The 57671-nt window shown below is 40.7% G+C and carries 46 protein-coding genes, 2 tRNA genes and 3 rRNA genes (1 of these 51 only partly in view); 33 read left to right on the top strand and 18 right to left on the bottom strand.

From position 1 onward, the window contains the following. Positions 1-36 precede the first annotated feature (36 nt). Entirely contained in the window at positions 37-609 is a 573-nt protein-coding gene (locus SD427_RS04615; RefSeq protein ID WP_320560118.1) for a Crp/Fnr family transcriptional regulator, read from the top strand. 83 nt (positions 610-692) lie between these two features. Continuing rightward, on the top strand, positions 693-1136 hold the full coding sequence (locus SD427_RS04620) for a carboxymuconolactone decarboxylase family protein (protein WP_320560119.1): 444 nt from the start codon (positions 693-695) through the stop codon (positions 1134-1136). Positions 1137-1184: 48 nt separating this feature from the next. Here SD427_RS04620 and SD427_RS04625 read toward each other — a convergent pair whose 3' ends face one another. The 3 genes from SD427_RS04625 to SD427_RS04635 all read right to left on the bottom strand — a co-directional run bounded on the left by SD427_RS04625 (position 1185) and on the right by SD427_RS04635 (position 3415). Continuing rightward, positions 1185-1688 carry a PPC domain-containing DNA-binding protein gene (locus tag SD427_RS04625; RefSeq protein ID WP_320560120.1) on the bottom strand — a complete coding sequence of 168 codons (504 nt, stop codon included), beginning with the start codon at positions 1686-1688 and terminating at the stop codon, positions 1185-1187. A gap of 218 nt (positions 1689-1906) precedes the next feature. Continuing rightward, a complete protein-coding gene (locus SD427_RS04630; RefSeq protein ID WP_320560121.1) occupies positions 1907-2791 on the bottom strand; it encodes an NAD-dependent epimerase/dehydratase family protein in 885 nt (294 codons plus the stop codon). A 9-nt stretch (positions 2792-2800) separates the two neighbouring features. Further along, a complete protein-coding gene (locus tag SD427_RS04635; RefSeq protein WP_320560122.1) occupies positions 2801-3415 on the bottom strand; it encodes an NAD(P)H-dependent oxidoreductase in 615 nt (204 codons plus the stop codon). A gap of 103 nt (positions 3416-3518) precedes the next feature. On the opposite strand from SD427_RS04635, the gene SD427_RS04640 reads away from it, so the two are divergent. The 3 genes from SD427_RS04640 to SD427_RS04650 all read left to right on the top strand — a co-directional run bounded on the left by SD427_RS04640 (position 3519) and on the right by SD427_RS04650 (position 6032). Further along, entirely contained in the window at positions 3519-4415 is an 897-nt protein-coding gene (locus tag SD427_RS04640; protein ID WP_320560123.1) for a LysR family transcriptional regulator, read from the top strand. A 237-nt stretch (positions 4416-4652) separates the two neighbouring features. Further along, positions 4653-5528, top strand: a complete 876-nt coding sequence (locus SD427_RS04645; protein ID WP_320560124.1) for an aldo/keto reductase — start codon at positions 4653-4655, stop codon at positions 5526-5528. A gap of 165 nt (positions 5529-5693) precedes the next feature. Then, positions 5694-6032, top strand: a complete 339-nt coding sequence (locus SD427_RS04650) for a hypothetical protein (RefSeq protein WP_320560125.1) — start codon at positions 5694-5696, stop codon at positions 6030-6032. A 58-nt stretch (positions 6033-6090) separates the two neighbouring features. Here SD427_RS04650 and SD427_RS04655 read toward each other — a convergent pair whose 3' ends face one another. The 4 genes from SD427_RS04655 to SD427_RS04670 are packed head-to-tail and all read right to left on the bottom strand — an operon-like array spanning position 6091 to position 9343. Continuing rightward, positions 6091-7428: a UDP-N-acetylmuramate--L-alanine ligase gene (locus SD427_RS04655; RefSeq protein ID WP_320560126.1), complete on the bottom strand. Its 1338-nt coding sequence runs from the start codon at positions 7426-7428 to the stop codon at positions 6091-6093. A 4-nt stretch (positions 7429-7432) separates the two neighbouring features. Next, positions 7433-7870, bottom strand: a complete 438-nt coding sequence (locus tag SD427_RS04660; protein ID WP_320560127.1) for a hypothetical protein — start codon at positions 7868-7870, stop codon at positions 7433-7435. Between the two features lie 12 nt (positions 7871-7882). Further along, on the bottom strand, positions 7883-8689 hold the full coding sequence (locus SD427_RS04665; RefSeq protein WP_320560128.1) for a lysophospholipid acyltransferase family protein: 807 nt from the start codon (positions 8687-8689) through the stop codon (positions 7883-7885). 27 nt (positions 8690-8716) lie between these two features. Continuing rightward, positions 8717-9343 carry a CoA pyrophosphatase gene (locus SD427_RS04670; protein WP_320560129.1) on the bottom strand — a complete coding sequence of 209 codons (627 nt, stop codon included), beginning with the start codon at positions 9341-9343 and terminating at the stop codon, positions 8717-8719. A gap of 1597 nt (positions 9344-10940) precedes the next feature. Between SD427_RS04670 and SD427_RS04675 the strand changes: the two genes are divergently transcribed. The 5 genes from SD427_RS04675 (at position 10941) to rrf (ending at position 16169) form a co-directional block, all read left to right on the top strand. Next, a 16S ribosomal RNA gene (locus SD427_RS04675) occupies positions 10941-12457 on the top strand. Between the two features lie 226 nt (positions 12458-12683). Then, positions 12684-12757: transfer RNA gene (locus SD427_RS04680), tRNA-Ile, on the top strand. Positions 12758-12856: 99 nt separating this feature from the next. Then, positions 12857-12930: transfer RNA gene (locus tag SD427_RS04685), tRNA-Ala, on the top strand. A gap of 207 nt (positions 12931-13137) precedes the next feature. Next, a 23S ribosomal RNA gene (locus SD427_RS04690) occupies positions 13138-15901 on the top strand. Positions 15902-16061: 160 nt separating this feature from the next. Continuing rightward, positions 16062-16169, top strand: a 5S ribosomal RNA gene (gene rrf / locus SD427_RS04695). The 16S, 23S and 5S rRNA genes sit together here with 2 tRNA genes alongside, the layout of an rRNA operon. 1534 nt (positions 16170-17703) lie before the next feature. On the opposite strand, the gene SD427_RS04700 is transcribed toward rrf, so the two are convergent. The 3 genes from SD427_RS04700 to SD427_RS04710 form a co-directional block, all read right to left on the bottom strand. Then, positions 17704-19263 (bottom strand): Rne/Rng family ribonuclease, encoded by a 1560-nt coding sequence (locus SD427_RS04700; RefSeq protein WP_320560130.1) that lies wholly within the window; start codon positions 19261-19263, stop codon positions 17704-17706. A gap of 360 nt (positions 19264-19623) precedes the next feature. Next, the gene (locus SD427_RS04705) at positions 19624-19914 is read right to left on the bottom strand and encodes an HU family DNA-binding protein (RefSeq protein WP_027388329.1); all 291 of its coding nucleotides are present in this window, start codon (positions 19912-19914) and stop codon (positions 19624-19626) included. A 138-nt stretch (positions 19915-20052) separates the two neighbouring features. After that, positions 20053-20724, bottom strand: a complete 672-nt coding sequence (locus SD427_RS04710; protein ID WP_320560131.1) for a response regulator transcription factor — start codon at positions 20722-20724, stop codon at positions 20053-20055. A 175-nt stretch (positions 20725-20899) separates the two neighbouring features. On the opposite strand from SD427_RS04710, the gene tssO reads away from it, so the two are divergent. From tssO to polA, 23 genes are all read left to right on the top strand, one after another. Continuing rightward, positions 20900-21436 (top strand): type VI secretion system TssO, encoded by a 537-nt coding sequence (gene tssO, locus SD427_RS04715; RefSeq protein ID WP_320560132.1) that lies wholly within the window; start codon positions 20900-20902, stop codon positions 21434-21436. 11 nt (positions 21437-21447) lie between these two features. Further along, the gene (locus SD427_RS04720; protein ID WP_320560133.1) at positions 21448-21975 is read left to right on the top strand and encodes a type VI secretion system transmembrane protein TssO; all 528 of its coding nucleotides are present in this window, start codon (positions 21448-21450) and stop codon (positions 21973-21975) included. 63 nt (positions 21976-22038) lie between these two features. Further along, positions 22039-22944 (top strand): PKD domain-containing protein, encoded by a 906-nt coding sequence (locus SD427_RS04725; RefSeq protein WP_320560134.1) that lies wholly within the window; start codon positions 22039-22041, stop codon positions 22942-22944. 45 nt (positions 22945-22989) lie between these two features. Next, the gene (gene tssR, locus SD427_RS04730) at positions 22990-25395 is read left to right on the top strand and encodes a type VI secretion system protein TssR domain-containing protein (RefSeq protein ID WP_320560135.1); all 2406 of its coding nucleotides are present in this window, start codon (positions 22990-22992) and stop codon (positions 25393-25395) included. 97 nt (positions 25396-25492) lie between these two features. Beyond that, entirely contained in the window at positions 25493-25996 is a 504-nt protein-coding gene (locus SD427_RS04735) for a DUF4280 domain-containing protein (protein WP_320560136.1), read from the top strand. 24 nt (positions 25997-26020) lie between these two features. Beyond that, positions 26021-28375 carry a hypothetical protein gene (locus tag SD427_RS04740; RefSeq protein WP_320560137.1) on the top strand — a complete coding sequence of 785 codons (2355 nt, stop codon included), beginning with the start codon at positions 26021-26023 and terminating at the stop codon, positions 28373-28375. Between the two features lie 2 nt (positions 28376-28377). Beyond that, the gene (locus SD427_RS04745; protein WP_320560138.1) at positions 28378-29274 is read left to right on the top strand and encodes a hypothetical protein; all 897 of its coding nucleotides are present in this window, start codon (positions 28378-28380) and stop codon (positions 29272-29274) included. 33 nt (positions 29275-29307) lie between these two features. Next, complete coding sequence (locus SD427_RS04750; protein ID WP_320560139.1) at positions 29308-29772, top strand: hypothetical protein; 465 nt, start codon at positions 29308-29310, stop codon at positions 29770-29772. A gap of 134 nt (positions 29773-29906) precedes the next feature. Continuing rightward, complete coding sequence (locus SD427_RS04755; RefSeq protein WP_320560140.1) at positions 29907-30425, top strand: hypothetical protein; 519 nt, start codon at positions 29907-29909, stop codon at positions 30423-30425. Between the two features lie 184 nt (positions 30426-30609). After that, entirely contained in the window at positions 30610-31566 is a 957-nt protein-coding gene (locus SD427_RS04760; RefSeq protein ID WP_320560141.1) for a hypothetical protein, read from the top strand. A gap of 196 nt (positions 31567-31762) precedes the next feature. Further along, positions 31763-32167, top strand: coding sequence for a type VI secretion system tube protein TssD (gene tssD / locus SD427_RS04765; protein WP_320560142.1), 405 nt, complete (start codon positions 31763-31765; stop codon positions 32165-32167). A gap of 205 nt (positions 32168-32372) precedes the next feature. Continuing rightward, positions 32373-34307 (top strand): type VI secretion system Vgr family protein, encoded by a 1935-nt coding sequence (locus SD427_RS04770; protein ID WP_320560143.1) that lies wholly within the window; start codon positions 32373-32375, stop codon positions 34305-34307. 2 nt (positions 34308-34309) lie between these two features. After that, positions 34310-35839 (top strand): hypothetical protein, encoded by a 1530-nt coding sequence (locus SD427_RS04775; protein WP_320560144.1) that lies wholly within the window; start codon positions 34310-34312, stop codon positions 35837-35839. Continuing rightward, complete coding sequence (locus SD427_RS04780) at positions 35836-36249, top strand: hypothetical protein (RefSeq protein ID WP_320560145.1); 414 nt, start codon at positions 35836-35838, stop codon at positions 36247-36249. Before SD427_RS04775 ends, SD427_RS04780 begins: the two co-directional genes overlap by 4 nt. Positions 36250-36617: 368 nt before the next feature. Beyond that, on the top strand, positions 36618-36941 hold the full coding sequence (locus SD427_RS04785; RefSeq protein ID WP_320560146.1) for a hypothetical protein: 324 nt from the start codon (positions 36618-36620) through the stop codon (positions 36939-36941). Further along, positions 36938-37273, top strand: coding sequence for a carboxypeptidase-like regulatory domain-containing protein (locus SD427_RS04790; protein WP_320560147.1), 336 nt, complete (start codon positions 36938-36940; stop codon positions 37271-37273). Before SD427_RS04785 ends, SD427_RS04790 begins: the two co-directional genes overlap by 4 nt. A gap of 544 nt (positions 37274-37817) precedes the next feature. Beyond that, on the top strand, positions 37818-40313 hold the full coding sequence (locus SD427_RS04795) for an ATP-dependent Clp protease ATP-binding subunit (protein ID WP_320560148.1): 2496 nt from the start codon (positions 37818-37820) through the stop codon (positions 40311-40313). A gap of 77 nt (positions 40314-40390) precedes the next feature. Beyond that, a complete protein-coding gene (locus tag SD427_RS04800; protein WP_320560149.1) occupies positions 40391-41266 on the top strand; it encodes a lytic transglycosylase domain-containing protein in 876 nt (291 codons plus the stop codon). Positions 41267-41304: 38 nt separating this feature from the next. Then, complete coding sequence (locus SD427_RS04805; RefSeq protein WP_320560150.1) at positions 41305-43242, top strand: type VI secretion system Vgr family protein; 1938 nt, start codon at positions 41305-41307, stop codon at positions 43240-43242. A gap of 2 nt (positions 43243-43244) precedes the next feature. Next, positions 43245-44873 carry a DUF2235 domain-containing protein gene (locus tag SD427_RS04810; protein ID WP_320560151.1) on the top strand — a complete coding sequence of 543 codons (1629 nt, stop codon included), beginning with the start codon at positions 43245-43247 and terminating at the stop codon, positions 44871-44873. Then, complete coding sequence (locus SD427_RS04815; protein WP_320560152.1) at positions 44866-45942, top strand: DUF2931 family protein; 1077 nt, start codon at positions 44866-44868, stop codon at positions 45940-45942. Before SD427_RS04810 ends, SD427_RS04815 begins: the two co-directional genes overlap by 8 nt. A gap of 284 nt (positions 45943-46226) precedes the next feature. After that, the gene (gene tssD / locus SD427_RS04820) at positions 46227-46637 is read left to right on the top strand and encodes a type VI secretion system tube protein TssD (RefSeq protein ID WP_082474480.1); all 411 of its coding nucleotides are present in this window, start codon (positions 46227-46229) and stop codon (positions 46635-46637) included. 405 nt (positions 46638-47042) lie between these two features. Then, positions 47043-49880 (top strand): DNA polymerase I, encoded by a 2838-nt coding sequence (gene polA, locus SD427_RS04825; RefSeq protein WP_320561016.1) that lies wholly within the window; start codon positions 47043-47045, stop codon positions 49878-49880. An 87-nt stretch (positions 49881-49967) separates the two neighbouring features. Here polA and SD427_RS04830 read toward each other — a convergent pair whose 3' ends face one another. The 8 genes from SD427_RS04830 to SD427_RS04865 all read right to left on the bottom strand — a co-directional run. Continuing rightward, the gene (locus tag SD427_RS04830) at positions 49968-50576 is read right to left on the bottom strand and encodes a hypothetical protein (protein WP_320560153.1); all 609 of its coding nucleotides are present in this window, start codon (positions 50574-50576) and stop codon (positions 49968-49970) included. A gap of 93 nt (positions 50577-50669) precedes the next feature. Then, positions 50670-51068 (bottom strand): immunity 22 family protein, encoded by a 399-nt coding sequence (locus tag SD427_RS04835; RefSeq protein WP_320560154.1) that lies wholly within the window; start codon positions 51066-51068, stop codon positions 50670-50672. 453 nt (positions 51069-51521) lie between these two features. Continuing rightward, positions 51522-52079 carry a YdeI/OmpD-associated family protein gene (locus SD427_RS04840; RefSeq protein WP_320560155.1) on the bottom strand — a complete coding sequence of 186 codons (558 nt, stop codon included), beginning with the start codon at positions 52077-52079 and terminating at the stop codon, positions 51522-51524. After that, a complete protein-coding gene (locus SD427_RS04845) occupies positions 52076-52585 on the bottom strand; it encodes a hypothetical protein (protein ID WP_320560156.1) in 510 nt (169 codons plus the stop codon). The genes SD427_RS04840 and SD427_RS04845 overlap by 4 nt, the downstream gene beginning before the upstream one ends. Before the next feature lie 12 nt (positions 52586-52597). After that, positions 52598-53140: an HD domain-containing protein gene (locus tag SD427_RS04850; protein ID WP_320560157.1), complete on the bottom strand. Its 543-nt coding sequence runs from the start codon at positions 53138-53140 to the stop codon at positions 52598-52600. A 495-nt stretch (positions 53141-53635) separates the two neighbouring features. Beyond that, positions 53636-55351 (bottom strand): ATP-binding protein, encoded by a 1716-nt coding sequence (locus SD427_RS04855; protein WP_320560158.1) that lies wholly within the window; start codon positions 55349-55351, stop codon positions 53636-53638. A gap of 4 nt (positions 55352-55355) precedes the next feature. Continuing rightward, positions 55356-56465, bottom strand: coding sequence for a sensor protein KdpD (locus SD427_RS04860; protein ID WP_320560159.1), 1110 nt, complete (start codon positions 56463-56465; stop codon positions 55356-55358). A gap of 262 nt (positions 56466-56727) precedes the next feature. Continuing rightward, positions 56728-57671, bottom strand: partial view of a porin gene (locus SD427_RS04865; RefSeq protein ID WP_320560160.1) — the 3' portion only. The gene runs 142 nt beyond the window's last position; only the last 944 of its 1086 coding nucleotides appear in the window; its start codon lies off the right edge, out of view; it ends in the stop codon at positions 56728-56730.

Below are 57671 nucleotides of genomic sequence, written 5' to 3' on the forward strand. Positions count from 1 at the left end.
AAAAATAAAGTTAAGTTTGGTTGCACAATTCAAAAAATGGAAAGTTTCAAGGCGCATTTAGATAAATTTATTAACATCAGCGATGAAGATTTTGCTTCTGTCTTTTCGTTTTTTAAGGTTTCGGAAGTGAAGAAAAAACATGATCTTGTTTTGAGCGGCGAAATTTGCAGATCCGTATATTTCGTTCAGAAGGGCTGCCTCAGAAAGTTTTTTATCAATGAAAAGGGAGTGGAGCAGACTACCGAATTTGCCATTGAAAACTGGTGGATAACGGATACTTTCGCTTATGAAAGGCAGGCACCGTCCGGTTTTACCATCCAGTCGGTTGAACCGTCTGTCGTTTTAATCCTTGATCTTCAGTCTCAGGAAGCATTGTTAAAAAAACACCCGGTGATGGAGCGGTATTTCAGGATGGTCTATCAGAGGGCGTATGCTGCTGCAGAAAGGAGAATCCGGTATCTGTATGAAATGAGCAGGGAAGAACTGTATATCCATTTCAGTACGCAATATTCCTGGTTTGTTCAGCGGATTCCGCAGTATTTAATTGCCTCTTTTCTGGGTTTTACGCCGGAATATTTAAGCGAGATCCGTGCAAAATTACGTTCTTAAACCAGTTTAAGATTTTTAAAACTCATATATCGGAACTTTGTCATGTGTTAAAAACAACAGGTTAAACCACTAACAAAAACAGTATGAGTACACGGACCAAAATTTCAAATGCCAATTCAGAATCTTACAAAGCCATGATGAACCTGGAAGTGACTTTACAGAACCCTTTATTAAGCAATATCCAGAAAGAGTTGATAAAAATACGCGCTTCACAGATCAACCAATGCGCGTTCTGCCTGGATATGCATACGAAAGACGCCTTGAAGTACGGCGAAACACCACAACGGATTTTTCTCTTAAACGCCTGGAGGGAAACGGACCTGTTTACCGAAGAGGAAAAAGTAATTCTGGCGATGACTGAAGAAATCACTTTGATCAGCCGAAAAGGGCTTACGGACGAAACGTACGAAAAAGCAGCTCAGCTTTTTGATGAAGAGCAGATAAAAAACATCATCATGGCAGCGGTTACGATCAACATGTGGAACAGGATTGCCGTCAGCACGCATTTAGAAGTTCCTAAACATTAGGCTTTTATTCAAAAAAAAATAGCTTTTCGTGATGAAAAGCTATTTTAATCATTGCCGGCAGTTCAGCTGAAGAACATTGGCATTCAAAGGCTGTTCGACCTTTCGCTCTAGTTTCTGATCATTGAGTGTAATATAAATTTCCATGGAACCGGTTCCGACACGGAGCGATAAAATATGACCGCCATACGCATTGAATTTTTCATCCGTTGCCACGCCGTGAATATGGATCGAAGGGCCTTTTCCGTTCCATGCGACAGAACCTGTCAGGCTTCCCATTTCTACCTTATTAAAAGTTTTCGGATTAAATTTTTTGGTATTAAAATCATAGAATCCGAAAGTCACATCGTTTGCAAACCCGATCCCGGTAAAACTTGCAGAAGGGATATTTTCAGTTTTTGCCAGGTTTTCAATATTTGCCAGTACATCATCGCCCTGCCGAAGCACCATCAGATACCCTGTCGGCGTTTTTATGTAACGGCATTTTTCTTTTTCCTGTGCGGGAAAGATGTTTAAAAGAAAAAAGGTGAATAATAAAGCCGAAAGTAATTTCATGAGTTCATCATTTAAAGTAAGGAATGAAAAATCTGCACCAATATATGAAATTAGTTTTTCAGTTTCGCTTATTTTATGATTCGGGGTTTAAATCAGGTTAGCGATGCAGATCTGTGGTTTTTCCTGTAATCTTTCATCATTCAGATTTCTGAAGACAAATACTCCGGTCCTGTGTTCTTCTTTGGTTTTACAATGGCGGTAAGGTAAATTTTCACCAGTTAAATATGATCTTCAATAGAATGGTGTTTTGGTTCCCAGTCCAGTTCCGTTCTGGCTTTATGGGAACTGCACAGGCTGTTGGAGGCAAACCCGAAATATCCTCCGGCAGGCCCGAATGTATTGACGGCCTCCTGGATGGTTACTGACTGTGCAGGCTGCAGCTGATATCGTTCGCTTATCCTTTCCGCCAGATTCTTGATGTTCGAAGAACCGTTTTCCGCATAATACAGCGAGCCTGGTTTTGCTTTTTCCAGGGCAAGGACGTATAAATCGGCAAGATCTTCAATATGAACGTTTGACCAGATATTTTCCCCTTTCCCGAAATAGGTACCAAAGCCTTTTTCTTTAGAGAAAGCGGTTAAAGCGGGAAGCTGGATGCTGTCTTTCTTAATTCCCAATCCTTCTCCGTAGACCATGGCAGGAACAATAACAATGCTTCGTATGTCCTGTGCGGCAGACTGAAGGATGTACTGATTGATCAGTACCCTGGAAGCAATTTCGAGCCTGGGCTGCAGCGCAATATCCTCCGTAAATACAAAATCATTTTTCTCCCCGTTCTCCTTTCCTCCGAAAATCGCCGATCCGGAAGTAAAAATAAGGGTCTTTCCGCTTCCTTTCATTAGACTGACGATACTGTCTGCAGCATACGCATCATCTGCGGAATCTGCATTATGGATAACAGCATCCGCTCCCGAGATTGCTGATTGTAAAACAGCCTCATTATGGATGCTCCCTACGATAGTTTCAATACCGTCCGCTTCAAGTTCTTTTGCATGCGTTTCATTACGGATCAGCCCGGTTACCGTATAATTTTTATCCCGTAATTTCTTTGCGACGGTTCCACCTATGTATCCGGTGATCCCGGTAATTAATATCTTTTTCATCAGGTTAAATTAAGTAAGTTGCGGTTTTAGTTCTTTTTCGAAGACGGTGGTAAGGTGATTCCTGTAAGCGTTCATATCACGCACTATATCTGCATTTTTCTCCACATCATGGAAATGAAAACTTTCCATTTTTTCTAGAGAAACAAAGGCGTTCATCTTGTGGAACCCAAATAAAGGCCCGTTGTCTACACTGGTTTGATTGAAAAATTCTCCGGGAAGCGTGAAAGCGGTTTCCGGGGCATTCCAGCTTGTGGTGACCATGTATTTTCTTCCGCCCAGCATTCCGCCGGTTCCGTAATTGACTTCCGGATGGTCTAAAGTCCTGCCGTCACTCATATAAATCCCTTTGGCATGGCCCGCTGTGAAAACTTCATCAATATATTTCTTGAAACCGTTCGGCAGTTGGAACCACCAGATCGGGGTGTGGTAAATAATATAGTCTGCCCAGACGAATTTCTTCACTTCTTCATTCTCATCATAACCTTCACTTATATGCGTGATTTCAACTTCTGTATTTGCGAAATCTTTTAATATGTCCAGCGTATTTTCTGCAATGGTCTGATTATATTTTCCTCCGGAATGCCCGAAGTCCTGTCCACCGTTAATGATCAATACTTTTTTCATTACTGTTGATTGTTTAAATTCTACTGTGCAAAGGTATAGGGTATCATGATATAATAAAAATAATATAATTTATATATTTGTATCATAATTATAATACTTAGCTATGGTTAATCTGGAATGGTACCGTACTTTCAAAGCAATTTACAAAACAGGCACTTTAACGGGCGCTGCTGAAACCCTGTTTATTTCGCAGCCCGGCGTAAGCCTTCACCTGGGTTCCCTGGAATCTTACGTGGGGTATAAGCTGTTTGACAGAACGGGGCGGAAAATGATTCCTACCGAGAGGGGAAAGGTCCTGTTCAATGCAGTTTCCGAACCGTTGAGCAGATTGGAGGATGTGGAAAAGAATTTTCAGAAGTCTACTGAAAAACATACCCCTACGATAAGCGTCGGGATGTGTTTTGAAACCTTCCAGACCACCCTGGAGCAATATGTCTCAACACTGCCGTTTAATTTGATCATCAGCTTTGGCGAGTATCCTGAAATGCTCGACCAGCTGGACAAAGGGATCTTAGACCTGATTATTACGCCCAAAAAAGGGACATCGCCTAATATTTTGCACGAAGCCTTTTCTTCTGAACAGATTATCCTGGTGGGCGGAAATGAAATTGACGCGGAGGGTTTCAGGAAAGTAATCAGAACAAAAGGCCCTGAGCATGCTGAAGAATGGCTGAAAAAAGAGAAATGGTACGGAACCACAGGTGACATGGAACATCTTTTCCAGTTCTGGATCCTGAACTTCGGGCACAAGCCGAACTTCCGGCCTAATTACATCGTCCCGAATTTAAATTCCATTGTCCGCTGCCTGAAAGGAGGAACCGGGCTGGCTGTGGTCCCGGATTTTTTATGCAGGAATGAAATCAGAAGCGGAGGAGTAAAACTCATCTGGGAAGGCGGAAAAAAATTAGAGAATACGCTGTATTTCGGATGCAGGAAAAATACGGTATATCAGGATGAAATTGCCCATATCAAAAGCTTGTTCAGAAAAGTAATGGGCTGATCAGCTCATATAAATGACAGACAATGCTTTCCTGAGCCTTCTTTTCGGAGCTTGGTATATTAATTTAAATTTCGTTTTTCAGATTTTCATTCGGCTTAAAACCTGCGGGACCTTAAAAATCAGTAAGAAATTATTTTTAAAATGATGTTAAGCGCCTCTAAGCAATATTGACGACCTGAAATTTCAAAAATTTGTTGTAAATTAGTTAGTATTCATACCAAATAAAAATAAAATACGATGCAGAAAAAAACATATGCAGGTCAGCCTGTCATTACATTAAATAATGGGGTTGATATCCCTGCTTTAGGTTTCGGGGTCTGGCAGATGGAAGATTTACAGGAATGTGAAAATTCTGTAATTAAAGCTATTGAAACAGGGTACAGGATGATTGATACGGCTGCCATCTATCAGAATGAAACGGCTGTGGGCAATGCCATAAAAAACAGCGGGACAGACAGAGAAGACCTGTTTATCACTTCAAAGCTGTGGGTCCAGGACACTTCATATGAAAAGGCGAAAGGTGCTTTTCAGAGAACTTTGGACAGGTTGCAGCTGGAGTATCTCGATATGTATCTTATTCACTGGCCTTATGCTGATTTTAAAGGTGCCTGGAAAGCAATGGGGGAACTTTATCACGAAGGCAAAATAAAGGCAATCGGCGTCTGTAATTTTACCGTTGAGAAACTAGAAGAATTAAAGGCAGACTCAGGCGTACTTCCTGTAATTAACCAGATTGAGCTTCATCCTCTGTTCCAGCAGAAAGAACTCCAGGCATACAACAGGGAAAACAATATTGTTACGCAGCCCTGGAGCCCGCTTGGAAACGGTAATGCGGGACTTTTAGATCATGAAGATTTAAAAAATATCGCAGAAAAACACAGCAAAACAGTTGCTCAGGTGATCTTAAGATGGCATCTGCAGGAAGGGTTCTGTGTGATTCCAAAATCGGTGACGCCGTCAAGGATTCAAGAAAATTTCAATGTTTTTGATTTTGAATTGACGGAAGATGAAATGAATGCCGTCCGTTCTTTAGATACCGGAAAAAGATTATTCTTTGATCCGAAAGATCCGTCGTGGGAACAGAAAATGCTGAATGCGGTGGCGGATATTTAAAATATAGGATAAATGTGGATTCATTCCAGAAAATTTAACGAAGAAAAAAATATAATCACTTCAGACTGTAACTATATTTTTTCTTTTTTAAGATGAGATGGATTTAATGAAAGACTTTTAAATGCTGAACTGCTGATTGATCATAATTTTGATTATACTTTCCAGATGACAGCTTTTCAGCATGAAAAAATCACTAAAAATAAATCTGATTTTTTTATGGAACAAGGAAAACTTACAGGCAAAATTTTTAATTATTTGGAAAGGCTGTTAGATTCTGAATACAAAACTTTGCATCAGGATTACAGTCCTGTACATCTTGCTGTTACTGATTCTGGAAATCAAATGTTTATATTAAATTTTGATAAGGAGTTCTTAAATATAAATATTATGGATGGGTATCCCAGAGCATATTTTGAAACAGACGCAGAATTGCTGTTGTTTGAATTTAATGAATATTTAAAGAATTGGGTAGAGAAGAAGTATCAGGACTGGCTACAAGTCTAGGCATAATAAGAGCTGTACTCTCATCAGGGTACAGCTCTTATTATGCTTTTATATGAAATTATTTTGTCAGGTCCAGCCCTCCGAAGTTGCCGGAACTCATCATCATGTAGACACCCTGCGTTTTGTCCAGTGTATTCCAGTAGGCATGAAGTTCTCCGGCATTGGTAAAGACTTTTAGATTTTCGTTTTTGAACTTTTCTTTGATCAATTCGGGAGAAATCGGCTCCATTCTTTTAATTTTTAAAGCATCTTCAGAATAGAAAACGATCGCTTCATCCAGGCCGTCCATGGCATGGTCATACTGTTCAAGGAAAACAGGGTTTAGGCTTGAATAAGTATGAAGCTCAAGAAAACCGTATTTTTTTTCGTTTTTAAACTGTTCACAGAAAGCTTTAACAGCCGCTTTCACTTTGCTCGGAGCGTGTGCAAAATCTTTGTAAAGTGTTCCCTTATCTCCTCTCTCTACTTTTTCAAGGCGTTTCGAAGCCCCTTTAAAACTCATGATGGCTTCATAGAAGTCTTCATCCATAACTCCTAAATGATGGCAGATGTTTCTTGCTCCTTCCAGATTCAGTAAATTATGGGCTCCGAAAACAGAAAGCGGAACATCGCCCATTTCTGTTGTTAAATGAACCTGGCCGTTGATAGTTTCGTATTCGGGTGTTTTGTAGGGGATTTTTCTGAAATAATTTTCTGCCGCTTCCACTACTTTTACCACTTCCGGATCTTCTTCGTTGTAGACTAAAATTCCGCCCGGCGTAATGCTGGCCACGAATTTCCTGAACTGCTCAATATAATCATCAAACGTTTTAAAAACATTGATATGATCCCAGGCAATCCCGCTCAATAATGCGATATTGGGCTGATACAGCAGGAATTTAGAACGGAGATCGATAGGAGAGGACAGGTATTCATCACCTTCCAACACCATAAAATCATTGTCTTCCGTCAGTTTGACCATACAGTCGAAACCTTCCAGCTGGGCACCCACCATAAAATCCACATCTTTCCGGTGGAAATTCAGGACATGGAGAATCATTGAAGTAATGGTCGTTTTTCCGTGAGAACCTGCAATGACTACCCGGGTTTTATTTTTAGACTGCTCGTACAGGAATTCCGGATAAGAATATATTTTTAAGCCCAGCTCCTTTGCCTTTGCCAATTCAGGGTTATCCTGGTGGGCATGCATCCCAAGAATTACGGCATCAAGGTCAGAAGTGATTTTTTCCGGGAACCAACCTGTTTCTGCGGGTAGAATTCCTTTCTTCTCCAATCTTGATTTTGAAGGTTCAAAGATCGCATCATCCGAACCGGTAACCTGGTATCCTTTATCTTTTAATGCAATGGCAAGATTGTGCATGGCGCTTCCGCCGACAGCAATGAAATGGGTCTTCAATGGATTATTGTTTTTTTACGTTATTATTGATAAGCTCCTGGAAAACATCTGTAATGTTATTCCAGTTTGTTCTGTAATTCGGCATAATGGAGCTTGCATCTGTTTTACTGCCTTCATTAGGACCCTTTTTTACATTTACGGAAGTTGAAATATGATCATAAATCTTTTTATGGTCTTCCTGAATCCTTCTGAAATTGTTTCGGGAAAGGGTATGTTCTATTTTATTTAAATCTTCCTGGGGAATTTTGAAATCCTGCTTATATTTTTTACCCTGGCCTTCAAAAGAGTAATGGGCATCATGTCCTTTGATCAGAAGATTCTCATATACGGGTGCAAGGCCGCCGCTTCTGGAATAGCTGATGTCGAAATCCGAATAGATCCTTTGGCTGTTGCATGATGCTAATACAGTAAGAGCAAATAAGATTCCTGTTATCCTTTTCATAATAATTCTGCTTTAATTACCTGATTCTTTCTGTTCTGATTTTTTGGCTTTCAGTTCTTCGTCATATTGGTGCAACAGATTGAAGTCCTCAGTCTGTTCAATGGCGGTCATGATCTTATACAGGATTTGCTGGGCATTCTCTTTGTCGTAATCGATTTCAAGAGGTGCCTTGAATTCCATGGTAGGCTTTACGCCTGTGACCTTTACCCGGAGCCCTTTTTTATCAAAAGCCCTGCGGAATCCGTTGATTTTTATCGGGATTACAATCGGGCGCTGATTTTTAACCAGTTTTGCCGTTCCCCTTCTTCCCTGTGCAAAAGCGGAGGTGGTTCCCTGGGGGAAAGTGGCTACCCATCCGTTATCAAGAGCCTTCATGATGTTTTCAACCTCACTCATATCCACGATCCTGTTGACGTTTTTGCCTTCTGCTCGCCAGGTCCTTTTAACAGTAACGGCACCTGCAATTTTAAAGATCTTGGGAAGGATTCCTTTGTTCATCGTTTCTTCGGCTGCAACATAATAGAAATCAATCTTCGGGTTTAATAAGTATATCGGGTTTTTAATGGTGTTAAGGTACCCGTTGTTTACTGAGCAGAATGCGTGATACATGGCCGCAACATCGGCAAAATAAGTTTGGTGATTGGACACAAACAGTACATTGGAATCCGGGAGATCCACAAGATGCTCAGTTCCTGTAATTTTCAGTTTGTTAAAGCCGTTGAACCTTCTGTAGGATATAATTCCCAGAATGAAAATAATTATCCTTTTTAAAAAATAAGGAGTACCGAATGCATCGGTAAAAATATTTTTTTTCGCCATCTCTCAATTAAACACGGTTTTGCAAAGTTACATTTTTTTCAGCAACTGGCTGAACTCGCTCAATATCATTGCGGTAGCTCCCCAAATAATATATCCGTTAAAATTAATCACCGGGACCTCTTTTCCTCCTGTACTTGGCAACACCATCATTTCAGGCATATCAGGAAGGTTCAGAAAACTGGTGACCGGAAATTCAATAACTTCCACTGCTTCGCTCTGCTGCAAAACAAATGCCGGATTTCTGCTGGTGTAGGATATATAAGGATAAACATAAAAATTACTGGGCGGAATATAAATCGGGGACATTTCCCGGATGATTCTTATATAATGTTTATCAATCCCGATCTCTTCCGAAGTTTCACGGATGGCGGTTTCTGCAAAATTCCGGTCAGCTTCCTCACGCTTGCCGCCGGGCAGGGAAATCTGTCCGCTGTGCCGGTCATGTTCATTGATGGTCCTCTGGATCAAAGGAAAGTGCCATTCATTATTTTTAAGATAAAGCGCGATATTGACAGCCGCAAATTTTGGATTATTCTTTAAAACGTCTTCATAGCTGAAAACGGGGCGGGAGGGCGGTGAAAAAACGCCGTGCGCATGTTCTCCCGCCAGTGCTGCACTCTTGATTTTCCTTAATAAATCTTTTCCAAAACTCATGATTCAAATTTAATAATATATTTTGAAGAAATAAGAATGAACCAGTAATTATATAAAAGATGTATATTGAGTTATACCTTATATATAATGATACGAAACAAAAATCTTTACATAGCTCTGATTTTTTTTAGGAACTATTCCTGCTATCCACTATTACTCCTCACGCCTTGTCTTGCCGCAGCATTTCCTTCGCTTACCTGTTTGCTGTTACGGGGTAGCCGTTTCTATCGGGGCTAGGGGTTTGGGACGTCCCAAGAAGAGCAGTTTGTAAAATCCGCTTCTGCGCGCTATTACTTAACCGCCACTTCTTATCGCTCATTACCACACTTCTCATCTGCCATTACCATTACCATTACCATTAGCTATTACCGGATTATTATTGAATCATCCTTAGTTATCAGGAGTTATTATTCCAGTTTAATTTTCATGAGTCAGGTCAATAATCCCCGCCATAAAAATTTCCCTCCCTTGGAGGGGTGTCAAAAATCCTCTGGATTTTTGACGGGGTGGTATGACATTATGCTTTTATACATTACACTCTTATATATAATATACTCTTATATAATGTACGCTCAATATTACCTACCGTCCGGAGTATGTGCAACCCAACCTTACAGGTTTTTAAAACCTGTAAGGTTTGATCAAAGTTTCCATTACGGTTTTCATTATATAAGGTGTTTCTTTAATTTAATTTCCATTCGGCAATCATTCTCGGCAATCATCACAAGTTCTTATACATTGTTATATCATAATTCCCTGTAGGCATTATCATAAATCATGGCAGGGCCCTCTTCATTGATCAAAGTTTCCATTATGGTTCTCATCACACGAGGTGTTTCCCGATTCCCTTTATATTATATAGAATCAGAATCTTTGTCAGCAACGGGTAGGATTTATAACCTTCGCCACTGATTGAAAATCTGTTTTCAGGTCCTTTTGGTCTCCATTTACCGGCGAAACCACTTTATATGACCTTAAGTTTTTTAACCCATACCCATGGTATTTGAATCTTGTGGATAACTCTGAATTGTCTGTAAACGTTATGCAGTCAGTTGGATAAGGATTTACTTTCCCACAAATTGTGTTTTAAGATGAACATAATGTTACGTATATTTGGAAGATAAGGGATGAGTTTCTATCTTTGCCCCACTGAAAAACGAGAGTAGATCAGCAGCGCAGAAGAGGCTTTTAGGTAAGCCGGAATAAAATAACTAATCATCTACCTTACAGGATTGCTTCAGGCAGTTGTGTAGGATACGGATCGGGAAAAACTTTTTAGGATTTTAGATAAATAAAATTTGGATGGTTGGAAAAGATTTGTATCTTTGCAGTCCGGTAAAACGGGAGCGCAGGAGTAGAGGGGTTGGATGTTGAGAGGGGTTAAGGTTAGAGAAAAAAAACTTTAAAATTTTCCTTAAAAACATTTGGCGGATTAGAAATAAAGTTTTACTTTTGCACACGCAAATACGGCAAAGCCCAACGACAGAAAAGGGTGGCCGTGGGAGCGGAAGAAGAGAGATCATTGAAAAACAGATATACAACCAAGAATAAGGAAAAACTAAAGCGTAAAATAACTTTGAGTGAGTCAGACAAACATACAATGGAGAGTTTGATCCTGGCTCAGGATGAACGCTAGCGGGAGGCCTAACACATGCAAGCCGAGCGGTATTTGTCTTTCGGGACAGAGAGAGCGGCGTACGGGTGCGGAACACGTGTGCAACCTGCCTTTATCAGGGGGATAGCCTTTCGAAAGGAAGATTAATACCCCATAATATAAGAGACGGCATCGTTTTTTATTGAAAACTGAGGTGGATAGAGATGGGCACGCGCAAGATTAGATAGTTGGTGAGGTAACGGCTCACCAAGTCGATGATCTTTAGGGGGCCTGAGAGGGTGATCCCCCACACTGGTACTGAGACACGGACCAGACTCCTACGGGAGGCAGCAGTGAGGAATATTGGACAATGGGTTAGCGCCTGATCCAGCCATCCCGCGTGAAGGACGACGGCCCTATGGGTTGTAAACTTCTTTTGTACAGGGATAAACCTACTCTCGTGAGAGTAGCTGAAGGTACTGTACGAATAAGCACCGGCTAACTCCGTGCCAGCAGCCGCGGTAATACGGAGGGTGCAAGCGTTATCCGGATTTATTGGGTTTAAAGGGTCCGTAGGCGGACTCGTAAGTCAGTGGTGAAATCTCACAGCTCAACTGTGAAACTGCCATTGATACTGCGGGTCTTGAGTAAGGTAGAAGTGGCTGGAATAAGTAGTGTAGCGGTGAAATGCATAGATATTACTTAGAACACCAATTGCGAAGGCAGGTCACTATGTCTTAACTGACGCTGATGGACGAAAGCGTGGGGAGCGAACAGGATTAGATACCCTGGTAGTCCACGCCGTAAACGATGCTAACTCGTTTTTGGGCTTTTGGGTTCAGAGACTAAGCGAAAGTGATAAGTTAGCCACCTGGGGAGTACGTTCGCAAGAATGAAACTCAAAGGAATTGACGGGGGCCCGCACAAGCGGTGGATTATGTGGTTTAATTCGATGATACGCGAGGAACCTTACCAAGGCTTAAATGGGAATTGATGGGTTTAGAAATAGACCGTCCTTCGGGCAATTTTCAAGGTGCTGCATGGTTGTCGTCAGCTCGTGCCGTGAGGTGTTAGGTTAAGTCCTGCAACGAGCGCAACCCCTGTTACTAGTTGCTACCATTAAGTTGAGGACTCTAGTAAGACTGCCTACGCAAGTAGAGAGGAAGGTGGGGATGACGTCAAATCATCACGGCCCTTACGCCTTGGGCCACACACGTAATACAATGGCCGGTACAGAGGGCAGCTACTTAGCGATAAGATGCGAATCTCGAAAGCCGGTCTCAGTTCGGATTGGAGTCTGCAACTCGACTCTATGAAGCTGGAATCGCTAGTAATCGCGCATCAGCCATGGCGCGGTGAATACGTTCCCGGGCCTTGTACACACCGCCCGTCAAGCCATGGAAGTCTGGGGTACCTGAAGTCGGTGACCGTAACAGGAGCTGCCTAGGGTAAAACAGGTAACTAGGGCTAAGTCGTAACAAGGTAGCCGTACCGGAAGGTGCGGCTGGAACATCTCATTTTAGAGACTCGTTAAGCGAGTATAAACAAAATTAGGTACTTAACTGTACCAAGTACTTACTTAAAGTTAGAGCTTTAGTTTTTTTATTGGTTGCTATCTTACATAAAATACAATACAAACCCACTAGGAATTAGTATAGGGATAGAGATACAGGAGCGGAGAGCCAAGAACCAAGACCAATGTAAAAGTCTTGTATCTAGCATCTGGGATCTGTTAGTCTAAAAGACAGTCTCGTAGCTCAGCTGGTTAGAGCGCTACACTGATAATGTAGAGGTCGGCAGTTCGAGCCTGCCCGAGACTACTAATTGCAAAAGACGGGAAGAGTAGAGAGCCATGAACCAAGACTGTCAATTAGAAAGTCTTGTCTCTAGGATCTTGAGTCTTTTAAGTCTGACTAGAGGGGGAATTAGCTCAGCTGGCTAGAGCGCCTGCCTTGCACGCAGGAGGTCAAGGGTTCGACTCCCTTATTCTCCACGGATTGTACTTAATTACTTAGGTAATAGGGTATGATGTATGAGGGTAATAAAAGAAAGTGTATATTCTACATAATGACGGAGCCGTCATTAGTATGCTTCACTTGATTGCTTAAGTACAAGAACAAAGATCATTGACATTAACGGTAAAGACATCACAAAGAGAAAACCGAGCACTTATAAGTGCTTGAGTAACCTAAAAAATAGGAAAGAAATCGTTAAGGGCGTATGGCGGATGCCTAGGCTTTCAGAGGCGAAGAAGGACGTGGTAAGCTGCGAAAAGCTCGGGGGATCGGCACACACGAATTGATCCCGAGATGTCCGAATGGGGCAACCCGTCTGGTTGAAGACCAGTCACTCTAAATTTATTTAGAGAGCAAACCCGGAGAACTGAAACATCTAAGTACCCGGAGGAAAAGAAATCGAAGAGATTCCGTAAGTAGTGGCGAGCGAACGCGGATTAGCCCAAAAGCTTTTATATGTTTAATAGAATGTTCTGGAAAGAACAGCCGTAGAGGGTGATAGCCCCGTACATGAAAGGCATATTTGAGTGATAAATGAGTAGGGCGGGACACGTGAAATCCTGTCTGAATATGGGGGGACCATCCTCCAAGGCTAAATACTCCTGAAAGACCGATAGTGAACAAGTACTGTGAAGGAAAGGTGAAAAGCACTTCGAATAGAAGGGTGAAATAGAACCTGAAACCGTACGCCTACAAGCGGTCGGAGCCCACAAGTTGGGTGACGGCGTGCCTTTTGCATAATGAGCCTACGAGTTAATTTTACTAGCGAGGTTAAGGACTTCAGGTCCGGAGCCGGAGCGAAAGCGAGTCTGAATAGGGCGCATAGTTAGTAGGATTAGACGCGAAACCTTGTGATCTACCCATGGGCAGGTTGAAGCTCTGGTAACACAGAGTGGAGGACCGAACCGGTTGACGTTGAAAAGTCTTCGGATGACCTGTGGGTAGGGGTGAAAGGCCAATCAAACTGGGAGATAGCTCGTACTCTCCGAAATGCATTTAGGTGCAGCGTCGCAATAAAGTTTATTAGAGGTAGAGCTACTGATTGGATGCGGGGGTTTCATCGCCTACCAATTCCTGACAAACTCCGAATGCTAATAAATGTTCTGCGGCAGTGAGGGCATGGGTGCTAAGGTCCATGTCCGAGAGGGAAAGAACCCAGACCAACAGCTAAGGTCCCCAAATATATGCTAAGTTGAAGCAACGCGGTTGGACTGCATTGACAGCTAGGATGTTGGCTTGGAAGCAGCCATTCATTTAAAGAGTGCGTAACAGCTCACTAGTCGAGCGGTCCGGCATGGATAATAATCGGGCATAAGCATATTACCGAAGCTATGGATTTATAATTTATTATATCTGGTAGGAGAGCATTCTGTTTGCACCGAAGCAGTACCGTGAGGTATTGTGGAGCGGACAGAAAAGAAAATGTAGGCATAAGTAACGATAAAGGGGGCGAGAAACCCCCTCACCGAAAGACTAAGGCTTCCTCAGCTATGCTAATCAGCTGAGGGTTAGTCGGGACCTAACGCGAACCCGAAAGGGGTAGTGGATGGACAATGGGTTAATACTCCCATACTTGCTCACACTAAAAAGGGGACGGATTTACGTACTTACTGGAGACTGACGGAATAGTCAAGGCCTAGCCTTCGGGCGAAGCTGCTGTAAGGAAATAGATTCCAAGAAAAGCCGAAGTGAAGCAACCCGTACCAAAACCGACACAGGTGGTCGAGGAGAGAATCCTAAGGTGCTCGAGTGAGTCGTGGCTAAGGAACTAGGCAAAATAGTCTCGTAACTTCGGAAGAAGAGACGCCAGCAGCAATGCTGGCCGCAGTGAAGAGGCCCAGGCGACTGTTTATCAAAAACACAGGACTCTGCTAAATCGAAAGATGCTGTATAGGGTCTGACACCTGCCCGGTGCTGGAAGGTTAAGGAAGGGCGTTAGCAGCAATGCGAAGCGTTTGACTGAAGCCCCAGTAAACGGCGGCCGTAACTATAACGGTCCTAAGGTAGCGAAATTCCTTGTCGGGTAAGTTCCGACCTGCACGAATGGTGTAACGATCTGGGCACTGTCTCAGCCACGAGCTCGGTGAAATTGTAGTATCGGTGAAGATGCCGATTACCCGCAATGGGACGAAAAGACCCTGTGAACCTTTACTATAACTTCGTATTGACTTTGAGTAAGTAATGTGTAGGATAGGTGGGAGGCTATGAAGCGGGCACGCTAGTGTCTGTGGAGCCAACGTTGAAATACCACCCTTTACTTACTTGGAGCCTAACTTCTGTATGGAAGGACATTGCGTGGTGGGTAGTTTGACTGGGGTGGTCGCCTCCAAAAGAGTAACGGAGGCTTTCAAAGGTACCCTCAGCACGCTTGGTAACCGTGCGTAGAGTGTAATGGCATAAGGGTGCTTGACTGTGAGACCTACAAGTCGATCAGGTGCGAAAGCAGGACATAGTGATCCGGTGGTTCCGTATGGAAGGGCCATCGCTCATAGGATAAAAGGTACTCCGGGGATAACAGGCTAGTCTCCCCCAAGAGCTCACATCGACGGGGAGGTTCGGCACCTCGATGTCGGCTCGTCACATCCTGGGGCTGGAGAAGGTCCCAAGGGTTGGGCTGTTCGCCCATTAAAGTGGCACGCGAGCTGGGTTCAGAACGTCGTGAGACAGTTCGGTCTCTATCTATTGCGGGCGTTAGATGTTTGAGAGGGCTTGATTCTAGTACGAGAGGACCGAATTGAACAAACCTCTGGTGTATCAGTTGTACCGCCAGGTGCACCGCTGAGTAGCTACGTTTGGAAGAGATAAACACTGAAAGCATATAAGTGTGAAACTCGCCTCAAGATGAGACATCTTTTAAGGGTCGTGGGAGATGACCACGTTGATAGGCTACAGGTGTAAAGTTGGTAACAGCATAGCCGAGTAGTACTAATTACCCGTAGATTTATTGCCTATCAGGATACTGTAAGCTTATAGCTTCATGCGATAAGCCAAGCCTTATAAGTGCCAAAATGGTTTTGCCTTTGTGATGATATTTACCGATAAAAAGCAGTATGCTTTACGCTGTAAGCCTAAAGCTTATAGCCTACTGCCTACAGCTATATACAACCTTTAGGGTGGTTTTAGCGGTGGGGCTCACCTGTTCCCATTCCGAACACAGAAGTTAAGCCCACCAGCGCCGATGGTACTGCGAAAGCGGGAGAGTAGGTCGCCGCCAGTCTTTTTTTATTTTATAAAACTCCTTCATCATCCGATGAAGGAGTTTTTGCGTTTATACCCTGTTCCCTGTTCTCAATAACCGATACCTCAGAATAAAACATTGACCGACCGTAAACAAACAGATTACATCATGTTACATTTGCCTCATTGCACACTGGCATACACCCTTATTAAAAGCATACTGCAAATAGATATTTCTTAATAGCAATAAGAAACTGAAATCAAAACATAAATATATTACAGATATTAACATAAAAATATTTCAATACATCCCAAAAAGTCTGAATATAGGAATGCTTGAGAAATACCGACTACCAATGTGAATTATTCCCCGGATATTATTGAAAGATTGGGGATCAATTGATAAATTTTATTTTCGTCAGATGTCTGCTGAAAATAATTATCAAAATATTATTTTTCAAATATTTGATTATCCGTTTTGATACGGTCTGCTTTTAGGAAAAAATTACCGTTCCCAGGTAATTTTCTTCGTTGTGTTGATACTATCGGAGAATCAAGCAAAATAAACAGTATAGCAGAAACGCAAATATTTAAGAACGGAGATATCTAGCAGCAGCTTTTGGCAGGAAGCACGGATCTGCTATACAAAAGCCGTAAAAAATTGCAGACGTTAAAAAGGAAGCTCTCAGGAATACTTCTTACTGTCTGTCCCGACTTCGAGAAAACCTGTAAACTGGCCGCTGCAATAGCCTTCGAAAGATCTGCAATTAAAAGATCATAAAATCCGTAGCAATACCCAAATTGGTACACTGGTTAAAACTGTGGAAAAGAGTCTGGTTTTACTTCTTTCTGTACCCTTAAAAAAACCATCATGATCATTTCAGTAATATTTTGAATTACGATAGAGCCTAAAAAACCACAAATACTAAAAATACCGACAGGATAATCAGTAAAGTTACAGATTTTGTTGCCTGAAATTTACGCTTTCTAAGAGTTGTTACATTAAGCCATACTTTGCCAGGATAAATCAGTATTCTGTTCATATCAGATCCTGATGATCTTCAAGCCTAATTTGCTCCGAGTGAAAATTTAATTCTAAAATTAATTTCCTTATGTATCTTATTTTTAAGTTCTATTAAAAAGAATTTGATTATGTGTCTGTGTCAGGCAATAGATCATTAAAAGATAGATTATCGTTTATATAAGCTTATTAAACAAATTTAAATAATTTGCCAAGCTGAAAATATTTAAGGTATGCTATGCTATATTATGCTGTCATTATTGATCAAGTGCTTAAGTTCAGGCAGTAATTATTTTCACATGATGTAAAGGAACTGTCAAATTCTTCAGAGTGCTTTTCGTACGTATTTTAAGGCGTAAGTTTTTTAAAGCATATCACATTGAATATATTTTTAAAATTGCACTAAGATTGGCACTTGATTGTATTCAGCAGGGAGTTTATACATTAATGAGGGTTAATCATATAAAATTCAGGGGTAAGTACAGTTTCTTATATCCACATACTTTAAGCAATTAAAAAACCTCCAGAAAACTGAAGGTTTTGAAATTTTGTATTAATTAGAATATCCTACCAATTCTTCTTTCTTGGAATTGTAAATCCTGTATTCTAAATATTTGAATGAATCCCTTGGGATAACGGTTACCCATTTTTTATACTTCATAAACCATTTCATTTGAATGCTGTTAAAACCTTTCGTCAGGTAAGCTTCTACAAAGGGATGAACATGAAGGTAAAGCTTTCCGTTTTCTTTCTGCATAATCGTTCTTAAGGCATCACCCATTCTTTCTACAATAACGATAGGCGCCACGATTTCTCCGTCTTTATTAGGATTTTCTTCCTTCGTATCGATCTGTTTTTCCGGACGGTTTCTTTGTCTCGTAATCTGTATCAGTCCGAATTTACTCGGCGGAAGGATTTTGTGGCGTGCTTTGTCACGGGTCATTTCCTGTTTCAGATGTTCGTACAGGTCTTTTCTGTGCTCCGGGTTGATCATGTCAATGAAATCGATGACAATAATACCGCCCATGTCACGGAGACGAAGCTGTCTGGCAATCTCTGTGGCCGCCATCATGTTTACTTTAAGCGCATGCTCTTTATTAACAGCGGTACCGGTAGTTATATTGTTTCCGGAATTGACATCAACTACATGCAATGCTTCGGTATGTTCTATAACCAGATAGGCACCTTTTGAGCTGGGAATGTTCACATGCTTCCCAAAGCTTTGTTTAAGCTGTTTTTCAACATTGTAATATTCCAGAAGCGGAATGTGTGAATTATGGAAATGGACTATGTTTTTTCTCTCGGGAGCAATTACTTCCACATAGTTTTTCATTTCTTCAACCATCTGTTCGTCATCACAGGTAATGCTTACAAAATCCTGGTTGAAATTGTCTCTTAAAATGGCTGAAGCTTTGTCGTCCTCACTTAAAACCCTGGACGGGACTTTGTTTTTCTGGATATTCTTGAAAGTGCTTTCCCATTTCTGGATCAGCTGATTCATGTCATTATGAAGATCCGCTACTTTTTTCCCTTCTGCCACAGTTCTTATGATCACACCGAATCCTTCAGGCTTGATGCTCTCAATAAGGGTGCGGAGTCTTTCTTTTTCTTCAAAGCTGTTTACCTTTTTGGAAATGGAAACTTTATTGTCAAACGGGATAAGAACCAAAAACCGGCCTGTTAAGGAAATCTGGGTAGAAATTCTCGGCCCTTTTGTAGAAATCGGTTCTTTGGTGATCTGCAGCAGGACAAGATCATCCTTTGCGATTACCTTTTCTACGGTTCCGTTTTTATTAATTTCGGGCTGGATTTCAAAATTCTTCAAGCTTGAAACGCTTTGTTTTTTGGAAATCGTGTCTTTTAAAAACTTTTTATAGGTAAGATATTGCGGCCCAAGGTCCTGATAATGCAGGAAAGCGTCCTTTTCATATCCTATATTTACAAATGCGGCATTAAGATTAGGTGCCAGCTTTTTTACTTTTCCGATAAACAGATCTCCAACTATAAAATCGCTTTTGTCCTCTTGTTCATGAAGTTCACATAGTCTTCCGTCTTCCAGCAGTACAATCTTGGTAAGATTATCTTCATGCGAAACTATAAGTTCTTTCTTCATTTTTTTGTAAGATAAAGATTGTTAAAATGACAGGAAACGGTTCTGTTTTTCATTATATTAAATTTACACTTAAGATAAGGATTAGTATTGAACGGAGCATCTCTTTTTAATAAAATATGCATCTTTTTTTCCGGGCATTTTATCGTTATAAAACAAATATAGTCGGTGAGCTTATAAAATTTAAAACCACCAACTATATCATGTATATTGTAATCTCAGAAAAGGAGATTATTTTTTCTTGTGTCTGTTCGCTCTTCTCCTTTTCTTTCTTTTGTGGGTTGCAACCTTGTGTCTTTTTCTTTTCTTTCCGCTTGGCATAATTATAATTTTTTAGTAACTAGTTAATATTCAGTTAATGTTTTATTTTACGGTAACTTTCGTTTTTACTTTCTCCACAAAAGATTTTGATGGTTTGAAAGCGGGAATGTTATGAGCAGGGATTTCAATTGCAGTGTTCTTAGAGATATTTCTTCCCGTTTTGGCTGCCCTTGTTTTAATGATAAAAGATCCAAATCCTCTCAGGTAAACGTTATCTCCATTATACATAGAAGTCCTGATTTCCTGCATAAAAGCCTCTACAACTTTCTGTGTCTCATTCTTTTCGGTTCCCAACTTATTTGAGATGGTGTTTACCAATTCTGCCTTTGTCATTTCCTTATTTTAATTTTAAATTTTAGGTGTGCAAATTTAGTTAAAAAAATTGAATATTAGCAAATTAGTGGCAAAATATTTTTTTATAAGAGGTTGAAAATTAATGTTTATTCTGTGTTAATCTCATGTTAACTCACTTTACATGCTGGAATTGTAATATCCGTGCTCTACACAGAAGCGGATCAGGTGAAGCTTCGTCTTCAGGCCCAGCTTTTCAGTAAGCCTGTTGATATACGTATCAATTGTTCTCGTACTAAGATTCAGCTTTTCCCCGATTTCCTTATTGCTGAAGCCCTCGTAACAGAACTTCATGAGAAGAATTTCTGTAGGAGACAGCTCTTCCTGGCTCTTTCTCTGCCGGTCCATGTATTCCATGACGGCAAGGGGCTGCTGCTCCCATTCTTTGCTGTAACGGGCAAAATCGAAACTGTCCGAGGCTATCTTTCCTTTAAAAATATCTTTAATGATATTGCTCTTCTTCTGGCAGTAGTAGATATTCTGGAATTTTGAAAGGATTTCCGCCATATCTTCCTGATAGGTACCCGAATACGTAATGATGGGAGTTTCCGGATTGCTTTTCCGGATATACCTGATGGCTTCAATCCCGCTCAGCACCGGCATAAAAAGTTCTATGATAAATACGTCTTCCTGCCTTCTGTAATTTCTGCTGATCAGTTCACGACCGTTGTTACAGTCATTCAGAAGCAGGTGGAAGGGGTTTTCGGTAAGGGTTTTGATCAGTATTTTTTTAAAATAAAAATCACTGTCTGCTACGGAAAACCTCACAGTATTGGTTAATATTTTACTCACTTTAATATCGATTTGGCGGGTGATGATTAAAATTCAGATCACTAAATTATGAAAATAAGCCGAAAGTTGAAATTAAACTTGCTATAATTGAAAAATACTGGAAAATGACTAGAGACTTAATTTTGTACATCAATTATTTTTTTATAATTTCACACACCAAACAAATCACAAACATATGTCTTTGAGCAGGGACAAAAAATTAAACAGGTCGGACGTTAGAATAGGCATTTGGAAGTTTATTCTGTCATTTATCGTATTATCAGGTATTTCTTTCACCTGCATATTTTTCTTTTTCAAAAGTTATGACATCCAGCGGGCCGGAATCAAAAAGGAAGCCGATAATTATCGTGAGCTGCTGACGAGAAGCGACCTTCTGAGGACCCATGTAGACAGTATCCTGTACCGCATGGACCAGCTTGATATCAACAGGGTGGATAATGATATTATTTTACGGAACTATATTATGGATAATATTCAGGATGCCAAAAATATCATGGGGAAAGACAGTGCAGATAATTTCAAACATTATTCCATGCTGATAAAACAGATCGGCCCGATGCTGACCCTGAAAAACCAGATCATCGGTGTTTCCAACAAAGAGCAGGTTGCTTTAAGAGGCCTGAACGAGTGCAAAGGAAGAATAGGGGGCATTAACAAGGAACTTAAAGTAGATCCTACCAGGAATTTTTCAGGAATCAGACGCAAAAGATAAAGACACACACCATGCAGGGACAAATTACACTATCAAAAAAAGAAAGGCATTATCAGTTTTTATATCTGATCGCAATGCTTGTCGCGGCACTCCTTTTTCTGGGGATACTGTTTTTAAAAGGTTTTGAATCGCCGTTTTCAGATGAAGACATTGTTTCCGTACAGAATCTTGATGAAAAAGCAAAATTCGACCAGAAGCAGAAACTTTCCTATAAAACGATGGACAGTACATTTTCCATGATCAACAGACTGACGGACCAGCCGGTTGAGCCTTTTACGGAAAGCAATATCATCTACGGAATTAATGATGTGGCCAACTATTTTCAGAGCGGCGATAACATTGCAGATATCCGTAAAGATGCCTACCCTCAGATCGCGGAGTTTTACAAGATGTACTATGATGATAAGAAAATTATTTCAAGCAAAACCGAAAATATAAAAAATCTGGAAAGACAGGCTGAAGAATGTTCCATTGGTTTCAAAGAGAAAAAAAGCCAGCTGTTCCAGAAAGAAACCATGCTGAAATCCAGAAATCAGTAATCGGCAGTTCACCCAGGAGCAGATCATATAAAAAACACATACGTATCACACAATCATTTAACTATGAATTACTTTCAGAAAAATAAGAAGAATATTATTATCGGTGTTATTGCAACATTGCTTATAGCAGCGTTGGTGGCATTATGGCTGCAGAAGAAGGTGATCCACTCTGCAGACGATATCATTGGGGTTGTAAATCCGTCATCTCTTGCCGTAGGAGACACCCTTTTATTTGAGGATAAAACACAGTTTGCCAAAACCAAAAGATGGAACTTCGGAGACGGAAGCACATCTGATAAAAGCAGTGGAATCCATTTTTACAGAAAACCCGGGTATTACCAGATAACACTGATTATCGACAATAAATATTCAAAGTCTTTTCCGGTAATGGTTTCTGCAAGGAGCCTTCCCAAGCCGAAAGACAGTACCAGGATCAAAACCGTGATTGACGGGCCTTCCCAGGCTATGCAGTACATCAATGTACAGTTCCGTGCCATTTCAGATTCCAAACAGTTTACCTGGAAATTCGGGGAAACCGGCAATATCGATTCTAAAGACAAACTGGCATTTTACACATACCAGAAGCCCGGCGATTATGTGGTTACATTGTATACAGATGAAGAAGAACCTGTTTTGCACCAGATTAAGATTCTTCCTTCTTATGACGAACTGAAAGAAGAAGTAAGCGTGGAAGATGTATATGCCAAAATTGATAATGATTTTAAAATGCACCTTCAGCAGATTGCCTATGGCAATAATTTCAATATGCACTATAACTATTTACTGAGAACCTATCTGTGTAATAACGAAAATACAGTGGTTAAAGTAAGTGACAGCAAGGTGAATAATTTTTACATGTACTGCGCAGGCCTTCAGTTCGATAAAAACACAATCATCCAGACAGTGAAAGTGAATTTTGATGATACCCAGAAGTGCGTAACCAAAGTTGATATTAACCAAAGCAAATAATCCCGTCCTGTTTCCAGGGCTTACCAATCATAAAAGATCATTAGGATGAAAAATAAATTTCCTCTGGCAGCATATTACATCGGAGTTTCGGTATTGCTGACCACAACAGCCTGCCAGGTAAAACTGCCGTCGAAAAGAACGCCGGAACCTTCCCAGTACGGGCAGATTGAAAATTCTCCGGTTGTCAACGGATTTCCCAAAAAGGCAGTGCCCTGGATCGCTATTTCAGACCGGTCCAGAAATACCGCCTATTTAGATAAAAGTGATGAGAAATCATATAAGGAAGTTAAGTTCCTGGAGCCTTTAATGGTCCTTAAGCACAGGGACGGAATGGTAAAGGTGGCTGAATATATTCCTGATGCCCTGATGAGGAAAGTGTCGCCGAAACAGATTAAGACTTATGGCTGGATTCCGGAATCCGACTTATTGCTGTGGAATAATTCTTTAAAAAGCGAAAAAACAGGATTTCCCGTTAAAGTTGCCGTAGTTCCCAACAACAGTGAAGTCATCAGAAGCTCTGAAAGGTATTATAAAAATGATTCCATCATGGTTTTCAATTCACCGAGCCTCATTGAACAGGCTGATGTGAAAATTCCTAACGGGCAGATTGTGTACATATACAAACAGGCAGAAAACAACAAGAGATTTCTGGTAGGTAAAAAGCCTTCCGTAGCGCTAGACAGCATCAGCACAAACCTGTACGGCTGGGTGAGTTCCAATGTGATTTCAGCCTGGGGCGAGCGTTCTGCCGTTAAAATGAAAAATACCACAGGAATTACAGAAACTTCCCTGGGGATCCATGAAGGATATCCCGGCGGAAATGATGCCGAAAATAAGACCGCCATTTTCCTGACGGATGTGAATAAAAGGACACCACTTGAAAATATTTTCCCGGTGAGCCTGCCGCTGTACGAACCGCCGGCTCCTGATTCCAAAACCAAATATTTCACAAATATTCTGGATTACAGTAAAAACTCTATTTTTAATGTATTGGGGGAATCCATTTATTTTGACCGTTACCGGGAAATTACAGAAAGAAACAAGAAGCTGAATATCGTTTTTACCCTGGACATCAGTGCTGCCAACGCACCGTATGCACCGATCGTAAAGTCTCTGCTTCAGGATCTCCAGCTGAGATTTGAAAAGCCTTCTTACTTCAACCAGATAAAATACGGAGTGGTTTTATATAAAAACAATTCCTGTGGAGACAATGTTGCTGTTTCTAATCTAAGTACAGATTACAACAAAATAACCACATTCATTGATCAGAAAACCAATGAAATGAACTGCCCGAGCAACAGCGGTAACCAGCCGGTGAATGAAGGCCTGACAGCTGCAGGTAATCTTCTGTCCAATGTACCTGATGAAACCAATATTGTGGTAACGGTAGGAACTTCGGCAAACCAGAGCGGGAATATGTACGGGGTTATTAACTCCCTGACTCAGGCACAGGCAAGGCTGATTATGTTCCAGACCAGTGCACGGTCATCCGATACCTACAACGATTTTGTGTTAATGGCAGAAAATGTAGTGACCAATACAGCAAAGAATATCGCCGAATTAAAAAAACAGAAAATCATTAATCAGAATGATGTCCTGACAAAAAATAATTTCAATCTGATTGAAGGGGATGAGGGTTTTTTCTCCTTAGATTATCCTAAACAGAGTATGTCTCAGGGATTTGTTATTTTTCCTAAAAAAGGGGATATCGCGACTCCGGGTTATCTTAAAAAGTCAGTGGACAGCCTGATCTCACAGGTGACCCTGGACAATACCACTCTGGACAGATCTCTGGATGAATATTTCCATTCTTCAGTAGGAGCAGGCAAAACAGATGTTGATTTAAAATATAAATACCTGTATCCAGGCCTTACCAATCCGGTTCCGGCAGGAATTGCCGCACAGCTGATCAATTATGGAAGCCCGTTCCTGGTGAAAGGGTACATCCCGAAAGAACTGAAAGACTATAAGCCGGGTCTGGAAAAAGGGATTCTGATTTCCGAAACGGAATATGACAACCTGAAACTGTTCTATACGGAAGTATATCGCCAGACAGGTGCCGAAAGATTAGATTTTAAACAGGGAAGAGCGGTTAATGAATACATAAAACTGCTTAAAAAATATAACCCGACCCTGAAATTCCTTGATAAGAGCGAGCTTTACAAACAGCCGATGGCCTATGCAGTAGGAGTAAGTACGGGTTTTGATGTTACCGAAGAAGAACTGATGTCCAAATACATGCTGAGAGGCTGGAAAAAATCGAAAATTGTTACGAATGAAACAGCAAGGCAATACTTCCGCCATTACAAAACGCTTGCAGACAGGATGTTGTCGCACAGAAATGATCCTGCTGTGAAGATTGAGCAGAACGGACAGACATTCTATTGGCTTAATGAATACTTTATGCCGACCCTGCTGCCTGCTGAGCAACCGGAATATACTCAACATTAATACATTATCATATGAAAAAAGCGAAAATAAACTTTCGCTTTTTTTATTTTTTACGGGTAAAATTTTTATCTTTGATAGTAACCCAAATTACAGTATTATGTCACAGCAATCATCACCTCATGACGGCAAACACTTCGTGGTACAGAAAGGCAAAGCCCAATGTAACCAGGGTGACCAGTTCCCCCAGCATAAAGTGACCTCCCACCGGAAACATTTTTGGAATGACTCTGACGGCAATTCCGATTTTCTGGGTGTTACGGAAGATGACCTTCAGTTCAAGCCCTCCGGCCCGAGCTTCGGGAAATGCAAGCTGAAGCCTTCTTCAGGCGGAAATTTACCGTGTTCTTACGCACCGGCAGGCAAATGGCAGAAAACGTATGATAAAGTGAAAATTACGGATAAGAAGATCGTCACCGAGGCTTCTGAACTGTTATGTACCGTTGGCGGTAAAATTACCATTAAAGACCACGGGCAGCGAGGGCAGATGAGTAAAAAGAATGTAAAGAATGCTGATGCCAAAAAAGTACAGCGGATCAATCCGCTGGTGAATATGCAGGATTTTAAAGAAACGGTTTTGGAAAATGAACTGGACGCTTATTAATTTCATCCTAAAAAAGCACTTTTAATGTCAAAAAGAGGAGTTTCAAAAATAGCAGGGAATGCTTCGCCGAAAGTAGGAGAAAAGACTTTATATACCGTTACAGACTGGTATCCTTCAACACCCGCCAGTGACAGGAATCCCGCTTTGGTAACCTGGGAGCTTTTTAAGAAACGTTCTGACGGAACCTTTACCACCACTGATATCAGGAAAAAAGGTGACGGAAATTTTACTTTTGGTGAAGTGGCTTCAAAAAATACCTACCGTCTCGAAGCCTATATCCATGAGCCGGAAGGAAAAGGTCCCATGACCCTGGATATCACGCCGCAGCCGGCAGAAATCCCCAGAATCAATAAGGTTGAATTGTTCTATGTGGATGATTCAAGAGGAACCATATTCAGTTATACGGAAAAACTGGTTGCCAAGGCACAGTCGGTGAACCTTACCCATAAGAAGCTGGTTTTTACGCTTTGGGAAGATGATGCCAAAGGAGACGGGCATAACGCCAAAAATCTATTCATCGACAGCAAGGAAGCAGTTGTTGACAAATCCGGAACGGCTACTGCCGAATTTGTTCTGACAAAAGCTTTGATGCAGAAAGCCATGGAGGGAGAAAGTGATCCAAAGAGACTGGAGTTTTATGTCACGGTAGAATACTACAAAAATAAAAAGCATGCTACCGGAAATACCGAAATAGCAAATCCCGGCTATCAGCCGCCGGCAGTTCTGCCCAGCCGACCTTCAGCGGTGCCTAAAAGTGCCACTCCGGCTCCGGCTCAGCCTCCAAAGGCCGTTCCCAAAGCCAATGGTTCGCCGGCAGCGCAGAAGCCTCCTTCCCGGAAAGAAGAAAAGGGGATTATGGATTCCATGACAGAATCCGTAAGGAATAAATTAAATGAGCTCTGGGACTGGGTAGAATCCAATGGAACCGTAAAACCGGATCAGAAGCCTACAGCACAGAAGCCGGATGGAAAGACGGTGAGTGTGGTGAATGGTCAGGAAGTTAAAATTGTAAATTGCGGTGAAAAATACTGTATCAAGAAAGGAGATAAAAGCGAGCTTGTCAGGGAAATCAATATCCGGTTAGCCGGATTTGGTGGAAATGTTCCTACCGATGAATTTACAGACCGGACGGAGAAAATGGTTAAGCAGTTCCAACGGGATTATATGAAAGTTCCGGAAACCGGTAAAGTGTGTGGAAATGTTTTGAAGGCGATTGATGAGTTTCAAAATAAGTATATAATAAACTTCGATGATGTTAAATGTCCTTGTGGTAAATGCAAAGGTTTTGGAAATGGTAAATTTTCTGAACAAAAACAAAACTCGAAAACGGCTGAGCTTTACAGGAAATATGAATATCCAGGCATCCATAGGAGTTTAATCTGGGCATTAAGAGCTGCAATGTTCTATACGGCTGTCATAGAGAAGGATCTGAAATATAGTGTAAAATGTATTTTCTCAGGCTACAGATGTCATGAAAATAATAAACAGCATAAAAGAACTTCAACCAATCATATGGGTAAGGCTTTGGATATACATTTTAACAAAAATGGAAAAAGAACACAAGTTCCAAAAGAAGTTGAAGAAATACGGCAGAAAATATTTGTAAAATATCTGGGAAACCAGGTAAGGTGGAATGATAGTAATAAATTCTCTCTGGAGCCTGGAATACCTTCTTATAAAGGAGAATTTATTGCGAGCACATGGATTCATTATGACGTAAGACAATTTGAATTGAAATATTTAAAAGATGAGTTTTTTGTAAAAAGCATAAACGATGTTAATGGAAAAAGTATTGTTGAATTAGCCTTGACAACAAATCGTGAGACATGCAAGTGTATGGGCGGAGGCATTGCAAAACAAATAAATACGCCTGCCAATGTACCAAAAGCACAAGGAAATAATTTTACAGAAAGTGATGCCAAAGAAGCGCTCAAAATCATTTATGACAAACATGGGAAAGATATGGCGGTTATTGTTGAGAAAATGTACAGGGATGAAACGCGCCACTTCCAGTCAGGTCAGTTTAAAGCTTGTGGGACAGGAGGAATGGAAGCTTTTGGCTCTGCTCCTTACTATGGATGGGATAAGAATTTCTTTGAAGCAAATCCGGAATTTAAGCCTACCGGTATCTGGAGTGCCTTTGAAAATAAAGGAATGAGCGGACAGGGCGGTAATAAACAGGTAACAGACAGAAAAAAAGAGTTTGTTGTATTTCCATCTGTTTTGGCAGGAATGGAATTTAAAGTTTTTTACATAAATAAATACAATGGGAACTGGGCAAGATGGCATTCTACAGATACATCCGTTCAGGCAGTCTATAAAAAACATATAGAAAGTATAAGATCACGTTTTGTAAACGAATTTGAAAAAAATAAATAGAAATGAAAAAATTATTAAAACTGCTTTTTGTTTTGCTTCTTTTTTCCTGCAAAGGAGAGCCTGTTAAAAAGGAAAAAATTGCTGACAGTACCAGTGTTGATCAAAAAGTTGCTGCTGTTGTGTCTGACGATGAAAAAGCCGGTAATTGTTATGATTATTTAACCGAACTGGTAAGAAGCAGTAATTTTCCTTTCACAGAATGGAAAATAGATAAAAAGAAAGTAAATCTCTTAATAGATGAAGAAACCGATGCAATCATATCATGCCAACTTGTGTTCGATACCCAGGGGACCGGCACTGTCGGATGGATAGAGTATCATAAAGAAGACGGTAGATTATATAATACATCTGCCAATCTTGAGAGTCCTGCCGAATTAAAATACGATATAAAATGGAAACGTTTATTTGATTCCTGTCTTCAGGATAAAAAGGGTAACAATGGCAAAACATCAGAAATTACTTTTGATAATACATTAGAAAAATTGTACAATCAATGGGAAGAAATTCCGTTGCCCAATGCATATAATTACGATGCAGTAGTTGATGAAAAAGGCTTCCAGTCCCTTGATAAAAAATACTATCAGGTGTTTCCCGTTAAACATCAGGATAACTATAAAATCGCGAAACTTCCATCTGTTAATGACAATGTTAAACCTGTCATTTTGATCACGTATAATGATGCCGGTCAGTCAAGCTGGTATTTATTTACATTAGATCACCAGTATATGCCTATTTCTAATATCATATTATATACAAGCGAAGAACTTGGCAATGGTACATCCAAAGCGACGACCTATAGTATATCTAAAGATTATAAAATCACGGTTAGCCAGCAATCTGGTGACAAAATTACCGGTAAGAAAGTCTATAGTATTACAAAAGAAGGAAAAATAATTTAGTAAATACTTATTGAATTATCCATTGAATAAAATATGGAAGTATTCCTCACACTATCATTTTTGAAAAGCTGCCGGAAAAAGCAACAAGCTTATTGCAGTTCTATTAAAAATTCCGAAAGAAATGGCAGGATATTAAAAATATTTTTTATTCTATTCATGTTTTTATGCAAAGGTCAGAATAAAGAAAATTGCAGTAAAGAGAATGCCTATAATAATGTAGTTCGGATACAGGAGGTTAAAAAGGCCGTTGATCAATATAAAAAAGGCCGTCAGAAAATAATTTTCAATATTGATGAAGGTATTTATAATAACAAAAAATATTTTATTGTAAAAGAAGAGCAGGAAGGTGAACTTCATAACAGTGTATGGAATATTTTTTACGTTGATAAAAAAGATTGCTCAGTCTATTATTATGATACGGTGAATGGGAATTTACTGACTCTTGATAAATGGAGATCATTAGGAAAAAAAACGGAAAAAAGAACGATGGAAAAATAAGTTTACTGATTTGTTCAATGAAGGTACCGTAATAAAATTTACCCTAAAAGATTTGAATAAAGGCGATGAGGAAATTCAGGATAGCCGTAAAAATTGTATTCCTGAAAAAATAGATTAATATAATAAACACAAAGATGAAAATACGATCTTTAATGTACCTTCTAACGCTTAAAAAATATTCAAAGCATTCTGAAAAGAGCAGCAGTAAAAATAAAACGGGAATAATACTGCTGTTTATTTTTACCCTGCTTTCTTTCAAAGAAACACCTGCGAAAGAAGAAAATATCAAGGGTTCTGCCAATCATAAAAACTTTATCATTAGCCCTGAAGATCATACGGTTGATGATTGTTACGGCTATCTGACGGAGTTGGTGAGGAGTAGTAATTTCCCTTTTTCAGACTGGAAAATAGACAGAAACAAAGTAAATCTTTTAATAGATGAAGAAGACAGTGAAACCATAACATGCAAGCTTTTTTATGATACTGAAGGAACCGGAACCATCGGATGGATAAAATATCATAAGAAAAACGGCAAACTCTTTAATACTTCTGCGGAGCTGGATCATGCTGTTGAGCTGAAATATAATGTCAAATGGAGAGGATTATTCAATTCATGTGCTTCTGGAAAACAGGTCCGGCGTTTCTCGCTGTAAAATAGAAGAAGAAATATTCAGAAATCTTTAATTTTGGAAATGGCTTTGTCAAAGAGATGAAATTTTTTATTTCCGCTAAACTTTTCTCAGAAAAATACAGGTCTCTTTAACAATAAATACGTCCGAAACTATTTTGTAAAATAGAATTTTTAGATTAATTTGGTTAAAGCGAAAAACAAAATATATGACCGTTCATTTTATTCTTTCCGGTGAAACACTGGAGAATATAGCTGAAGAAATTAACCTTGAAAATCCGGAATACCTTAAAGAATTTCACAACGCACATTGTGCCAGGGAAGATATTGTAAATGACCGGCTTGTTCCCGGAAAAAAACTGCTGCTTCCTGATTTTAAAACCGTTAATGAATACAACAGCAGAAATGATGCACTCTGTAAAGCACCGGAACTAAATCCGGATATTCCCTTTTTCCCTGAAGAGTTCAGCAAAATATATACGGTTACCATTAATGAAACTGAGGAAAATGCCTTGGATGAAAAAAGCAGTATGCTTACCTATACAGCTTCAGTAAAATGGATGGAAAAAAAAGGCACATCGCATATTTTCAGTGTTTTTAAAAATAATTTTTTTGATGCGCAGGGAAGTATGATGTCCGATCTTGCCTCGGAATCCATCCGCGCCCTTAACCCTTTCATCGTTACCACAAACGAAAAAGGAAAGATACTGACCATACAGCTGAACGAAAATGCAGCAAATCATTTCGGAAGAATAAAAGAGCGTTTGCTTGACTTGTTTCCAGATCCTTACGCCGCAATGTACCTTGATGAATTTGAATTCGCTGTCATGAACAGAGATTTATTTGAACGGAGAATGAAAGAGGATATTTTTATGAACCTGTATTTTGCCTCTTTGAGAAACGGGTTTAAAAACGGAAATTCTTTTTTACGTCAGTTTATCGAAGGAGAAAATCTTCAGATTGACCTGATGCAGAAAGTAGAAGACCGGACTGATCCGGAAGAAATTATCCTTCGCCAGCACGGAATACCTGATTCTGATCCATCAATTGCCTTTGATGGAAAATATACCGTTCTGGCCGGGACCGGGCTGGTGAAAAATGCTGAGGTCCGTTATACCGTAACCCGGGAAGATATTAAAACCTCAACTTTTATCACCGTTGAATAAGCAATAAGTAAAAGTTTAGGCAGGATATTTTAAAGCAGATGCTGAATCCTGTATCGTAGAATTACGACATCAAATCGTAGAATTACGACAAAAAATAAAATTATTATTTAAAAAATTCCGGATTTGAAAATTCCGTTTTATCTTTGTTATACAATCATCGAAGCACAAAATATTATTAACATTTAAATTTACAATCATGGCAACAAATTCAAGAGGAATCTTAAAATTCAACGGCGGTGAAGGACAGAAATTATTAAAGCTGAACTACAGCGTATCAAGATCTACAGATGTATCCGGAAGAGTGGCATCAGACCCGTCCAATGCACTGATAAAACTTACGGTAGAAGCTACAGAAAAGTCTGACATTCTTGAAAGCTTACTGAACGGCAAATATAAGCCTACAACCGGTGAAATCACGTTCAACAAATCTCACGAAGAAGGTACCCTGATTACTTTAACGTGGAATAACGGGTATGTGATCCAGCATGAGGTTGACTTTGATGCAGTAGACGAAAACAGCATGCTGATCAGTTTTATTGTAAGTGCAGAAACCATTAACTATGGTAATTCCGCTTACGAAGGGCTTTGGCCGTCAACCTAAAAAAAATAACTTTGGTATTGAGAGCAATACAAAAGGTAAAGACTGTCTTTTAATGACAGTCTTTTTTTGTCTGCAATATATTGTCATGTTATATAACAGATATGAATACAGTAAAAAATACAATGAAAAGAGATGTTGTATCAGGACAGTGCATTTCAATAATTTTTTTTAACTTTACTCATATCACAATCACAATCACAGAATTATGTCAACTACAACAGACAATATGCAGGGGGCAAATTTCCGCCCGTCCCAGAATGCCGACGGCATTTCAGAAAACCACCATGCAGGAATCAACAGGCTGGTGAAGCTTGCTCTTGTAATCGAAGGGAATATAATCAGGTATTATAAGCATTTTAAGCTGACGCAGAGTACCCGGCGGCACCATGAATTTAGTGTCACATTAGGGTTTGACGCATTGGGCGGCCGCCAGACCCATACCCTGGAAGAAGCCAACAAGTTTCTGGGAAAACGCCTGACCGCCGTTATTTCTTATAAAGATGTTGATAACAGTCCGGAACGGACATTTGTAGGCGTGATTACAGGGGTCGGTTTCAGCCAGGAAAAGATGAGCTTGGGAGATATTGTTTTAACCGGTTACAGCCCGACCATTCTGCTCGACGGTGCTCCCCACATCCAGAGCTTCGGCGGCGAAACCTCTGTGAATATGGGAATCATTGCCAACGAGGTGATCAAGCAGGGGATTGATACCAGCCGTTTCGACATCAGGGTGGATACCAATGACTATTCCCAGATTATCTACAGCAGCCAGTATGACGAAACCCATTACAATTACCTGGCAAGGATGGCCGAAGCTTATGGCGAGCAGTTTTTTTATGACGGTGAAGTCCTTCATTTCGGAAAGCTCCCGCCTCAGAACAAACCTATCAAACTGATCTACGGAAGCAGCGCCCATAATATTAAGGTTGAGCTGAAAGCTGTTCATACCAAGCCTCAGTATTACGGATATAACAGCAGTAAAAACGAGAAGCTGACCTCCGGTGAAACTCCGGTCCAGCATGTGGGCGAGCTGGCCAGGACAGCCTATACACACAACAATTCCATCTATAAAACCCCTGCCTTGCAGGTTGCTCCGGTTAAAGCTTCCACGCATCTGGATGTTGAATATTCCCAGAAAAGCGCATCGGGAAGCCAGGCGGTCAATGTATTTTTATTATCAGGAACAACTACGGTTCCGTTCCTGCACCCGGGCTGTGTGGCGGATGTGCAGATGCGCAAGCCGGACACCAATGAATCCTCTTACTTTACAAGGATCATGGTCACTGAATCCACGCACGAAATTGATACCATCGGGCATTACACCGGAAGCTTTGAAGGCATTGCCTCCGACACGGGCTTTTTGCCCAAACCTGACTTTACCGTTCCCAAAGCCGAGCCTCAGATTGCCACGGTTATTTCCAATACGGATCCGGAAGGCCAGGGCAGGGTACAGGTTAGGTTCGACTGGCAGACCAACGATACGACTCATTTTATCAGGATGATGAGCCCTGACGCGGGAGGTACCGACCAGGTAAGCCAGAACAGGGGCTATGTAGCGATACCGGAAGTCGGGGACCAGGTGATGGTTAATTTCGTGCACAGCCATCCGGACCGCCCTTTTGTGATGGGCGGGATGTTTCATGGCGGCGTAGGACTCGGCGGCGGTATGGACAACCGGGTGAAGTCCATCCAGACAAGAAGCGGCCACAGGGTTGTCTTTACGGAGGATGAAAGCATCGTGATTACGGATAAATCAGGGAATGAAATTCATTTGGATACCACGGGAAGCAACATCACGATCACGGCTCCCGAAACCATGACCTTTAACTGTAAAAACATGAATATCAATGTCGGGATGAACATGACCACGAATGTCGGGATGAATAAATCGGATACCATCACGATGAATCACACGCAAAGTGTCGGGGCCATGAAAATGACTTCTGTTTTAGGGGATACCAGCATGTTTATTTCCGGAAAGCTTACCGAGATGATCGAAGGTGATGTACACAGCGAAACCCTTAAGGAGCGGAATGAAATTTCTCATGAGGACATGAACCTTACATCAAGTAAGTACATCAATAAAAATGCACAGGAACAAGTCCAGAATAACAGCGGTGAAAAAAGCAAAAACTACTGATCATGTCCAGAACACGAATTGTACAGGGAAATTACCTTAAAGTAACAGGAGGCGATCATAATATGTCTTCCGAAGGGAAAATTGTCTCAAATGCCAGCAATGAGATAAGGGAAAACGGAACAGGCAGCGGAGTAACCTACGGAAATTTTGAAAGAAAGGGGAGTACGGTCAATGAAGACTTTGAAATTTCATTTTCACTTAAAAAAGACAGTGGCTTCTCAACGGTCGTTCCTTTCGGGATACTGGATTTTGAAGGAAATTATGAAAATGCCAATTTTGTTTTCAATTACTCACTGATGCTGAGCAATATCGATTCCCTGGAATTTAAAGTGTTAAATGAAGACGGAAGTACTTTATATGCCATTACCAACCTGCCTGAAATAGTAGTCACTGCAAGAAGGCTGCCTTTGCTGGCAGAAGATATTATTAAACATAAACCGGCGTATGAACCTCTAGAACCTGTTAAAGTATGGGATTGGAAAAGTGTTTTTGATCCTTACAACACCGCACCGTCGGATTATACCAAGGTAGGGTCTTATGTTATATTCTGGGACGGTTTTGATAATAACGGAATGTATGACAGCTCAAAATTCAACAATAAAAAATTAAAAGCAGTCATTACAGCCAGTAAAAACGGCAAACAGAAAACCAAAGAAGTAGAGTTCACCACCCGTTACGATAAGGTAGACTGGGTAGATGTAAAAATTGATAAGAACAATAAAAGGATAGATACCACTTTGCGCGTGAACTTACAGGATGGCGGGGCAGAAGGCCTGGAGTGTTCATCCCGTCTGGAAGGCGCCAGGCATGAAACCCGCTGGGTGGAGCACTGCCCGTGGGATAAAATTCCGAAGGAAGCTTTAGCATTTTATAATAAACCGCCAATAAAAACAAGACAAAGAACATATCAGGAATTATTAGATATAACATTACAGGGAATTAATCAGTTTTGGTCAAGAAATTCCAAAAACATAGGAAAAGGAGTAAACATTGTGTCTGATTTTTATGAAGTCTATATAAATGCTAATGTAGATGAGCAGGGATTATTGGCACCAAAAATTGTTTATCAGTCAAATTGTGAAGAAGGAAGATCCAGAAATTTTGAAGCTTCAAGAATTTTATTTTTTCATGAAGGATATCTATATAAAGAGTCTTGGAAAAAAAGTAATCCAGTTTCTATTTTTTATAAAAATAGAGGATGGATTTATAGATCTGAAAACACAAATGATGAGAGAAATGTTTTACTAAACTTACCTTCACTGATAGACGATTATAAAATGGTTTCTGCTCACGAAATTGGGCATGAAATACTACTTACTTATGGAGGACACATATATTCTAAAACTCATAAAGGCACTTCACATTGGAGCATGATTATTCAGGATCCGGATGAAGATGCCACATATGTACCACAAACTGGAGAAATAGATTTGATGAAGTATTATCATAATTATTATGATATTCCCAGAACAATAATATCGGAGTTTGATCTTTTAAAAGTAGTTTGGCTGACCAAAATTAATGTATCATGAAAAATATCTTATGCCTTTTCATTCTTATTTTATTATCAGGATGCAATAAAAAATATATTATAATGCCAAATGTAAAAGGAAAAATATATTCAAAAGTAAATAATAAGCCAATCTCCAATGTAAGAATTTTTGTAAGTAAATATGCAATCAATAATATGGATACAATAAGAACAGACCATAATGGATCCTTTTTATATAATGGTTTTTTTGTAGACAATTATTCTGATGTTAGAAGTATGTCAACAATGGTGCAACATGTTTTTATTCTGAAAAGTGATCAAGCTTATAAATATATTAATGTTAAAAAATACTATAATAAAGATGACTATAATAAAAGAGATACAATTGATTTAGGAATAATTTATTTTGAAAACTTGAAATCTGTGAAAAAAGATTCTATTCCAAAATAGAGAGAAATATATTATAATATTTTAAATAGTATCTGTTTAATTTGATCATCATTTATTTATACTATTAGTATATAGCTATTAATAAAAATCATTATCAATATTGAATAAAATGAAACTTATATTATATTTTTTGCTTCTTATTAATAGTCAATTGTAGCGAAGAAAATATGTAATTTATAATATCGTATTGTAAGAGAACCGTATGAAGTATATGTGAATGCAGTGAATACAGCTGATAAATCAATGGATGACATAAGCTTGGTTTATAATACAAACGGAAGCTGGATGCGCTCCGGAAATCCTGGTACTGTGGAGGATCCCATGCAGCAATAGGAAATCTTATTTCAAGAGAAGCAATTTGTTATAATGTGGGTTATATAAAAGTAGAAAAATGGAGATATAGATTTGAAAATAATGAAGATAGAGAATTTAAAGAAACCACAGCTCATGAAATAGGACATACAATTTTAAAAGCTTATGGAGGAACAATATATTCTTATGGTCATAAAGGAAGTGTAAATCCATATACCCAAAACGAAAATGCTAATGCAACACCTTATCCAATAAGTGGGGAAATAGATATTATTCCTTATTATACAAATTGGTTAGATTACGATCAGAGAAATAGAATGGTAGCAGCAGAAAGAGATGTTCTTAGCTTACTATGGTTAACTAAAATTAAAATCCGATGAGAACAATAAATATATTTTTAATTTTATTTTCGATACAGTGTTCTCAGCAAAATTTTTATCATGGTTTTGTTTATGATCAGGATACTAAAAAACCCTTGAACAGGGTGCTTGTAAAAGAAAGTTTTAATTCAGATTCTTTATCAGATTATACGGATATAAACGGCTATTTTAAGATTGAAAATAAAAAGGAGTCTGTCGCAGATTTAATTTTTAGTTTCGATGGTTATAAAAAAGATACTGCTGTAACTGTTTGGTCGCAACACGGAGAAAAGCTGAAATATAGATTTTTAAACAAGAAACCGGATACAATCTTTTTAAAAAAAATAAGATAATCTTCGTATAAATAGCTTTAAAAATATATTCCTCAGAAGGTAATATTTCATATTATCAAGGATATATATTTACTAATGGTCATAACCCCATAAAAGGAATCAAGGTTTCAGAGAAAGATAATGTTATAGATGCTCAAAACCATCAGCCACTTAAAGATGCCAAAGCTTTTTTAATAAATTTTCGTCAAATGCTTTTAGTGCTTTAATAACTAAATATTTAAGGGAACAGCTTAATGTATCACCTGATTGTTTTATTGAAAAATCCGGATATTTAACCAAAAAGATAAACGTTCAAAGCTTAAAGAAAGCAAAAAACAATAACCTGATACCCTTGATTTGGGAAACATCTGTTTGAGCAAAAGCAATTGAAGGATTATTCATAAGATTCAGATAAATTGATAAACCATTCAAATAGATTCATAAATAATACATAACATACGGTTTTTATGAAAAATTAAAATAAATTTAAAAGATAAATCTTTAAATTTACAGTAAGATACTGACAGAACGGTATCAGTCACCAAAACACCAACACAAAATATAAATGGGAGTATTAGTAACCAACGAAACGGTGAAGCAGCTGTTTCACATTGCACAGTCGATTGCAAGAGAACATTATAATGCTGCCTATGGCGCACCTCATATTTTACGGGCTCTGATGCACAAAGACATCGGCCTCAATGAATTCTTGAAAAGCATTGATAAAGATCCGGGCTATTTTTATGAATGGGCAGATGTGCGGATTGAGGATTATCCCAAAACCAGCCATCTTCCTGATGAGGTTAAAGAGGATGAAGCCGTAGACCGTATTGTGGAAGAAGCCGATGATATCCGACTGAAATTAGGTCTGGATGAAATTACACCGGTCTGTATTTTAACCGCCATTGTAAAGCCGCAGGTTGCCTTTACGCTGCAGCAGCTGAAATCACTGCCACTCAGGGAACATGAAATTTTTAACCTCTACAGAAAAGATACACCCTATGAGAGTTCTGAAAACGGAGAATTTTCTTCCCTGTTTTCAAACGGCTCCGATTATTCCGATAATTCTTTTCCTTCCATTAAAAGCTATTGTGTAGACCGGACCGCGCAGGCGCGAAAAGGCGAGCTGGAAAATATAATCGGGAGGGATAAAGAACTGAGAATGCTGGTTGAAATCCTTTGCCGGAGAAGCAAGCCGAATGTAATTATTATCGGGGAGCCTGGAGTCGGGAAGACGGCTCTGGTGGAAGGTTTCGCTACAGAAATCATTAAAGGCAACGTTCCTGAAATGCTTAAAAATGCAACCCTTTTGGAGCTGGATACGGGAGCATTGCTGGCAGGGACTTCTTATAAAGGCGAAATTGAAGACCGCCTGAAAAAAGTAATCAATGAATGTAAAAAAATTGAAAAAGCCGTTCTTTTTATTGATGAGATCCATACCCTTTTAGACCCAAAAGGAAGCATCGGGAATGTGGCTAACCTTTTAAAACCGGAGCTCGCAAGAGGAGAAATTACCGTAATCGGGGCAACCACCCAGGAAGAATACAGAAAAATTATCGAGCCTGAACAGGCTTTTAACCGCCGTTTTGAAGTGCTGACGGTTAACGAACCGGATGAAAAAACCTGTGTTAAAATGATTGATGTCCTGCTGGAAGGCTATAAAAAACACCACGGAATTGAAGTTGAAAAAACCGCGCTTCCGGAATGTGTGCGCCTGGCAAAAAGATATGCAAAAGGCAAAAAGCTGCCTGATGCAGCAATTGACCTGTTGGACAGGACCATGGCAGCCATTAAAATGCTGGACGAACTCTCTGAAAAAGAACTGGAAAGCTGGAAGGCTACCTATGAAGCTATTCAGAACGAAGAATATTTAGACGACAAAGACAAAGCAGATGAACTCATCTGGAACTATAATTTGCTGAGGGACAAAATCAGTCCCATTTTGTGGGGTTCCTTAAGTGAGCAGCCGCAAATTGACAATTCCATGCCTGTAGAAGAAATTCAGAAAATAATTGAAGAGACTTTCGCGGAGCTTTTACAGCATGCATCAAAGAAAAGAGAAAAAGTAGACCGTCTGGAACTGGCTGCTGTAATGGCTGCAAAAACCAATATTCCGATTGGTAAAATCCAGGCTCAGGAAAAAGAAAAGCTCCTGAATATGGAAGGCCTTTTAATGAACAGGGTAGTCGGTCAGGACCACGCACTGAAAATCCTTTCCGATGCCATTGTTGAAAACCGGAGCGGATTGAATAAACCCGGGCAGCCGATCGGTTCATTCTTCCTTTTAGGCCCTACGGGAACAGGAAAAACAGAACTTGCGAAATCAATGGCGGAGCTTCTTTTCAACGACGAAAAAGCAATGGTCCGCTTCGATATGTCGGAATTTAAAGAAGAACATTCGGCAGCACTTCTTTACGGTGCGCCTCCGGGTTATGTAGGCTATGAAGAAGGAGGGATGCTGGTGAATAAAATCAGGCAGCAGCCTTATACCGTGGTGTTATTCGATGAAATTGAAAAAGCCCATCATTCCGTTTTCGATGTATTCCTGCAGATTATGGATGAAGGTAAAGTTCATGATAAACTCGGAAAAGAAGGGGATTTCAGCAATGCCCTGATTCTGTTTACCTCAAATATCGGAAGTGAAGAAATTGTAAAGCAGTTTGAAGAGGGAAAAATCCCGGAATCATCCTCATTAATGCAGATCATGTCCGGTTCGGGCAGGTTCAGGCCGGAGTTTTTAGCAAGGATTACGGAGATTATCCCTTTTGCACCGATTACAGAATCCATCGCCGAAAGAATCTTTAACATCCAGTTAAAATCGCTCCATGCATCATTGACAAGATTGGGAATCACCTTAAAAATCAGTGATGAAGCTGTTAAAAACCTGGCACTGGGCGGATTCAGCAGCAAATACGGCGCAAGGCAGATTTCCGGAGTCATCAGGTCACAGCTGGCAAGGCCGATTTCAAAAATGATCGTAAGGGAAGAAGTAAAATCCGGACAGACTATTCACGCAGACTGGAGTACAGAAGAAGATAAGCTGAGCTGGAAAGTAGAATAAACAAAAGAAATTAAGGCAGAAGGCTGATCAGATGGAGCTGTTTGATCTGATCAGCCGCTTCTGTCAAAGCAGAAATAATGACACCAACACTTAAACATATTATTCAGATCCTTATAGTCCTGGTTTCACCTTTCATGAATGCACAGTTCCTTGCAGCTTCAGATACTTCCGAGAGCAGTGTGAAACGGTATAAAAATATCATCCGTGCCAACAAAGACATTGTGGCTTTTATTGAATACTCTTTGGTGGAAAAAGGGCTTCCGAAACATCTGAGGAACCTGGCTTTAATAGAATCCAATTTCAACAGGAATATTACTTCAGGAGCAGGAGCCGTGGGGGTCTGGCAATTTATGACGGCCCACGCCAACCAGTACGGGCTTACGGAACAGAACCGGAATGATCTGTACCGGAGTACCAAAACTGCCGCGATCTCTCTCAGTCACCTCTATAAAAAGTACAACAACTGGGTAACGGTAGTGGCGGCCTACAACTGCGGAGAAGGGAACATTGCAAAAGCCATGACTTCCGCCGGATCTTCACAGTATCATATTTTCTCTAAATATCTTCCGGCAGAAACCATCAATCATGTTAAAAAATACCTCAATGCATGTTATGCAACCGGAGAATTGCAGAGTGTTTTAAGCAATTATAATTCCTCAAGGATGAATACCATTTTCTTTGTTAACGGCGGAAGCGGGAAAAACAATGTCGAAATGGCGGAGACAGATATCAATGCAGGATTCAGCCTGGACGTAATTGCGGATGAACTTGATGTTGACCTGAAAAAAATCCTCGGCTGGAATCCCGGGATTTCCCAGGAACTCCAGCAGAAAGGAGAAAGCACGCTGTACCTTCCCAAAGATGTCATGCCCGATTTCTTACTGAGGAAAAATAAAATACTTTCCAGATCGCTGAAAGAAAGCAGCCCGCAGAATGTAAAACCGCAAGAATAATAAAAGATATCCTTTAACCTATTCAAATCACAGGCAATATGAAAACAGAATCACAAAATATACCGGACAGTACTTCTTTCCGCCCGTCCCAAAATGCCGACGGCGTATCAGAAAACCACCATACAGGAATTAACCGGCTGGTGAAGCTTGCTCTTGTAATCGAAGGGAAAGTCATTAAATACTACAAACACTTTAAATTAATACAAAGTACAAAACATCATCATGAGTTCAGTGTTACGCTGGCCCACGATACCTTAGGCGGCCGCCAGACCCACACCCTGGAAGAAGCCAACAAGTTTCTGGGAAAACGCCTGACCGCCGTCATTTCTTATAAAGATATCGATAATAGCCCGGAACGGACATTTGTCGGAGTCATTACAAAAGTAGGCTTCAGCCAGGAAAAGATGAGCCTGGGCAATATTGTCCTGAAAGGATACAGCCCGACTATCCTGCTCGACGGTGCTCCCCACATCCAGAGCTTCGGCGGCGAAACCTCTGTGAATATGGGCATTATCGCCAACGAGGTGATCAAACAGGGGATTGATACCAGCCGTTTCGACATCAGGGTGGATACCAATGACTATTCCCAGATTATCTATAGCAGCCAGTATGACGAAACCCATTACAATTACCTGGCAAGGATGGCGGAAGCCTATGGCGAGCAGTTTTTTTACGACGGTGAAGTCCTTCATTTCGGAAAGCTCCCGCCTCAGAACAAACCGATCAAACTCACTTACGGAAGCAGCGCCAATGATATTTCCGTAGAATTGGTCGCGGTTCATACCAAGCCCCAGTTTTACGGGTACAACAGCAGTAAAAACGAGAAGCTGACCTCCGGTGAAACTCCGGTTCAGCATGTGGGCGAGCTGGCCAGGACAGCCTATGCGCATAACAATTCCATTTATAAGACCCCTGCCTTGCAGGTTGCCCCGGTTAAAGCTTCCACGCATCTGGATGTGGAATATTCCCAGAAAAGCGCATCGGGAAGCCAGGCTGTCAATGTATTTTTGTTGTCAGGCACAACTACGGTTCCGTTCCTGCATCCGGGCTGTGTGGCGGATGTGCAGATGCGTAAGCCGGACACCAATGAATCTTCCTATTTTACAAGGATCATGGTCACTGAATCCACGCACGAAATCGATACCATCGGGCATTACACCGGAAGCTTTGAAGGCATTGCCTCCGACACGGGCTTTTTACCTAGGCCTGAATTTGCTGTCCCCAAAGCCGAGCCTCAGATTGCCACGGTTATTTCGAATACGGATCCGGAAGGGCAGGGCAGGGTACAGGTCAGGTTCGACTGGCAGACCAACGATACAACTCATTTTATAAGGATGATGAGCCCTGATGCGGGAGGTACCGACCAGGTGAGCCAGAACAGGGGCTATGTAGCGATACCGGAAGTCGGTGACCAGGTGATGGTTAATTTCGTACACAGCCATCCGGACCGCCCTTTTGTGATGGGCGGGATGTTCCACGGCGGGGTAGGGCTCGGCGGCGGTATGGACAACCGGGTGAAGTCCATCCAGACAAGAAGCGGCCACAGAGTTGTTTTCACAGAGGATGAAAGCATCGTGATTACGGATAAATCAGGAAATGAGATCCATCTGGATACCACGGGAAGCAACATCACGATTACAGCTCCCGAAACCATGACCTTCAACTGTAAAAACATGAATATCAATGTCGGGATGAACATGACCACGAATGTCGGAATGAATAAATCGGATACCATTATGGTCAATCATACTGAAAGTATAGGTTCCATGAAATACCTTTCAACCGGTGCTGATTTTATGACGAATGTAGTCGGGAAGATGAGCCACTACGTAAAAGGCGATATGGAGGTATACGGTGAAAAAGAACATAAATTAACCTCCCTTAAAGGAGTAGAGGTAAACAGCGAAGGCAAAGTAGAGCACCACGCAGAAAAAGAGGTTCAGAATAACAGCGGGGAGAAATCTAAAAACCACTAACCATGAGCATTGAATATTTTGTAGAAGGTAAGGCCGTTACCCGTACCGGAGGTGATTACAGAACCTATGCTAAAGAAGAGATCAGCCACAACAGTGCCGTTTCAGTAGAGCAGAAAGGGAATCAGGCCGGGGTCAGTTACAATCCGGCTCAGAAGATCAATCCCAATGACAAGCCTGTAAACACCATTGATGTTACCCTAAATCTGTTTTTTGACGGTACGTTGAACAATAAAACCAATACACAGGCCGGAAGCCGCCAGGGTTCTCCCCAGGGAAGCTACGCCAATGATTTCAGCAATGTGGCTAAAGGATATGATGCTATCGACCCGAATGCTCAGAATCAGGTTTCCTATTATGTGGAAGGAATCGGTACAGTGGATTCTAAATCGGATAACGATACCTTGGGCCTGCCGGTCCGGGGCGCAGGGATGGGAGTCAATGAAAGAGGCGTAAAAGCCAAAGCCACGAAAGGCTGTGTTAAAGGAGCGGAAGCTGTCCAGCGAAAATTTCCGGGCAAGGAAATTGATGTTCTTACCGTTAATGTATACGGATTCAGCCGGGGTGCTGCCGCAGCGCGCCACTTTATGCATATTGCCGGAACGGCTGCTAATTCGCAGATCCTGTCTGATAAGCAGATTTTGGTTCATCCGCCGGCAGCTTATGAAAAATCTGATGCCGAGCCGGCACCTTCGCAATATATTGTCATTAATGAGACGGATTCGCCCTTGCTGCAGTACGGATATTTCGGGGCCTGCCTTCTCAATGAAAAAGTCAGGGCCAAGCGCGTAAGATTCAATTTTGTGGGGTTATATGATACTGTAGCTTCTTATGGGGTTAACCATAAAGGAACCTCGCTGTTCGGGCTTAGCATTGTTGATGATGATTCCAAACAGCTGGGGTTGAATGCCGTGAGAAATGCCTCTTTTGTACTTCAGCTGGCTTCATCGGATGAATACCGGGGCAATTTCAGCCTTACGAATATAGACAGTGCCGGGATCAAAGGCCTGCAGCTGACTTTACCGGGGGTGCATTCCGATATCGGAGGCGGTTATGTAAACAACGTAAAAGAGACGGTTCTGCTTTACCAGGAAGCCAACAGCAACAGCGAATGCGAAAGATTCAGGAATATTCTGATTGATGAAGGATGGTTTAAGCCGGGCGAGATCTGGATTGAATCCAATGTTATACCAAGTCGTGTGACCGTTATAATGTATAAACTCTGGGGTAAAAGAAATGTATCCAATGAATATGATAAAGTTTCATTGCAGAATATGTTTTATTACTCAAAGCAGTTTGATGTAAAATATGATGAAAATTTAGTAAGCCGTCAGCAGATAAAGGATGGTTTTATTCAGGAAATCAGCAATAAGCTGACCACCAGCTATATTTCTCAATGTAACAATCTGAGAAATCAGTATGTTAATGATTATAATGCCGGGAAACATCCTTCAGCAGGGCAGTATATTAATGAGGCAAAAAACTACTCTTACTTAGATTCAGGCATTGATATTAAAAAACTAAGGAATCTGTACTTGCACTGGTCTGCCAATCTTGATACTTTCGGAATGGGGCCGGGGGTCTCAGGACCAAGGCCTGCCGCAGAACGAAAAAGATATATATTAAATGGATAAACTAAAAGCTTTTATTGTTGTACTGGGAATGCTCCAGCTTATCAATTGTCAGGATATGAAGAAAAAAGAAATACCAATGCCGGGTTATGATGTACAGATTTCCCATCCCTGGAATAATTACCTTGTCACGCCCGTAGAAGATGAAATTATTACGCTGGAAAAAGTTCCGTCCCATTTGCCTTATGGAAGCTCATCCGGAACATGGGGAGATTCCGGAAAAGGATTTACGGAACAGGGCGGTACCCCAATCGGAGCTGATATTGTCTATTTTTCAAATTATGAAGACACCTTTTATCATCTTAAAGTAGATTTTCCGAAGGATAGAGTACTGGCTTTGGTCCACAGAGCATATTCCAACAATGAATCCGATTCTTCAGATGAGCCTCTAAAAGAGTTCATCAGCATTAAAGATGAGCCTGATTACTATGAAAAATACAATAAATTCGGGAAGTCATATTATAAGTTCGGTACCCTGACGTTCGGTTTTGCACCGAAAGGCATGGTGGTTGTGTGGTTCCGTTTCGGGTATATTTCCGTACAGTTAGGAGAGTTCCAGGCTGAAGTGGTAAAAGATGATAAAAAATATGCAGACAGGATGTTCGCTAAAATCTCCCAGACCCGCGAAGAAATCAAACAGAAAATGTTTATGCCTGATGCTTCACCGCAGGAATGGAAAAACTATCAGAAAGCATATTCATGGGCACCCTTCATCAACTCAGAGCACAAAGGGTTCCGTTTATTCAGGACTCAGCCGGAATACTATAACGGTGAAAAAGAAATCATGCTGCGTCCCTGGGGTATAAAACCACCGGTAAAAGCAAGGGCTGTTCCTAAAGAAATTGCCTTTTTCTGGGAGACAGGAAAAGATGAGGCTTTTGAAGGCCGTGTATTCTTCAACTGGGAAAAGGTAAATGAACAGTTTAAAAATGCCGGTAAAGATTTTAAGCTTGATTTTAAAATAGCCCCGGATAATAACAGTATGGAAATTATGATCAACAATCAGCCGGTCCCCGCAGACAGCATAAGAATCTATAAGAGTAATTTCAGGTTTAAGGAGTCTTACAAATAATATTGTTTCACGCATAACAGTATCAAATCGGATTTACACTTCCCGGTTAAGCGGAAATTCCGTGTTTTTTTGTCTTTGATGATTTAAATAATTGACAATCAGACGTTTTGTACTGGAGGTGTTTCTGAAATCGTAAAACTACTACACCAAGTCGTAGAATTACTACAAAAACTGAAATTGATGTACAAATAGTTTCATGGTAAAAAAAGGAGGTCTATCTTTGAATTAATAAATCATACAGAATATACCGAATCATAAAATATTAACGATTTAAATTTACAATTATGGCAGCAAATTCAAGAGGAATCTTAAAATTCAACGGAGGTGAAGGACAAAAATTATTAAAACTGAACTACAGCGTATCAAGATCTACGGACGTATCCGGGAGAGTAGCTTCAGATCCTTCCAATGCGATCATTAAAGTGACAGTAGAGGCAACTGAAAAATCAGATATCCTTGAGAGTTTACTGAACGGCAAATATAAGCCTACAACCGGTGAGATTACCTTCAACAAGTCTCACGAAGAAGGTACATTAATTACTCTGACATGGAATAACGGCTATGTGATCCAGCATGAAGTGGACTTCGATGCGGTAGACGAGAACAGCATGCTGATCAGCTTTATCGTAAGTGCTGAAACCATAGATTACGGTACTTCAAATTACCAGGGTCTTTGGCCAAGTAGCGGCAATTAATCCCGCAGACAGGCATCTCAGTAGCAATACGTTCAGAACATAACAGCCCGGCTCCTGTGGAGCGGGCTGTTATGTTTTTATTTTTTTAAGAATCGGCTGCAGGATTTATTTTTAAAAGCAGATCCGGACTAAATTTATATAACTAAGACTTCATTTCTGAAGTCTTTTTTTATGATCCTGCAGAATGAACAATATTTAAACCACCTGCAATAAGTATCGGGTTTAAGCTTCATAAAATCAGTAATAAGCTTCGTCAGACATTATATTTTTTATATAAATGCCTTCAGATTCTTCAAGAGAGATTCTTTCAGTGTTCAGTTTAAATAAACGGTTAAATTCATTTCCATAGAATGTAGTTTCAGGAAAAAGAAAACTAATTTCTTATATTTGTTCTTTATGAAAGATATGGACGCGACACAAGATAAAAGGCTGTTTCTTATTGATGCCTATGCAATGATTTTCAGAGGATATTACGCATTGATCAGAAATCCGAGGCTTACCAGCAAAGGGGTGGATACTTCTGCGATTTTCGGATTCAGCAATTCCCTGATTGAGCTCATCAGAAGAGAAAGGCCGTCCCACCTGGCTGTGGTCTTCGATGTAGGAGAAGCCAGCATCAGGACTGTGGATTTTCTTGATTATAAAGCGAACAGAAGCGAAACACCGGAAGCTATTAAAGCAGCTATTCCCTATATCCACAGGATTCTGCAGGCAATGCATATCCCTATTTTGGGCGTGCCGGGCTATGAAGCGGATGATGTCATCGGGACCATTGCCTGCAAGGCGGAAAAAGAAGGCTATACCATTTTCATGGTAACGCCGGATAAAGATTTTGCCCAGCTGGTTACGGATAAAATCAAAATATACAAGCCGGGACTGAAAGGCAGTGAGGTGGAAATTCTCGGTGTTGAAGAAGTAAAAGCCAAATACCAGATCGAAAACCCGAAGCAGGTAATTGATTTTCTTGCGATGATGGGGGATTCCGTGGATAATATCCCGGGGCTTGAAGGGGTAGGGGAAAAAACCGCCATGAAATTCCTTAAAGAATACGGAAGTATTGAAAACCTTTTAGCCAATACCCACGAACTTAAAGGAAAGCTTAAAGAAAAAGTGGAGGCCTCTGCAGAAAGGGGGATTTTATCTAAAAAATTAGCCACTATTATCTGTGATGTACCGGTGGAATTTCATCAGGAACAATATGATCTCGATACTCCGGATTTTGAAAAAGTAAAAGAAGTATTTGATGAAATTGAATTCAGAAGGCTCTATGACAACCTGTACAGGGCTTTTGCGCCTGCGTCAACAGGAACTGCTGTACCGGCAGAAATTGAAGTCAAAACAGCGGAAACGCCTCAGCAGAAAGTGGCCCAGGCCGTAGGCCAGCTGGACCTTTTTGCTACCTATGAGGAACTGGAGCAGGAAACATCTACAAAATCTACCATTGAGCACAACGACCACCTGTACCAGTTTGTGGATAATCCTAAGGCACAGAAAATGCTGGTGAACAATCTTCTCAGGCAGAAGGTGGTGTGTTTCGATACGGAAACCACTTCGCTTAATGAACTGGAAGCCGAACTGGTAGGCATGAGCTTTTCTTACAAAAAAGGATTGGCGTACTATATCCCTTTACCGGAGGACCAAAGCGAGGTTTTACAGACCCTGGAAATTTTCAGGCCGTTTTTTGAGAAAGAAGATCTTGTAAAAGTCGCACATAACTTAAAATTTGACTATAAAATACTTCAGCGGTACAACATTACGGTAAAAGGGGCTATGTTCGATACCATGATTGCCCATTACCTGCTGAACCCGGACGGAAGGCACGGAATGGATTACCTTTCGGAAATATATCTGAGCTATAAGCCCGTTTCCATTGAAACCATCATCGGGAAAAAAGGGAAAAACCAGGGCAGTTTCAGGGATGCGGATCTCAGGACACAGACGGATTATGCTGCTGAAGATGCCGATGTAACTTTCCAGCTGTATGAATTGTTTGCGCCGCAGCTGAAAAAAGAAAACCTGGAAGACCTTTTTTTCAACATAGAAATGCCTTTAATGGAAGTACTGGCCAAAATGGAGCTGGCCGGGATTTCCATGGATGAAAAATGGCTGGCCCAGGAAAGCATTGACCTTGAAAATGATTTAAGGCAGCTGGAATCCAAAATCTTTGAACTTTCCGGAGAAGAATTCAATATGAACTCGCCCAAGCAGCTGGGAGAAATCCTGTTTGAGAAAATGGGGCTGGACCCGAAAGCAAAAAAAACCAAAACAGGGCAGTATGCCACCTCAGAGGATATCCTCCAGAAGCTGTCTTCAAAACATGAAATTATCAAGCATATCCTGGAATACAGGACCTATCAGAAATTAAAATCGACATACGTTGATGCACTGCCGTCACAGATTGAAAAGACAGATAACCGGGTACATACCAATTTCTCGCAGACGACCGCTGCAACAGGCCGTCTGGCCAGTGTAAACCCGAACCTGCAGAATATCCCGATCCGGACGCTGAGAGGACAGCAGATCCGGGGAGCGTTTGTGGCCGGAGAGGGGAAGAAAATCATTTCTGCCGATTATTCCCAGATCGAACTCCGTCTGATTGCCGAAATTTCCGGGGAGGAAAATATGATCAAAGCGTTTCAGAGCGGGGAAGACATTCACGCTTCCACTGCAGCAAGGCTGTTCAACATTCCGCTGGAAGAAGTTTCCAAAACCCAGAGGGGGCAGGCAAAAACCGTGAATTTCGGGATCCTCTACGGTCAGGGCGCTTTTGCACTGGCCGAACAGACGGGATTGTCCAGAAGTGAAGCCAAGCAGATGATTGAATCCTATTTTGCTACGTATCCTAACCTGAAGGCATATATGGCGGAACAGGTAAAAAAAGCACGCGAGACCGGTTATGTGGAAACCATTCTGGGAAGAAAACGCCACCTGAAAGATATCAGCTCCAACAACTTTGTGGTGCGGGCCCACGCCGAAAGAAATGCCGTAAATGCACCGATACAGGGAAGTGCTGCAGATGTGGTGAAAATGGCCATGATTAAAATTCAGAAAGAACTGGAAAAAGAAAAAATGCAGACCAGAATGCTGCTTCAGGTTCATGACGAACTCGTTTTCGAATCTCCGGTGGATGAGGTAGAACTGGCCACCAACATCATTAAAATGGAAATGGAAAACGCCATTGAGACGCAGGTTCCTTTATTGGTGGAAGTTGGCGTAGGGAATAACTGGCTGGAAGCGCATTAGGTCAATTAAATTCTAGCATATAAAAGCAAAACTTTCATTAGCAAATGAAAGTTTTGTTATTTATTCTGGCATGTAAAAAAGATGATTTTACTTTTTCAGTTTTTCAATCTCCTTTTTCATTTTCTTTTCCCAGTCCTTACCGTTTCTCTTTTCCAGGTATGGTTGTACGGTTTCTTTATACTTTTTCTGCCCTTCGGTTTCAACAGCATCAATGATACAGCCCGTATTTTGATAATGGATTCCGTACCGGTGTTCAATACTGTCAATTTTTCCGTCCAGGTCGTTAGCGATGGCAAAATCTCCGGCAAACCTGAATACAATGCTGTCTTTTTTAATGTCTTTTTTTGCCTGTTGGATATATTCATTTCCTCTTTGTGTAATTGCTTTTTCAGCTGAAAGATAAGCATCAACGGAGGCATAGATTAAATAACCAAGCAGTAAGGCACACAATAGAGTATAGATGAAGAGGAATTTGTTTTTTGCAGTAAGATTTTTAATTTTCAAGGTACTGATCATCCATGAAACTAAAGCAAGAAAAGCCAGTACAATAAAAAGATAAATAGCATCACTCAGCCGGATGTAGCTCCAAAAATCCATGATCCAAGGGTAATTAATAAAAGCAGTTCCCAGCATGTAGGCACAGAAAACACAGATCAGAACAATAATGTTGAGGGTCAGAAGTTTTTTTGAAATCATTTTTATTTCCCGGTCTATATTTCTTTAAATATAAGAATCGGCAGGTTATCATTGCCGAACAATTTCAGGCCGCACGATTTTCATTTCTCTATTTTAGATACTAAACTCAATCCCTCCCATATACACCAGGGAAAAAGCTTCATTTTCTACGGAAACCGGCTTCGGAACCTGGCCCCTGTTTAAAAAGATAATGGAATTGATATCAGATTTCATATTAAGCTCATTGATCCTGTTCAGCAGGATAGGCAGCCACTGTTCCGCAAATGAATAGCCTGAAAACTTTTCGTAAAATGTCCGGTCCCCGTCCTCAAAACCATATTCTACAAAATCATGGTCCAGCCACACGGTATCCTGCGATTCGGCAAACTTTGAAATATAGGTGTCATCAGATTCTTCCAGAAGATAATAGTTTTCATCTTCCTCCACAAAATCATAAAAATCTTCTTCACTGTTGAAATTTCCTATCCAGAAATCTAATGTATCTGTATTCATTGATCAGTTCTTTATTTTGAACGCCAAAGTTATGACAATTTTTAAAAGTAATCCAGGGTTAAAACCGCCATAAGAAACATAACAGCAAAATAATACATTACGCTTGAAATAATAAGAAATACAGCAAATATAACGGTATAGGTAAAATAACCCTGCACGATAAGAATTTTTTCGATAAGTGAATTGACAGCAGAAAGCAAGAAAAAATAACCTGTGATGACGAGACTTAAAAAAACGACAAATAAAATATTTTTAATAAAATGAACCGCTGTAAAAGCTGAAAAGTCACTGAAAATAAGGTATATGCCTAAGATAATAGAAAGGCCTGATGTAATTGTATATAATATTAACCGGTTTCTTTTTTGATTTTTGTTTCTGAATAATGTAAAGAAAAAAAGATTTGAAACCCCAAAAATGATGAGTAAAAAAATAATAAATTCAGTCATATTATAATTATGTCATTCTTTTCCCCAGTTCACTGACGCGAATGGTTTTCTCCAGCCTTGCAACCCTTGTTTTCTCCTGTTTGGCGCCCATGATCCAGTGAAGCATGACTTTTATATAGGACGGAGCCTGGCTGTTGAAAAAGTTCCATGCTTCAGGATGGGACCTAAATTGTCTTTCCAGTTCAGGATCAAGCACGGCAACCCCTTTTTCATGGGAATAAATGGCCGACTTTTCCTCTTTTCTGAGTTCAAAAGCTTTTTGTCCCGCTTCAGTCATCAAACCGGCTTTTGTCAGCGCTTCCATTTTTTTTATATTAACGGCGCTCCAGATGCTCGTCGGTTTTCTGGGCGTAAAACGGATGCTGTAGCTGTCTTCGTTAATTGATCTTCTCACACCGTCAATCCAGCCGAAACACAATGCCTGATCCACAGATTCAGGCCATGTCATCGACGGTTTTCCGGTCCCGACTTTGTAGAAGCCCACCAGCAGTTCTTTTTCTGCCTGATGGTTTTCTTCAAGCCAGTTGCGGAACGCTTCCTGTTTAAGGAAAAAGGCTGCTTTCATTTTATTTGTTTTTGAAATTCAATTTTCATGATCTCATTGAATTTACCCCCTTCTGAGTACGTAATTCTTACCTTTAGACCATCATATAAATCACTGCTTCTGTTGCCTCCGAAATGATTGAATTCATAGAGTGAATGATTATAATATGTAAACGTTACAGAATTTACTTCAAAACTTTCAATTACTGATTTTCCCTCTGATGCTCTTTTATAATTTGAAATACTGCCTTCAACCTTTTTTAATGTATCAGATTCCAGTAATTTCGAAATTCTTTCAGCGGTATGATCATGATTAAAAAATTTTAAATAGATATAACAGGGAAGTGACAACGCAATAAATAAACTTATTAAAATCAGATGAATCTTTCTGTCGTCATCATTCTTTTGAAATTTTAAAACTGAGAAAAATGCAAGCATCGAAAGAATAAATATGATAAAAAAAACTGAATAAGGTTTAATCGAATGGCTTGGAGTTTCCAAAATGGACCAATAGGTATAATATTCCATTCAAAATACGGTTTATTGTAGACAGTAATATTCGCTGATCTTCTCCTGCAATCTTAGTTCAAGATAATCATTTCCGCCTTTAAGTTCCTGTAAAATTAAACGGGCTTCCGCTTTATAGTTTTTGATTTTTTGATCTGACCAATGGGATGGCGGCGTTTGGAGATTGGTAATTCTGTCGGCTAATTTCACTGCCCAGATCTCTTTCGGCTGTTCTTTAATTCTGTGTAAACTGTCCTGCATCTGATGAGTTTTTTTCAAACCGGAGTTTTTGGTTAATGCCAGGACGCCCTCTGCAACCGCTTTGCCAAAGATATTTTCAAGTTCCTGAAAAGTAGTGTCGGTATCTTCCAGGGAATCATGAAGCAGGGCAACCTGTACAGCAAACCCAAGATCAAAATCTTTTGATTTTTCAAAGGCGACCAAGATTTCCATAGCCACATTGCTTAAATGAACGGTATACGGAAGATTGGTTCCCGGGATGGTCTGGTTTTTATCGGCATGCTTCTGCGCCGCGAATTTTATGGTTTCCTGATAAACGGTTTGAATTGACATCATGGTCTAAAGGTAAGAATATTCAGGTAAATACATTTTTGTGCTCTGTTTATTGCTCGTTCCATACATCCGTATTTTATCAGTCTCAGGAATATTGAGGTTTTAATAAACTGAATTGAGCTTCATATACTTGCAATAGTTTTTAAAGTCTACCTGTTTTTATCACGGCTTCCGTCCCAAATGGAAAGAATAACCAGTTCAGATTCTGAAAATTCATGAAAAATTAAATAATTACAAATCATTTTCATACGAACATTTTCAAGATTTGTTTTTCCTGCAATAGCAGAATGTTCCGCTGATGATTGAGTTGTATCTACAATCAGCCTGTTTAATTTTATACTGAAGTTTTTAGATCTGTTTCTGAGTATCCGATATTCAGGAATTTCTTTTCTTCGATAATTCTGACTTCTTTTAATTGGGTAATTCGGTTAATTAAATCAATCTTTAAATCTGATGTATTCATCGGCTGTGAATTTAATTCAAATGTAGAAAAAATATTCAAGCCAAAGGCAGCACGAAATAAAAAGTGCTTCCATGATCCGGTAAGCTTTTCACGCCGATTTCACCATACTGCTTTTCGATGAAATTTTTGGAAATCGCAAGCCCGAGGCCGGTACCGTTCTGGTGCTCACCCGGAACCTGGAAATAGCGGTCAAAGATCTGGCGGTGGTATTTTTCGTCAATCCCTTTTCCGGTATCCGTAATGCTGAACCGCACCGATGAGGCCTGCCTTTCAACGGTAACGGCAATACGTTCTTCCTGAAAAGAATGTTTGATGGCGTTGCTCAGGAAATTATTCATGACCCAGACCGTTTTATCAAAATCAGCGGAAACAAAATCTTGGTCCCCGGTTAAATATTGGGCAGTAATGGAAATGCTCTTCTGTTCCGCGAGCTTTTCCACATTTTTTATCGCGGCCTGGACCATCTCTTTAGGGTTGCAGCTTTCGATCTGCAGGCGGATGTTGCCGGTTTCCACCTGGGAAAGGTTAAGGAGCTCGCCTGTGATATCCAGCAGTCGCTGCCCGTCTTCATTAATGCTTTTTAAAAGTTCCTGCTGCTGCTCATTCAGGGTTCCGAACTTCTGGTTTTCCAACAGCTGGACCCCCATTTTAATCGCGGAAATCGGTGTTTTGAGTTCATGCGAGATGGTGGCAATAAAATTGGTTTTGGCAAAATCCAGTTCTTTGAAAGGGGTGATATTCCGCAGCAGAATAACTTTTCCGATGTTCTTTTTTTCCTTTTCTCCGGTTTTTACAATGTTAATCGGTATAATTTCCTGCTCAAAATAGTTTTCTTTGTGGTCCGCCACAATTTTAATCGGTTCCTTGGCAGGATTTTCAGCGTTTTTGAGAAGCTCCCGGATGAGATCATTGTTAAGAGCAACTTCATGGGCCGTCTTTCCGATCATTTCCTCTTTTTTAAGGTTGGTGATTTTCAGGGCTTCATCATTGATCATGTAAATATAGTGGTGCTCATCCAGCCCGATCACTGCGTCATGCATATTGTTAACCAGCGTTTCGATACGCTTCTTATCCATCAGCTGCTTTGAAAGTGTGCTGCTTTCATATTCCTGCAGCTTTTCCGCCATGATATTGAAAGAACGGGCAAGGTCGTTAAACTCTTCGCTTCCTTTGAAATGAACCCTCTGGTTATAATTTTTATCGGCAATCTGTCGGATGCTGAAGGTAAGCTGTTTAATAGGTTCCGCAATGGTCTGCGGTAAGTTGACCAGTAAAACCACGGCAATCAGGAAACACACCGTTCCCAGGCTGACGATCCAGAAGGTGGCATTTTCAGCGGTAATGATGGCAATATCGCTCTTCCTTTCAATGCCCTTCATATTCAGGGACATGATGGTAACCAGGTCTTCACGGATCATCTTTTCCTTTTCAACGGTAGGTTGCTGAAGGTAATCCCGGAAATGCAGGTTGAGGTTCTGCGTAGCTTCCTTTTCTCCGAATTCCGTTAGGTTTTTCTCCTGCAGGATGCTGTTTTTACGGAAATCCCTGATGGCAACGGCGCTGTCTGATGAAATCTTGTCCAGGGCCAGCAGCATATTTTTGGAGAACTCAATACTGTTGTAATTGGCGGTAAGGATTTTCTCCGTATCCGATTTTAATTTGTTGATATACACAGAGCCTATTACTGAAAGCAGGACAATCAGTAAAAACAGGAGACCGACGCCTAAGGTAAGTTTTGTTTTCAGTTTCATCAATTCAGGATAAGATAATAATATCAATCTGCCGTTCATTCAGCCGGTTCATCAGGGTATAGATCCAGCTGTAGCCGAACATGTTCTGCCATAATTTCGCATGAGGCTTTCCCATACAGACTGTACTGATGTTATGTTCAATAACATAGTCCAGAATCCCTTTATGAACGCTGCTTTCTTTTACACGCATAACTTTTGCACCCAATTCCTGTGCTAAATTAAAATTATTAATCAGATAACGCTGCTTGTCGAGGGCAATTTTTTCAAGGCTTTCCGAAGGCTTCTGGATGTACAGGACCGTCCATGCACTATTGTAATAGCTGGCCAGCCTCGCGGTTTTCCGGATGATGTTTTTAGCGACCTTTCCGTTGCTGCTGATACAGGCCAGGAATTTCACGGGTTTAAAGTTTTCTGTTTTGATCTCCGTTTCCACTTTCTTTTCCACGTGGGTCGCCACTTCTTTCAGAGCCAGTTCACGGAGCTGCAGGATATGGCCGCCCTGGAAGAAATTCTGCAAAGCGGTCTGAATTTTCTCCTTCTTATAGATTTTCCCTTCCTTCAGCCGGGTCAGCAGTTCATCTGCCGTCAGGTCGATGTTCACCACTTCATCTGCAAAAGCCAGGATTTTATCCGGGACACGTTCCGTTACTTCAACGCCGGTAATTTTCCTTACTTCATCATTCAGGCTTTCAATATGCTGGATATTCATGGCACTGATGACATTAATGCCGTTATCCAGGATTTCCAGCACATCCTGCCATCTTTTTTTATGCTTGGAGCCTTCCACATTGGTATGCGCCAGTTCATCCACCAGGACCACTTCGGGATGCTCATTGATTATCGCCTGAAGGTCCATTTCCTCCAGGCTTTTTCCTTTATAGAAAACAGATTTCCGGGCAATTTCCGGGAGGCCTTCTGTCAACGCCTTGGTTTCTTCGCGGTCGTGCGTTTCTATGTAACCGATCTTGACATCAATGCCGTTCCGCAGTAGGGAATGCGCTTCCTGAAGCATACGGAATGTCTTGCCCACACCCGCGCTCATCCCGATATAGATTTTGAATTTTCCTTTCCGGGATTTCTGAATCAGTTCTAAAAAATCTTGTGCTGAAGGCATGGATTTAATTCTTTTTAATTGTATTTTCCGGATCACGACAGTATTGTTTACAGGAGGGAAGCTTGAGGCAGAGGCAGGAGCGTGATCATCCCTTTAAGTCGGCTTCATGCTCTTGCTAAGGACATCTGGGTTTAAAAATTTCTAAATATGTACCTTTTATTTTCGATGCTTTTAAGCTTAACGAGAAAACAAGCAGTTAGATTCTGTAGTTTTGAATTGGGCAATCGCTCTTCTCAGGCTTCCGTCATGAATTTTCAATTTCTCAAAACCACGCTGCAAGGCTTGTGGTAATAAAGAAGTTCCCTTTGCTGAATGTATCATTTTTTACAAAAACAGCATCTCTGGAAGTGAATCCTCTGGCTTCCGTACGGAATAATACATTTTTAAAAATGGCATAATCCAGATTCAGGGAATATCCGAAAGTCTGAAAGCCGTTCGGTGTTCCGGTGCTGATAATCACGCCGTTCTCATCACTATAATATTCCAGTCTTCCGGCAAGCGCCCATTGGTCATTCAGCTGATATTTCATCAGGACATTCGGACTGTACCAAAGGTTGTACTGCTCACTTCCTTTTTCCTTCTGTTCAGCACCGATATCGAAGCCCAGTGTGGTCGAGAATTGATCTGTCAGCTGGAAATTCCCGAAAAGATCATGAAAGTAACGCATTTTTTTGGCTGCCTGAGGTTTGTCGTTGCCGATGAAAGAGCTGCTGTTCAGGGTAATCTTATCGTTCGGCTTATACGTTACCTGATGGCCGAATGACAGGGTCTGATTGCCTTCCGGTCTGGCAATCCGCTGCCATCCGTTCAGAACCATTCCGCTTACGAACCATTTGCCGTTATCCGTGGTGTAGGAAACCTTGGCTCCCGTTTCAAAATAAGGGGAATTTTCCGCGGCAAGGCTTCTTGTCAGGTTGATGTTGTCTTTCCCGATGGCACTTTCCCAGCCGATGTGGGAAGGCATGATCCCGGCATCGATCCACAGGTTTTTATTTTTGGAAATCTTAATCCCGATATTCGCTTCGTTCACGTACCGCAGTGCATCCTGTTCGGCAGCCAGGTTATCCTGGGCATAGGTTCCTGCCATCAGCGCGAGGTTGGCACGCATATTTTCACTTTGGTAGGCTGCTTTAACAAGCCCCAGGTTCAGATTGACCTCATTGTGCCGGTTGTAGGAATACAGAAAATTCTGGCGCATGTGATTGG

This window comes from Chryseobacterium sp. JJR-5R, assembly GCF_034047335.1.
GTDB lineage: Bacteria > Bacteroidota > Bacteroidia > Flavobacteriales > Weeksellaceae > Chryseobacterium.

Bases quoted from the DNA above. Each gene is read 5' to 3' on its own strand.
- SD427_RS04615 (WP_320560118.1), top strand. From the start codon at position 37: ATGGAAAGTTTCAAGGCGCATTTAGATAAATTTATTAACATCAGCGAT.
- SD427_RS04620 (WP_320560119.1), top strand. From the start codon at position 693: ATGAGTACACGGACCAAAATTTCAAATGCCAATTCAGAATCTTACAAA.
- SD427_RS04625 (WP_320560120.1), bottom strand. From the start codon at position 1,688: ATGAAATTACTTTCGGCTTTATTATTCACCTTTTTTCTTTTAAACATC.
- SD427_RS04630 (WP_320560121.1), bottom strand. From the start codon at position 2,791: ATGAAAAAGATATTAATTACCGGGATCACCGGATACATAGGTGGAACC.
- SD427_RS04635 (WP_320560122.1), bottom strand. From the start codon at position 3,415: ATGAAAAAAGTATTGATCATTAACGGTGGACAGGACTTCGGGCATTCC.
- SD427_RS04640 (WP_320560123.1), top strand. From the start codon at position 3,519: ATGGTTAATCTGGAATGGTACCGTACTTTCAAAGCAATTTACAAAACA.
- SD427_RS04645 (WP_320560124.1), top strand. From the start codon at position 4,653: ATGCAGAAAAAAACATATGCAGGTCAGCCTGTCATTACATTAAATAAT.
- SD427_RS04650 (WP_320560125.1), top strand. From the start codon at position 5,694: ATGACAGCTTTTCAGCATGAAAAAATCACTAAAAATAAATCTGATTTT.
- SD427_RS04660 (WP_320560127.1), bottom strand. From the start codon at position 7,870: ATGAAAAGGATAACAGGAATCTTATTTGCTCTTACTGTATTAGCATCA.
- SD427_RS04665 (WP_320560128.1), bottom strand. From the start codon at position 8,689: ATGGCGAAAAAAAATATTTTTACCGATGCATTCGGTACTCCTTATTTT.
- SD427_RS04670 (WP_320560129.1), bottom strand. From the start codon at position 9,343: ATGAGTTTTGGAAAAGATTTATTAAGGAAAATCAAGAGTGCAGCACTG.
- SD427_RS04700 (WP_320560130.1), bottom strand. From the start codon at position 19,263: ATGAAGAAAGAACTTATAGTTTCGCATGAAGATAATCTTACCAAGATT.
- SD427_RS04705 (WP_027388329.1), bottom strand. From the start codon at position 19,914: ATGACAAAGGCAGAATTGGTAAACACCATCTCAAATAAGTTGGGAACC.
- tssO (WP_320560132.1), top strand. From the start codon at position 20,900: ATGTCTTTGAGCAGGGACAAAAAATTAAACAGGTCGGACGTTAGAATA.
- SD427_RS04720 (WP_320560133.1), top strand. From the start codon at position 21,448: ATGCAGGGACAAATTACACTATCAAAAAAAGAAAGGCATTATCAGTTT.
- SD427_RS04725 (WP_320560134.1), top strand. From the start codon at position 22,039: ATGAATTACTTTCAGAAAAATAAGAAGAATATTATTATCGGTGTTATT.
- tssR (WP_320560135.1), top strand. From the start codon at position 22,990: ATGAAAAATAAATTTCCTCTGGCAGCATATTACATCGGAGTTTCGGTA.
- SD427_RS04735 (WP_320560136.1), top strand. From the start codon at position 25,493: ATGTCACAGCAATCATCACCTCATGACGGCAAACACTTCGTGGTACAG.
- SD427_RS04740 (WP_320560137.1), top strand. From the start codon at position 26,021: ATGTCAAAAAGAGGAGTTTCAAAAATAGCAGGGAATGCTTCGCCGAAA.
- SD427_RS04745 (WP_320560138.1), top strand. From the start codon at position 28,378: ATGAAAAAATTATTAAAACTGCTTTTTGTTTTGCTTCTTTTTTCCTGC.
- SD427_RS04750 (WP_320560139.1), top strand. From the start codon at position 29,308: ATGGAAGTATTCCTCACACTATCATTTTTGAAAAGCTGCCGGAAAAAG.
- SD427_RS04755 (WP_320560140.1), top strand. From the start codon at position 29,907: ATGAAAATACGATCTTTAATGTACCTTCTAACGCTTAAAAAATATTCA.
- SD427_RS04760 (WP_320560141.1), top strand. From the start codon at position 30,610: ATGACCGTTCATTTTATTCTTTCCGGTGAAACACTGGAGAATATAGCT.
- tssD (WP_320560142.1), top strand. From the start codon at position 31,763: ATGGCAACAAATTCAAGAGGAATCTTAAAATTCAACGGCGGTGAAGGA.
- SD427_RS04770 (WP_320560143.1), top strand. From the start codon at position 32,373: ATGTCAACTACAACAGACAATATGCAGGGGGCAAATTTCCGCCCGTCC.
- SD427_RS04775 (WP_320560144.1), top strand. From the start codon at position 34,310: ATGTCCAGAACACGAATTGTACAGGGAAATTACCTTAAAGTAACAGGA.
- SD427_RS04780 (WP_320560145.1), top strand. From the start codon at position 35,836: ATGAAAAATATCTTATGCCTTTTCATTCTTATTTTATTATCAGGATGC.
- SD427_RS04790 (WP_320560147.1), top strand. From the start codon at position 36,938: ATGAGAACAATAAATATATTTTTAATTTTATTTTCGATACAGTGTTCT.
- SD427_RS04795 (WP_320560148.1), top strand. From the start codon at position 37,818: ATGGGAGTATTAGTAACCAACGAAACGGTGAAGCAGCTGTTTCACATT.
- SD427_RS04800 (WP_320560149.1), top strand. From the start codon at position 40,391: ATGACACCAACACTTAAACATATTATTCAGATCCTTATAGTCCTGGTT.
- SD427_RS04805 (WP_320560150.1), top strand. From the start codon at position 41,305: ATGAAAACAGAATCACAAAATATACCGGACAGTACTTCTTTCCGCCCG.
- SD427_RS04810 (WP_320560151.1), top strand. From the start codon at position 43,245: ATGAGCATTGAATATTTTGTAGAAGGTAAGGCCGTTACCCGTACCGGA.
- SD427_RS04815 (WP_320560152.1), top strand. From the start codon at position 44,866: ATGGATAAACTAAAAGCTTTTATTGTTGTACTGGGAATGCTCCAGCTT.
- tssD (WP_082474480.1), top strand. From the start codon at position 46,227: ATGGCAGCAAATTCAAGAGGAATCTTAAAATTCAACGGAGGTGAAGGA.
- polA (WP_320561016.1), top strand. From the start codon at position 47,043: ATGGACGCGACACAAGATAAAAGGCTGTTTCTTATTGATGCCTATGCA.
- SD427_RS04830 (WP_320560153.1), bottom strand. From the start codon at position 50,576: ATGATTTCAAAAAAACTTCTGACCCTCAACATTATTGTTCTGATCTGT.
- SD427_RS04835 (WP_320560154.1), bottom strand. From the start codon at position 51,068: ATGAATACAGATACATTAGATTTCTGGATAGGAAATTTCAACAGTGAA.
- SD427_RS04840 (WP_320560155.1), bottom strand. From the start codon at position 52,079: ATGAAAGCAGCCTTTTTCCTTAAACAGGAAGCGTTCCGCAACTGGCTT.
- SD427_RS04845 (WP_320560156.1), bottom strand. From the start codon at position 52,585: ATGGAATATTATACCTATTGGTCCATTTTGGAAACTCCAAGCCATTCG.
- SD427_RS04850 (WP_320560157.1), bottom strand. From the start codon at position 53,140: ATGATGTCAATTCAAACCGTTTATCAGGAAACCATAAAATTCGCGGCG.
- SD427_RS04855 (WP_320560158.1), bottom strand. From the start codon at position 55,351: ATGAAACTGAAAACAAAACTTACCTTAGGCGTCGGTCTCCTGTTTTTA.
- SD427_RS04860 (WP_320560159.1), bottom strand. From the start codon at position 56,465: ATGCCTTCAGCACAAGATTTTTTAGAACTGATTCAGAAATCCCGGAAA.